General features: G+C 74.5%; 44 protein-coding genes and 1 pseudogene (2 of these 45 only partly in view). 15 read left to right on the top strand and 30 right to left on the bottom strand.

The genetic code is table 11. The annotated features are described in order from the left end of the window. From OG335_RS25470 to OG335_RS25450, 5 genes are all read right to left on the bottom strand, one after another. Window positions 1–818: the 5' portion of an RNA polymerase sigma factor gene (locus tag OG335_RS25470; protein WP_405015525.1), read on the bottom strand. 391 nt of this gene lie to the left of the window's left edge; 818 of the gene's 1209 nt are visible here — the first part of the coding sequence; the start codon lies at window positions 816–818; its stop codon lies beyond the left edge, outside the window. A gap of 68 nt (window positions 819–886) precedes the next feature. Continuing rightward, window positions 887–2797, bottom strand: coding sequence for a DNA primase (gene dnaG, locus OG335_RS25465; protein ID WP_405013431.1), 1911 nt, complete (start codon window positions 2795–2797; stop codon window positions 887–889). Window positions 2798–2833: 36 nt separating this feature from the next. Beyond that, on the bottom strand, window positions 2834–4114 hold the full coding sequence (locus OG335_RS25460; protein ID WP_405013430.1) for a deoxyguanosinetriphosphate triphosphohydrolase: 1281 nt from the start codon (window positions 4112–4114) through the stop codon (window positions 2834–2836). 48 nt (window positions 4115–4162) lie between these two features. Next, the gene (locus tag OG335_RS25455; protein WP_405013429.1) at window positions 4163–4618 is read right to left on the bottom strand and encodes a hypothetical protein; all 456 of its coding nucleotides are present in this window, start codon (window positions 4616–4618) and stop codon (window positions 4163–4165) included. 90 nt (window positions 4619–4708) lie between these two features. Further along, window positions 4709–5527 (bottom strand): sirohydrochlorin chelatase, encoded by an 819-nt coding sequence (locus tag OG335_RS25450; protein ID WP_405013428.1) that lies wholly within the window; start codon window positions 5525–5527, stop codon window positions 4709–4711. Window positions 5528–5741: 214 nt separating this feature from the next. Between OG335_RS25450 and OG335_RS25445 the strand changes: the two genes are divergently transcribed. The 5 genes from OG335_RS25445 (at window position 5742) to nirD (ending at window position 14092) form a co-directional block, all read left to right on the top strand. After that, window positions 5742–7832 (top strand): molybdopterin oxidoreductase family protein, encoded by a 2091-nt coding sequence (locus OG335_RS25445; protein WP_405013427.1) that lies wholly within the window; start codon window positions 5742–5744, stop codon window positions 7830–7832. Between the two features lie 136 nt (window positions 7833–7968). After that, the gene (locus OG335_RS25440; protein ID WP_405013426.1) at window positions 7969–9735 is read left to right on the top strand and encodes an ABC transporter ATP-binding protein; all 1767 of its coding nucleotides are present in this window, start codon (window positions 7969–7971) and stop codon (window positions 9733–9735) included. Window positions 9736–9837: 102 nt separating this feature from the next. After that, window positions 9838–11127: an NAD(P)/FAD-dependent oxidoreductase gene (locus OG335_RS25435; protein ID WP_405013425.1), complete on the top strand. Its 1290-nt coding sequence runs from the start codon at window positions 9838–9840 to the stop codon at window positions 11125–11127. Next, window positions 11124–13742 carry a nitrite reductase large subunit NirB gene (gene nirB / locus OG335_RS25430; RefSeq protein ID WP_405013424.1) on the top strand — a complete coding sequence of 873 codons (2619 nt, stop codon included), beginning with the start codon at window positions 11124–11126 and terminating at the stop codon, window positions 13740–13742. The genes OG335_RS25435 and nirB overlap by 4 nt, the downstream gene beginning before the upstream one ends. Beyond that, window positions 13739–14092, top strand: coding sequence for a nitrite reductase small subunit NirD (nirD, locus tag OG335_RS25425; RefSeq protein ID WP_405013423.1), 354 nt, complete (start codon window positions 13739–13741; stop codon window positions 14090–14092). The genes nirB and nirD overlap by 4 nt, the downstream gene beginning before the upstream one ends. 101 nt (window positions 14093–14193) lie before the next feature. On the opposite strand, the gene OG335_RS25420 is transcribed toward nirD, so the two are convergent. Further along, the gene (locus tag OG335_RS25420; RefSeq protein WP_405013422.1) at window positions 14194–15165 is read right to left on the bottom strand and encodes an SGNH/GDSL hydrolase family protein; all 972 of its coding nucleotides are present in this window, start codon (window positions 15163–15165) and stop codon (window positions 14194–14196) included. 78 nt (window positions 15166–15243) lie between these two features. Further along, window positions 15244–16188 carry a PAC2 family protein gene (locus tag OG335_RS25415; RefSeq protein ID WP_405013421.1) on the bottom strand — a complete coding sequence of 315 codons (945 nt, stop codon included), beginning with the start codon at window positions 16186–16188 and terminating at the stop codon, window positions 15244–15246. 688 nt (window positions 16189–16876) lie between these two features. Between OG335_RS25415 and OG335_RS25410 the strand changes: the two genes are divergently transcribed. Then, window positions 16877–17596, top strand: a complete 720-nt coding sequence (locus tag OG335_RS25410) for a GNAT family N-acetyltransferase (protein ID WP_405013420.1) — start codon at window positions 16877–16879, stop codon at window positions 17594–17596. 74 nt (window positions 17597–17670) lie between these two features. Here OG335_RS25410 and OG335_RS25405 read toward each other — a convergent pair whose 3' ends face one another. The 6 genes and pseudogenes from OG335_RS25405 to OG335_RS25380 form a co-directional block, all read right to left on the bottom strand. Then, the gene (locus OG335_RS25405) at window positions 17671–18366 is read right to left on the bottom strand and encodes an MOSC domain-containing protein (RefSeq protein WP_405013419.1); all 696 of its coding nucleotides are present in this window, start codon (window positions 18364–18366) and stop codon (window positions 17671–17673) included. A gap of 405 nt (window positions 18367–18771) precedes the next feature. Beyond that, window positions 18772–19686 (bottom strand): annotated as a pseudogene (locus OG335_RS25400) (ADP-ribosylglycohydrolase family protein); the annotation flags it as partial. 61 nt (window positions 19687–19747) lie between these two features. Next, a complete protein-coding gene (locus tag OG335_RS25395; protein ID WP_405013418.1) occupies window positions 19748–20230 on the bottom strand; it encodes a ribonuclease domain-containing protein in 483 nt (160 codons plus the stop codon). 279 nt (window positions 20231–20509) lie between these two features. After that, window positions 20510–23218 carry a pyruvate, phosphate dikinase gene (ppdK, locus tag OG335_RS25390; RefSeq protein WP_405013417.1) on the bottom strand — a complete coding sequence of 903 codons (2709 nt, stop codon included), beginning with the start codon at window positions 23216–23218 and terminating at the stop codon, window positions 20510–20512. Between the two features lie 563 nt (window positions 23219–23781). Then, on the bottom strand, window positions 23782–24855 hold the full coding sequence (gene dusB / locus OG335_RS25385; protein WP_405015524.1) for a tRNA dihydrouridine synthase DusB: 1074 nt from the start codon (window positions 24853–24855) through the stop codon (window positions 23782–23784). Window positions 24856–25113: 258 nt separating this feature from the next. Continuing rightward, a complete protein-coding gene (locus tag OG335_RS25380; protein ID WP_405013416.1) occupies window positions 25114–26031 on the bottom strand; it encodes a helix-turn-helix transcriptional regulator in 918 nt (305 codons plus the stop codon). A gap of 101 nt (window positions 26032–26132) precedes the next feature. Between OG335_RS25380 and OG335_RS25375 the strand changes: the two genes are divergently transcribed. The 3 genes from OG335_RS25375 to OG335_RS25365 all read left to right on the top strand — a co-directional run bounded on the left by OG335_RS25375 (window position 26133) and on the right by OG335_RS25365 (window position 29932). Beyond that, window positions 26133–27581 carry an MFS transporter gene (locus OG335_RS25375; RefSeq protein WP_405013415.1) on the top strand — a complete coding sequence of 483 codons (1449 nt, stop codon included), beginning with the start codon at window positions 26133–26135 and terminating at the stop codon, window positions 27579–27581. A gap of 195 nt (window positions 27582–27776) precedes the next feature. Further along, window positions 27777–28355, top strand: coding sequence for an NADAR family protein (locus tag OG335_RS25370; RefSeq protein WP_405013414.1), 579 nt, complete (start codon window positions 27777–27779; stop codon window positions 28353–28355). A 191-nt stretch (window positions 28356–28546) separates the two neighbouring features. Next, window positions 28547–29932 carry a hypothetical protein gene (locus tag OG335_RS25365; RefSeq protein ID WP_405013413.1) on the top strand — a complete coding sequence of 462 codons (1386 nt, stop codon included), beginning with the start codon at window positions 28547–28549 and terminating at the stop codon, window positions 29930–29932. Between the two features lie 129 nt (window positions 29933–30061). Here OG335_RS25365 and OG335_RS25360 read toward each other — a convergent pair whose 3' ends face one another. Next, window positions 30062–31444: a glycine--tRNA ligase gene (locus OG335_RS25360; RefSeq protein WP_405013412.1), complete on the bottom strand. Its 1383-nt coding sequence runs from the start codon at window positions 31442–31444 to the stop codon at window positions 30062–30064. 212 nt (window positions 31445–31656) lie between these two features. Here OG335_RS25360 and OG335_RS25355 point away from each other — a divergent pair, with 212 nt between their 5' ends. The 4 genes from OG335_RS25355 to OG335_RS25340 are packed head-to-tail and all read left to right on the top strand — an operon-like array spanning window position 31657 to window position 34830. Next, window positions 31657–32640 (top strand): metal ABC transporter substrate-binding protein, encoded by a 984-nt coding sequence (locus OG335_RS25355; RefSeq protein WP_405013411.1) that lies wholly within the window; start codon window positions 31657–31659, stop codon window positions 32638–32640. 11 nt (window positions 32641–32651) lie between these two features. After that, the gene (locus OG335_RS25350; RefSeq protein ID WP_405013410.1) at window positions 32652–33467 is read left to right on the top strand and encodes a metal ABC transporter ATP-binding protein; all 816 of its coding nucleotides are present in this window, start codon (window positions 32652–32654) and stop codon (window positions 33465–33467) included. Beyond that, a complete protein-coding gene (locus OG335_RS25345; RefSeq protein WP_405015523.1) occupies window positions 33467–34384 on the top strand; it encodes a metal ABC transporter permease in 918 nt (305 codons plus the stop codon). The genes OG335_RS25350 and OG335_RS25345 overlap by 1 nt, the downstream gene beginning before the upstream one ends. Window positions 34385–34419: 35 nt before the next feature. Then, window positions 34420–34830 carry a Fur family transcriptional regulator gene (locus OG335_RS25340; RefSeq protein ID WP_405013409.1) on the top strand — a complete coding sequence of 137 codons (411 nt, stop codon included), beginning with the start codon at window positions 34420–34422 and terminating at the stop codon, window positions 34828–34830. A 55-nt stretch (window positions 34831–34885) separates the two neighbouring features. Here the strand turns inward: OG335_RS25340 and OG335_RS25335 are convergent, their stop codons facing one another. The 4 genes from OG335_RS25335 to leuA all read right to left on the bottom strand — a co-directional run bounded on the left by OG335_RS25335 (window position 34886) and on the right by leuA (window position 39407). Further along, window positions 34886–35776 carry an isoprenyl transferase gene (locus OG335_RS25335; RefSeq protein ID WP_405013408.1) on the bottom strand — a complete coding sequence of 297 codons (891 nt, stop codon included), beginning with the start codon at window positions 35774–35776 and terminating at the stop codon, window positions 34886–34888. A gap of 2 nt (window positions 35777–35778) precedes the next feature. After that, the gene (gene recO / locus OG335_RS25330) at window positions 35779–36525 is read right to left on the bottom strand and encodes a DNA repair protein RecO (RefSeq protein ID WP_405013407.1); all 747 of its coding nucleotides are present in this window, start codon (window positions 36523–36525) and stop codon (window positions 35779–35781) included. A 182-nt stretch (window positions 36526–36707) separates the two neighbouring features. Then, complete coding sequence (locus OG335_RS25325; protein WP_405013406.1) at window positions 36708–37385, bottom strand: TerB family tellurite resistance protein; 678 nt, start codon at window positions 37383–37385, stop codon at window positions 36708–36710. Between the two features lie 240 nt (window positions 37386–37625). Beyond that, window positions 37626–39407, bottom strand: a complete 1782-nt coding sequence (gene leuA / locus OG335_RS25320; RefSeq protein ID WP_405013405.1) for a 2-isopropylmalate synthase — start codon at window positions 39405–39407, stop codon at window positions 37626–37628. Between the two features lie 308 nt (window positions 39408–39715). Here leuA and OG335_RS25315 point away from each other — a divergent pair, with 308 nt between their 5' ends. After that, window positions 39716–40774 (top strand): M4 family metallopeptidase, encoded by a 1059-nt coding sequence (locus OG335_RS25315; RefSeq protein WP_405013404.1) that lies wholly within the window; start codon window positions 39716–39718, stop codon window positions 40772–40774. 63 nt (window positions 40775–40837) lie between these two features. Beyond that, window positions 40838–41104, top strand: a complete 267-nt coding sequence (locus tag OG335_RS25310; protein ID WP_405013403.1) for a protealysin inhibitor emfourin — start codon at window positions 40838–40840, stop codon at window positions 41102–41104. 31 nt (window positions 41105–41135) lie between these two features. Here the strand turns inward: OG335_RS25310 and OG335_RS25305 are convergent, their stop codons facing one another. The 12 genes from OG335_RS25305 to era all read right to left on the bottom strand — a co-directional run. Continuing rightward, window positions 41136–41717 (bottom strand): hypothetical protein, encoded by a 582-nt coding sequence (locus tag OG335_RS25305; protein WP_405013402.1) that lies wholly within the window; start codon window positions 41715–41717, stop codon window positions 41136–41138. A 43-nt stretch (window positions 41718–41760) separates the two neighbouring features. Then, the gene (locus OG335_RS25300) at window positions 41761–43239 is read right to left on the bottom strand and encodes a M16 family metallopeptidase (protein WP_405013401.1); all 1479 of its coding nucleotides are present in this window, start codon (window positions 43237–43239) and stop codon (window positions 41761–41763) included. A 115-nt stretch (window positions 43240–43354) separates the two neighbouring features. Further along, window positions 43355–44182: a phosphate ABC transporter ATP-binding protein gene (locus OG335_RS25295; protein WP_405013400.1), complete on the bottom strand. Its 828-nt coding sequence runs from the start codon at window positions 44180–44182 to the stop codon at window positions 43355–43357. Window positions 44183–44211: 29 nt separating this feature from the next. Further along, on the bottom strand, window positions 44212–45153 hold the full coding sequence (locus OG335_RS25290; RefSeq protein WP_405013399.1) for a sortase: 942 nt from the start codon (window positions 45151–45153) through the stop codon (window positions 44212–44214). After that, entirely contained in the window at window positions 45150–46829 is a 1680-nt protein-coding gene (locus OG335_RS25285) for a hypothetical protein (RefSeq protein ID WP_405013398.1), read from the bottom strand. The genes OG335_RS25290 and OG335_RS25285 overlap by 4 nt, the downstream gene beginning before the upstream one ends. Window positions 46830–46915: 86 nt before the next feature. Then, complete coding sequence (locus OG335_RS25280) at window positions 46916–48517, bottom strand: Ig-like domain-containing protein (RefSeq protein ID WP_405013397.1); 1602 nt, start codon at window positions 48515–48517, stop codon at window positions 46916–46918. Window positions 48518–48556: 39 nt separating this feature from the next. Then, the gene (locus OG335_RS25275) at window positions 48557–49558 is read right to left on the bottom strand and encodes a hypothetical protein (RefSeq protein WP_405013396.1); all 1002 of its coding nucleotides are present in this window, start codon (window positions 49556–49558) and stop codon (window positions 48557–48559) included. A gap of 112 nt (window positions 49559–49670) precedes the next feature. Continuing rightward, window positions 49671–52313, bottom strand: a complete 2643-nt coding sequence (locus OG335_RS25270; RefSeq protein ID WP_405013395.1) for a hypothetical protein — start codon at window positions 52311–52313, stop codon at window positions 49671–49673. Beyond that, window positions 52310–55198, bottom strand: coding sequence for a phosphate ABC transporter permease PstA (gene pstA, locus OG335_RS25265; protein WP_405013394.1), 2889 nt, complete (start codon window positions 55196–55198; stop codon window positions 52310–52312). Before pstA ends, OG335_RS25270 begins: the two co-directional genes overlap by 4 nt. Continuing rightward, window positions 55195–56226 carry a phosphate ABC transporter permease subunit PstC gene (pstC, locus tag OG335_RS25260; RefSeq protein ID WP_405013393.1) on the bottom strand — a complete coding sequence of 344 codons (1032 nt, stop codon included), beginning with the start codon at window positions 56224–56226 and terminating at the stop codon, window positions 55195–55197. Before pstC ends, pstA begins: the two co-directional genes overlap by 4 nt. Then, window positions 56223–56618 (bottom strand): hypothetical protein, encoded by a 396-nt coding sequence (locus tag OG335_RS25255; protein WP_405013392.1) that lies wholly within the window; start codon window positions 56616–56618, stop codon window positions 56223–56225. The genes pstC and OG335_RS25255 overlap by 4 nt, the downstream gene beginning before the upstream one ends. A 305-nt stretch (window positions 56619–56923) precedes the next feature. Then, window positions 56924–57671, bottom strand: partial view of a GTPase Era gene (gene era / locus OG335_RS25250; RefSeq protein WP_405013391.1) — the 3' portion only. Its footprint extends 182 nt past the window's final position; 748 of the gene's 930 nt are visible here — the last part of the coding sequence; the start codon falls outside the window, past its right edge; its stop codon occupies window positions 56924–56926.

Genomic DNA, 57671 nt, shown 5'->3' with positions numbered 1-57671 from the left:
ACCTCGGCCGCGGTGGGCGCCTGCCCGTTCTGCTGCAGCATCGAGCGCTGCACCCGCAGCACCCGGTTGATCTGCTCGACGACGTGCACCGGCACGCGGATCGTGCGCGCCTGGTCGGCCAGGGCGCGGCTCATCGCCTGGCGGATCCACCAGGTCGCGTAGGTGGAGAACTTGTAGCCGCGGGCGTAGTCGAACTTCTCGACCGCGCGGATCAGGCCGAGATTGCCCTCCTGCACGAGGTCGAGCAGGGTCAGGCCGCGGCCGACGTACCGTTTGGCGACCGAGACCACCAGGCGCAGGTTGGCCTCGATGAGGCGGCGCTTGGCCATCCGGCCGACGACCACCAGGCGGTCGAGGTCGCGGACGAGACCGCCGTCGAGGGCGTCGCCGCCGGCGGCCGCCCGGCCCAGCGCCTCCTCGGCGAACAGGCCGGCCTCGATCCGGCGGGCCAGCTCGACCTCCTCCTCGGCGGTGAGCAGCCGCTCCCGGCCGATCTCGCGCAGGTACTGCCGCAGCAGGTCGGCGGACGGGCCGACGGCCTCGTCCAGGGCGGGCGGCGGCGCGGAGTCCGACGCCTCGCCGGGCACCCGCGAGGGCGCGGGCACGGGCCCGGGCCCGGCACCGGCGGCCTCCGCACCCGGCGGGCCGCCCTGCGCGGGCACCCGCGCCTCGTCCCCCGGCGGCGCCGCCGCACGGTCGTGCACGGTGCCGTCCACGCTCTCGACGGCCTGGGTCCGGCTCACTGCGGCAAGCTCCACGGGAATCCCTTCGGGCCGCGCGCGGCAGCTGGGGGAACACCGCGCCGTACCGACTGGGATACCCACCGGTGTGGGCTACGCCACACTCCCGGCCGAGAACCCTGCCGCCGGGGCCGCCGGGACGGCGCTCAGAGCGCCGCGGTGCCGCGGGAACGCAGCTGGTGGCCGTACTGCTGGAGGGCGTAGAGCTCGCTCTGCACGGCGTTCATCTCCTCCGCGGAGGCACGGCTGCCGAGGCGCTGGAGGTGGGCGCGGACCTCGGCCACCCGACGGTCGACCGCCTGGAGCCGCAGCTTCACGAGGAACTCGCCCGCGTAGAGGACGTCGGCCTTGCGCCGCGAACGGATCGGCTCGACCGTCAGCTCGGTGACCAGGCGGCGCACCTCGTCGTCCGGGCAGGCCTCGCGGACGGTGGCGGTGAAGTCCGGCAGCGCGGCACCGTACGCGGCACCGCCGGCCGCGCCGACCGCCTGGCGCACGGCGCGGTACGGCGGGGTGGGGAACTCCTCCTCCGCGTACTGGTCGAACGCGGGGCTCACGAGGTCCGGGTGCTGGAGGGCGAGCTTGAGCAGCTCGCGCTCGACGAACTGCGCCGGGTCACGCGGGTCGAGCCGGTACGCGGACACGGCGGGCCGGACGGGCTGCGGCGCGGGCTCGGCACGGCGGGCACCGGGCCGCTGCCGGCTGTTCTCCTGGTTCTCCCGCTGCCAGCGGGCGAGCTGGCCGATGCGGCGGACGACGAACTGCTCGTCGAGGATGCCGAGCATGCCCGCCAGCTGCACGGCGTACTCGTGCTGGATCGAGCGGTCCTTGATCCGGACGATGATCCCGGCCGCCTCCTCCAGGGCCGAGGCCCGGCCCTCCGCGGTGTCGACCCGGTGGCGGGCGACGGCGGAGCGCAGCGCGAACTCGAACAGCGGGGTGGGGTCGGCGATCAGCTCGCGGACGGCGTCGTCGCCCTTGGCCAGGCGGAGTTCGCACGGGTCCATGCCGTCGGGGGTGATGGCGATGGAGGTGCGGGCGGCGAACTTCTGGTCGTCCTCGAAGGCGCGCAGGGCGGCCTTCTGGCCGGCGGCGTCGCCGTCGAAGGTGAAGACGGTCTCGCCGCGGTACTGCGAGGTGTCCATCAGGAAGCGGCGGATGATCTTGATGTGGTCCTCGCCGAACGAGGTGCCGCAGGTCGCCACCGCCGTCTCCACGCCCGCGAGATGGCACGCCATCACGTCGGTGTACCCCTCGACCACCACCGCCCGGCCCGACTTGGCGATCTCCTTGCGGGCCAGGTCGATGCCGTACAGCACGTGCGACTTCTTGTAGAGCGGCGTCTCGGGGGTGTTGAGGTACTTGGGGCCCGTGTCGTCCTCGCGCAGGCGGCGCGCGCCGAAGCCGATCACCTCGCCCGAGGTGTCGCGGATCGGCCACACCAGCCGGCCCCGGAAGCGGTCGATCAGCCCGCCGCGCTGCCCCTTCGAGGCCAGGCCGCCGAGCAGGATCTCCTTGTCGGTGAAGCCCTTGCCGCGCAGGTAGCGCACCAGGTGCTCCCAGCCCACCGGGGCGTAGCCCACACCGAACCGCTTAGCCGCCACCTCGTCGAAGCCGCGCTCGGCGAGGAAACGGCGGCCGATCTCGGCCTCCGGCGAGGCGAGCTGCTCCTCGTACCAGGCCGCGGCCACCTTGTGCGCGTCGACCAGCCGGGTGCGCTCGCCCTGCTGGTGGCGGGGCGAGTAGCCGCCCTCCTCGTACCGCAGGGTGATGCCGGCCTGCGCGGCCATCCGCTCGACGGCCTCGGCGAACGAACAGTGCTCGATCTTCATCAGGAAGGAGATCGTGTCGCCGGACTCGCCGCAGCCGAAGCAGTTGAAGACGCCCTTGCCGGGATGTACGTAGAACGAGGCGGACTTCTCGTCGTGGAACGGGCAGACGCCCTTCAGCTGGGCGCCGCCGCCGTTGACGAGCTGCACGTAGTCGCCGACCACGGCGTCGATCGGCAGCGCGCTGCGCACCGCCTGCACGTCCTCGTCCCTGATCCGCCCGGCCACCCGTGCAGTGTAGGCGACCGGGCGGGACGGGCGGGGTCAGCGGTGCCCGACGACGCGGGCGTGCAGGGCGAGGGCCGAGGCGTCGGTGAGGGTGGCGATCTGGTCGACGACGGCACGCAGCGCGGCACCGTCGTCCTCGGCCTCCTCGTACAGCGCGGCGAACACCGGGTCGAGGCCGGCCGGGGCGCCGCGGGTGAGCGCGTCGGCGAGCTCGGCGATGACGATCCGCTGCCGCGAGCGGAGCTGCGCCTGCTCGTCGCGCTGCATGACGTAGCGGACGGCCACGGCCTTGAGCACCGCGCACTCCAGCCGGACCACGCGCGGCACGACCAGCTCGGCGGCGTACCGGGTGAGCCGGCCGGGGCCGTAGCGGGCCCGGGTGGCCTGCTCGGCGGCCAGGCAGAAACGGCCGATCAGCTGGCTGGTGAGGTCCTTGAGCCCGGCGCGGGCGCGGGCCGAGCCGTCGTAGGCGCGCGGCCACCAGTCCTCGGCCCGGAGGCGGTCGAGGGCCTCGGCGAGCTCCGCGGGGGCGGCGTCGGTGGCGTACCGCTCCGCGATCTTGAAGAGCTCGGCCCGCTCCTCGGCGGAGCGCAGCGCGGCCGGGTCGATGTGACCGGCCTGGAAGCCGTCCTCCACGTCGTGGGTGGAGTAGGCGACGTCGTCGGACCAGTCCATGACGGTGGCCTCGAAGCACTTGCGGTCCGCGGGGGCGCCGGCCCGCAGCCAGCGGAAGACCGGCAGGTCGTCGGTGTAGACGCCGTACTTGGTGGAGTCCGGGTCGGAGGGGTGGCCGCCGCGGGCCCACGGGTACTTCGTGGCGGCGTCGAGGGCCGCCCGGCTGAGGTTGAGGCCCACGCTGCGGCCGGGCCGGGCGGAGAGCCGCGCGGGCGCCTCCCCCGGCGGGGAGAAGCGCTTGGGTTCGAGCCGGGTCAGGATGCGCAGCGACTGGGCGTTGCCCTCGAAGCCGCCGCAGGCGCGGGCGGCCTGGTCGAGCGCCTCCTCGCCGGTGTGGCCGAACGGCGGGTGGCCGATGTCGTGCGCGAGGCAGCCGGTCTCGACGAGGTCGGGGTCGCAGCCGAGCGCGGCACCGAGCTCGCGGCCGACCTGGGCGCACTCCAGGGAGTGGGTGAGGCGGGTCCGCGGGAAGTCGCTCTGCAGCGGCGCCACGACCTGGGTGGTGCCGGCGAGCCGGCGCAGGGCGGCGGAGTGCAGGACGCGGGCGCGGTCGCGCTCGAAGGCGGTGCGGCCGGGCCGCTTGTCCGGCTCCGGCACCCAGCGGGCCTCGGCGGTCGGGTCGTACGGCGTGGTGTCGTCCATATGTCGGCCACGGTACGCCTGGTGACGGACATCCCGGGAGGCGCCGCGCTACGCCCGGGCCGCCGTCAGGCGGCGCCACCGGGGCTGCTCGGCGACCAGGCAGGCCGCGGCGAGCACGGTGGCGGGGACGGCCGCCCGGGCGGGCCAGGCGGCCCAGGCACCGGCGACCGCGGCGACCAGCTGCAGCAGGACCAGCCCGACCGTGGCCGCCCCGGGGACGGCGACGACGACCTGCGTCTTGTCGCCGGGGGTGGCGAAGACGGTCGGCAGCCCGATCAGCAGGACCAGCGCGGCGGCGGAGAGCCAGAGCGACACCCCGGCGAGCGCCCAGGGCACGGCGACCCAGGCGACCAGCTCGGTCAGGAAGCGCAGCGCGTCGGGGACGCGGACGGGGCGCGCGGGGTCGGCGGCCTGGTCGGCAACGGGACCGGAGGCGGCGGGGGCGGGGTCGGGATCTGAGGGTGCGGGACGCGCGGGGTCGGTGGCGGGGGCGGGGTCGGCCATGCGGCAACCCTGGCACAGGACGGCGGGTCGCCGTCGGCCTTTCGACCTCCGGGACGCCGGGTCCCAGGCCATGGGTCCCAGGCCGCGGGCTCAGGCCGCCGCGGGCAGCAGGGCCGGCACGCACGCCCGGTAGCGCTCCAGCACCAGGCGCACCATCGCGTCGTGCGCCCCGAGCGCGGCGGAGGCGAGGTCGCCGCCGGCCGCGGCGGCGAGGCGGGCGAAGTCGCCGGGCGCCGTGAAGTACCCGGCGACCGCGACCCGGCGGCCCTCGGCGTGGAACGCCGACACCGCCTCGGCGACGCTCGGGCCGCCCGCGGCGACGTACCCCGGCCGCACCGGCACCCCCAGGCGCAGGGCGAGCAGCCGGGCCTGCTCCTCGGTGTCGAGGGCGGCCTCGGCGTCCCGCGAACCGGACGCGGCGAGCACCACCGCGTCGCGGCCGTCGGCGCCGCGGCGCCAGCCGGCCTCGGCGAGGCGGGCGTGCAGGGCCTCGGCGAGCAGCGGGTGCGGGCCCAGCGGCGCGGCGATCGCACCGGTGACCTGCGGGGCGGCGGCGAGCGCTCCCGGGATGTCGACCTTGGCGTGGTAGCCGCGGCTCAGCAGCAGCGGCACCAGGACCGCCCGGCCGACGAGGCCGTCCAGCACGTCGGGCAGCAGAGGGGCGTTGAGCCCCAGGTGGGCGAGCCGGACGTCGAGCTCGGGCCGGGCGACGCGGAGCCGCTCCAGCAGCCGGGCGATCTCCGCCCCGGCGGACGGGTCCCGCGAGCCGTGCGCGACCAGCACCAGGGCCGGACGGCGGGACGCGTGCAGCACGCGCAGCGGGGCGGCCTGCGGCGGGGCGGCCCGGCCGGCGGCGGGCCGGGGGGCGGCCTGCGGCGGGGTAACGGCGAGGGTGGGGGTCGGCGTCATGCACTCCAGCGTCACCCACCGCTGTTTCCCCGCCGTTGCCCGATGGTCACGACTGGTTTCCCTGGCCTCACAGCCGCCGCGGGGCGCCGTGAGGGTTGCACCGCGGGTGGCCGGGCCTCCCTCACAGGGCGCGGACGCCGAGGTGAGGGCGGTGTGCGGGCGCCGTAACCTGCGGGCCGCCCCGGCGAAACAGCGTCGTAGCACAGTGGCCGGTATGAACGATGCCGCCACCGACACCCACTGCCCGTACTGCGCCCTGCAGTGCGGGATGGGGCTGCGCCGCACCGACGGGCCCGTGCCCGTCACCGTGGTGGAGCGGCCCTCGTTCCCGGTCAACCGGGGCGCGCTGTGCGGCAAGGGGTCCAACGCCGCCGCGGTGCTCGCCCCCGGCGCCCGGCTGACCACCCCGCTGGTGCGGGTGGACGGCGAGCTCCGGCCGGCCGGCTGGGACGAGGCGCTGGACCGCATCGCCGAGGCCCTCACGGCGACCGCCCGCACCCACGGACGGGACGCCGTCGGAGTGTTCGGCGGCGGCGGGCTGACCAACGAGAAGGCGTACCTGCTCGGCAAGTTCGCGCGGGTGGTGCTCGGCACCTCCGCCATCGACTACAACGGCCGCTTCTGCATGTCGTCGGCGGCGGCGGGCGGCATCCGGGCGTTCGGCCTGGACCGCGGCCTGCCCTTCCCCGTCGAGGACATCCCGAAGGCCGGCTGCGTGATCCTGGTCGGCGGCAACCCCGCCGAGACCATGCCGCCCTTCGTCCGCTACCTGCGGGAGCTGCAGGAGAACGGCGGCCGCCTGATCGTCGTCGACCCGCGCCGCACCCGCACCGCCGAACTCGCCGACCTCCACCTCGCGCCGCGGCCCGGCACCGACCTGGCGCTGGCCCTCGGCATGCTGCACCTGGTGGTCGCCGGCGGGCTCACCGACGAGGCGTTCATCGCCGACCGCACCACCGGCTGGGCCGAGACCCGGGCCGCGGCGATGGCACACTGGCCGGAGCACGTCGAGTCGGTCACCGGCGTGCCGCTGCCGCAGCTGCGGGAGGCCGTCCGGCTGTTCTGCGGGGCACCGACCGGCATGGTGCTGACCGCCCGCGGCCCGGAGCAGCAGGCGAAGGGCACCGACACGGTCAGCGCCTGGATCAACCTCTGCCTGGCCACCGGCAACGCCGGGCGGCCGAACGCCGGGTACGGCTGCCTCACCGGGCAGGGCAACGGCCAGGGCGGCCGCGAGCACGGCCAGAAGGCCGACCAGCTGCCCGGCTACCGCAAGCTGGACGACCCCGCGGCGCGCGCCCACGTCGCCGCGGTGTGGGGCGTCGCCCCGGAGAGCCTGCCCGGCCCGGGGCGCAGCGCGTACGAGCTGCTCGACTCGCTCGGCACGGACGTCAGGGCGCTGCTGCTGATGGGCTCCAACCCGGTCGTCTCCGCGCCGCACTCGCAGCACGTCACCGGGCGGATCCGCGCCCTGGACTTCCTCGCCGTCAGCGACGTCGTGCTCTCGGAGACGGCGGCGCTCGCGGACGTCGTGCTGCCGGTCACGCAGTGGGCGGAGGAGACCGGCACGATGACCAACCTCGAGGGACGCGTCATCCTGCGCCGCAAGGCCGTTGACGCGCCGGGGGGCGTGCGCAGCGACCTGGACGTCATGCACGCGCTCGCCGGGCGGCTCGGCCACGGGGAGGGTTTCCCGACCGAGCCGGAGAAGGTCTTCGACGAGCTGCGCCGGGCGTCCGCGGGCGGGCCGGCCGACTACGCGGGCATCAGCTACGAGCGGATCGCCGCAGAGGACGGGGTGTTCTGGCCGTGCCCGTCCGCCGGGCACCCGGGCACGCCGCGGCTGTTCCTCGACCGGTTCGCGACGCCGGACGGGCGGGCCCGCTTCACGGCCGTCCAGCACCGGCCGGCCGCCGAGGAGCCGGACGACGCCTTCCCCGTACGCCTGACGACGGGCCGGGTGCTGGCCCAGTACCAGTCCGGCGCCCAGACCCGCCGGGTGGCCGAGCTCAATGCCGCCGCCCCCGGTGCGTTCGTCGAACTGCACCCGAGACTCGCCGAGCGGCTCGGGATCCAGGACGGCGAGCAGGTGGCCGTGGTGAGCCGGCGCGGGCGGACCGTCACCCCCGCCCGGCTCACCACGGCGATCAGACCCGACACGGTGTTCATGCCGTTCCACTGGCCGGGCGCGGCCAACGCCAACGTGCACACCAACCCGGCGCTCGACCCGGTGTCGCGGATGCCGGAGTTCAAGGCGTGCGCGGTGCGACTGGAGCCCGCCGGGGACCCCGCGCCCGCAGGCTGAGTGCCGCGGGGGCGCCGGGCGGGTCCGGTGGCGGCCTGCGGGAGGGCGGCCGGTGTCCTGTTCCGGCCACCCTGCGGCCCGCACGGCCCTGGGAGGATGGCGGGATCCCCCGCACCGACCTTCCCGGGAACCGTTCATGGCGCTGCCTCAGGGCCCGCTCAGTCACCGCTACCGCGGCGAGCACCCCGTCCGTACCCTCCTCTACCTCTTCCGGCCCGACCGCGGGCGCGTCGCCCTGGCGGTCGCCGCGTTCCTCGCCAAGCACTCCCCGGTGTGGCTGCTGCCGCTGATCACCGCGAACATCGTCGACGTCGTCGTCCGGCACCGGCCGATATCGGTGCTGTGGTGGAACTCCGCCGTCCTGCTGGTGATCCTGCTGCTCAACCTGCCCCTGCACCTGCTGTACGTGCACTGGATGCACGGCTCGATCCGGCGGATGGGCACCCGGCTGCGCTCCGCGCTGTGCCACCGCATGCAGCAGCTGTCCATCGGCTACCACTCGCGGGTCAGCGCGGGCGTGCTGCAGGCCAAGGTGATCCGCGACGTCGAGGGCATCGAGACGGCCTCGCAGCAGACCGCCGACAACGGGCTCGCCGCGATCGCCACCCTCACCGGCGGCCTGGTCGTCATCGGCGTGCAGACCCCGGCCTTCCTGCCCGTCTTCCTGCTGATCGTGCCGGCCGCCGCCCTGCTCGTGGTGCGGCTGCGCGAGCGGCTCAGGAGCCAGAACGAGTCGTTCCGGCAGGAGATCGAGCAGTTGTCGTCCCGGGTGAGCGAGATGACGACGCTGATCCCGATCACCCGGGCGCACGGCCTGGAGCGCACCGCGCTGCGCCGCGTCGACCGCACCCTGGGCCGGGTGCTGGACGCCGGTCTGCGGCTCGACCTGCTCAACGGCCGTTTCGGCTCGCTCTCGTGGATCATGCTCAACGCGATCGGTGTCGGCTGCCTCGCGGGTTCCGCGGCGGTCGCCTACTACGGCTGGCTGGACGTCACCCCGGGCGCGGTCGTGATGCTGAGCGCGTACTTCTCCAGCCTGACCGGCTCGGTCACCACGCTGCTCACGCTCACCCCGCAGCTCGGCAAGGGGCTGGAGTCCGTCCGCTCGGTCGGCGAGGTGCTGCAGGCCCCCGACCTGGAGGAGAACTCCGGCAAGGCCGACGTGCAGCAGGTCACCGGCCGGATCGACTTCCAGGGGGTCGTGCACACCTACCCGGGCGGTGAGGAGCCCTCCGTCGCCGGCTTCGACCTGACCGTGCAGCCGGGCGAGACGATCGCCCTGGTCGGCGGGTCGGGCGCGGGCAAGTCGACGGTGCTGAACCTCGTCATCGGCTTCCTGCGGCCCACCGAGGGCCGGATCCTGCTGGACGGCACCGACATGGAGGAGCTCGACCTCCGCAGCTACCGGAAGTTCCTGTCGGTGGTGCCGCAGGAGTCGATCCTCTTCGAGGGCAGCATCCGCGAGAACGTCACCTACGGCATGAAGGACGTGCCCGAGGAGACCGTGCGCACCGCGCTGCGCGACGCCAACGCGCTGGAGTTCATCGACCGGCTGCCGCAGGGCCTGGGCACCGTGGTCGGCGAGCGCGGCGCCCGGCTCTCCGGCGGCCAGAAGCAGCGGCTGGCCATCGCCCGCGCCCTGATCCGCGACCCGCGGGTGCTGATCCTCGACGAGGCGACCTCCGCGCTCGACTCCCGCTCCGAGGCGCTGGTGCAGCAGGCGCTGGGCCGGCTCGTGCAGGGCCGTACGGTGTTCGTCGTCGCCCACCGGCTCTCGACGATCCGGGGTGCCGACCGCATCGTCGTGATGCACGAGGGCCGGATCGCCGAGATCGGCTCGCACGCCGAACTCCTGCGCAGTGGTGGGGCGTACGCGGGTCTCCAGGCGGCCCAGCTGGCCTGAGCAGGGGCTCACAACCGCCCGCGCGCGGCGCTGAGGTCGAAGTTCCGCTCGCGAAACAGAGCGGCCCCGACCGGGTAACTTCCGGCCCGCATGCTCAAGGGCATGACAGCAGCGGACAGTGCAGCGGAGCAGCGGATCGTGGTGGTCGGCGGCGGTATGGCCGGCCACCGGGTCGCCCAGCAGCTCGTGGCCCACGGCGCCCGCCGGGTGCTGCTGCTCGCCGAGGAGGAGTACGCCCCGTACAACCGGGTGCTGCTCGCCGAGGTGCTGGCCGGCCGCTACAGCCCGGACATCGCGGCCCTGACGGCGCTTCCCCCGCAGGTGGAGCGCCGTCAGGCCCGTGCCGTCCGGATCGACCGCGCCGAGTGCCGCGTGCTGTGCGACGACGGCGCGGTCGTCGACTACGACCGCCTCGTGCTCGCCACCGGGTCCAACCCGGTGCTGCCGCCGCTGCGCGGCCTGTTCGACGACGCCCTGACCGGCAGTGAACGGCACGAACTGCCGGCCGGCGTCTTCGCCTTCCGGACGATGGCCGACTGCGCCGACATCGACGGCTACCTGCCGGGTGTCCGGCAGGCCGTGGTCGTCGGCGGCGGTCTGCTCGGGGTGAGCGCGGCCCGCGCCCTGGCCGCCCGCGGCATCCAGGTGGTGCTGGCCCACCAGGGCGAGCACCTCATGGAGCGTCACCTCGACGAGGAGGCCGCGGAGATGCTGCGCGCCCACCTCGCCGAGCTGGGCGTCGAGGTGCACACCGAGTGCCGTGTCCGCTCGGTGCTGACCGAGGACCGCCGGGTGACCGGCGTGGAACTCGCCGACGGCTTCCGCCTCGACGCCGAACTGCTGATCACGGCCGCCGGGGTGCGGCCGCGCGCCGGACTCGCCCAGGCCGCCGGCCTGGACGTCCGTCGCGGCATCGTGGTCGACGACCACCTCCGGACCGGTGACCCGCGCATCCACGCGCTCGGCGACTGCGCCGAGCACCGCGGTGTGGTGTACGGCCTCGCCGGGCCGGCCCTGGCCCAGGCCGACCGGCTCGCCCGGATCCTGACCGGCCACGACACCCCCTACCAGGGCAGCCGCCTGCTGACCAGGCTGACGCTGACCGGCCCCGACTCCGCGCCGCTCGACCTCGCCGCGTTCGGCGAGACCGCGCCGGCCGGCCCCGGGGACCGGGTGGTCCGGCTGGCCGACGCCAGCCGCGGCACCTACCGCAAGGTCATCGTCCGCCGCGACGAGCAGGGCGGCGACCGACTCGTCGGCGGCGTGCTGCTCGGCGACCTCGACACCGTCGGCGACCTCGCCGGCACCTGGGAGGGCGACGAGGCCCTGTCAGCACACCCGCTGCACCTGCTCACCACCCAGAGCACGACCACCGGAGGGCCCTCCCGATGACCACCAGCCCGATGACCACCATGAAGCCGACCGTCGTCCTGGTCGGGTACGGCATGGTCGGCCACCGCTTCCTGGAAGCCCTGGCCGACACCGGAGCCGCCGACCGCTACCGCGTCGTCGTCCTCGCCGAGGAGCCCCGCCACGCGTACGACCGCGTCGCCCTGACCTCGTACTTCTCCGGCAAGAGCGCGGACGACCTGCTGCTCGCCGAGGCGGGCTTCACCGACACGCACGGCTTCGAGGTGCACCTGTCGTCCCCGGTCGCCTCGATCGACCGTGCCGGGAAGTCCGTCACCACCGCCGCCGGGCACACCGTGGCGTACGACACGCTGGTGCTGGCCACCGGCTCGTACCCGTTCGTGCCGCCGGTGGACGGCAAGGACGCCGAGGGCTGCTTCGTCTACCGCACCATCGAGGACCTGGAGGCCATCGAGGCCTACGCGGCGACGGCGAACGTCGGCGCGGTCGTCGGTGGCGGCCTGCTCGGCCTGGAGGCGGCCGGTGCGCTCAAGGGCCTCGGCCTGGAGACCCACGTCGTCGAGTTCGCGCCGCGGCTGATGCCGGTGCAGGTCGACCCGGCCGGTGGTGAGGCGCTGCGCCGCACCATCGAGGAGATGGGCGTCGTCGTCCACACCGGGGTCGGCACCAAGACCGTCGTCGTCACCGACGGCCGGGCCACCGGGATGACCTTCACCGACGGCTCCGAGCTGGAGACCGACCTGGTGATCTTCTCCGCCGGTGTCCGCCCCCGCGACCAGCTGGCCCGCGACTGCGGCCTGACGGTCGGCGAGCGCGGCGGCATCGCGATCGACGAGCTGTGCCGCACCTCCGACGAGCACGTCTTCGCCATCGGCGAGTGCGCGCTGGCCGTCGACGGCCGGGTGTACGGCCTGGTCGCCCCCGGCTACGAGATGGCGCAGAGCGTCGCCCAGCAGCTCGCCGACGGCACGGGCAAGGCCTTCACCGGCGCCGACCTGTCCACCAAGCTGAAGCTCCTCGGGGTGGACGTCGCCAGCTTCGGCGACGCGTTCGGCACCACCCCCGGTTCGCTGGACGTCGTCTACTCCGACTCCCGTTCCGGTGTCTACAAGAAGCTCGTCGTCACCCCCGAGGGCGCGCTGCTCGGCGGCATCCTGGTCGGCGACGCCGAGGCGTACTCCTCGCTGCGGCCGCTGGCCGGTACCGGCAACCCGCTGCCCGTGCCCGCCGAGTCGCTGGTGCTGCCGGCCGGTGTGGGCGCCCCGGTCTCGCTGGGCAGCTCCGCACTGCCGGACGACGCGGTCGTCTGCAACTGCCACAACGTCACCAAGGGCCAGGTCCGCGCCGCGGTCACCGAGCACAGCTGCGGCACGGTGCCCGAGGTCAAGAAGTGCACCAAGGCCGGCACCGGCTGCGGCTCCTGCATCAAGCTGCTCTCCACGATCGTCACCGACGAGCTGGAGGCCTCCGGCGTCGAGGTCGACCGGGGCCTGTGCCCCTGCTTCGGCCACACCCGCGCCGAGCTGTACGAGATCGTCCGGGTCAAGCGGATCGCGACGCACCGGCAGCTGCTCGCCGAGCACGGCCGCCTGCAGGGCGAGGGCTGCGAGGTCTGCAAGCCGACCGTCGGCTCGATCATCGCCTCGCTGGCCCCCGAGCTGGAGGCGTCCGGGCACATCCTGGACGGCGAGCAGGCGGCCCTGCAGGACACCAACGACCACTTCCTGGCGAACCTGCAGAAGAACGGCTCGTACTCGGTCGTCCCGCGCATCCCCGGCGGCGAGATCACCCCCGACAAGCTGATCGTGATCGGCGAGGTCGCCCGCGACTTCGGCCTCTACACCAAGATCACCGGCGGTCAGCGGATCGACCTCTTCGGTGCCCGCGTCGACCAGCTCCCGGCGATCTGGAACCGCCTGGTCGACGCCGGCTTCGAGTCCGGCCACGCCTACGGCAAGTCGCTGCGCACCGTGAAGTCCTGCGTCGGCTCGACCTGGTGCCGCTACGGCGTGCAGGACTCGGTCGCCATGGCGATCCAGCTGGAGCTCCGCTACCGCGGCCTGCGCAGCCCGCACAAGCTCAAGTCGGCCGTCTCCGGCTGCGCCCGCGAGTGCGCCGAGGCCCGCGGCAAGGACTTCGGCATCATCGCCACCTCCAACGGCTGGAACCTCTACGTCGGCGGCAACGGCGGCGCCACCCCGCGCCACGCGGACCTGCTCGCCCAGGACCTCGACGACGAGCAGCTGATCAGGCTGATCGACCGGTTCCTGATGTTCTACATCCGCACCGCCGACCGGCTGGAGCGCACCTCCACCTGGCTGGACCGGATCGAGGGCGGCCTCGACCACGTCCGCGACGTGGTGGTGAACGACTCGCTCGGCCTCGCCGCCGACCTGGAGGCGATGATGGACCACCACGTCGCCGACTACCAGGACGAGTGGGCCGCGACCCTCGCCGACCCGGAGCGCATGCGCCGGTTCGTCTCCTTCGTCAACGCCCCGGGCGTGCCCGACCCGAGCATCCAGTTCACCCCGGAGCGCGACCAGATCAAGCCCGATCTGGTGCTGCTCGCCACCGAGGAAGAGCTGCTCGCCGCCCTCGACCCCGACAACTCGCAGCTCCTGGAGACCCGATGACCACTGTCGCCACCACCACCCGCATCGAGTTGCTGGCCGGCAGCACCTGGACGGCCGTCTGCGACCTGGACCACCTGACCCCCGGCCGCGGCGTCGCCGTGCTGCTGCCGGACGGCACCCAGGCCGCGGTCTTCCGGGACCGCTCGGACACGCTGTACGCCGTCGCCAACCGCGACCCGTTCACCGGCGCGTACGTGCTCTCCCGCGGCCTGATCGGGTCGACCGGGGACGGCCGGGTGTACGTCGCCTCGCCGCTGCTCAAGCAGCGCTTCGACCTGGCGAACGGGCAGTGCCTGGACGACGAGTCGGTGCGCATCCCCGTCCACGCCGTCCGGCTCGCCGCCGCCTGAGGCCTCCACCGGCCGCACGCACGACCCGCCGCCCCTGACCGGTTCCGGCCGTCCGCAGTCCCTGCCCTGACCCGCGGACGGCCGGAGCCCCGTTCAGGGGCTCACGGCTGCCCGGCCCCGGCGGAACGGACCGCCGCCAGCACCGCCGCCGCCATTCCGCTCTCGCCGCGCGCGTTCGGGTGCAGCGCCGCCGCCCCCGCCGCGGGCCGGACGGGCTCGATCCACCGCACCGCGGCGCCCGCGCACATGTCGTGGCCGGCCGAGGCGGCGGCCGTGTCGACGAAGACCGCCCCGGCCGCGGCCGCGCGGTCCCGGAGCGTGGTGTTCAGCTGCTGCTGCTTCTCCCGCAGGAAGCGCAGGTCGCCCGTGGCCATCACGCCGCCGACGGCCTCCGCGCAGCCGTCCGGGTCGGCCGGCAGCAGCTCCGGGTAGCCCACCACGTACACCGCGGCCCGCGGCGCGCGGCGGCGGATCTCCGCGAGGGCCGCCGCCACCCCGTCCCCGGCGGTGCCGATCGCGCGCTGCACCCCGTCCGGGCCGGCGCCGCCGTCCGCGGCGTAGGCGGCCCGGCAGGGTGCGGCGGCGGTGTCCGCCGCGGGCCGGAGGTTCTCCCGCACGCAGCGGGCGACGACGTCCATGAAACCGGCGTCGTTGCCGCCGATCCCCAGGGTCACCAGCCGGGTGTCCGCGCCGAGCGCGTCCAGCTGCGGCGGGTTGGTGCCGTCGGCGGTCCGCTGGGCCGTCGCGAGGTCGGCCGTGCGGGCGTCGCTGCAACTGGCGTCGGTGAAGGCCCCCGGGGCGATCCCGAGGCCCCGCGCGACGAGCGCCGGGTAGTCCACCGCCGACCGGCCGCACCCGGCCGGGCCCCCGCCCCGCGGGGCCACCCCGAGGCCGGAGGTGTACGAGTCGCCGAGCGCGGCGTACGGGCCGGCGACGCGCGTCGGGGCGGCGGACGCCGTCGGCGTGCCGGACGGCGGCGCCGCGGACCGCGCTCCCCCGTCGGCGGCGCCGCAGCCCGCCGCGAGCAGCAGCGCGACCGCCGCGAGCCCGGCCACCGCGTACCTGTGTCCCACGTGTCCCCCCGGGTCCGGTCCTGACCGGCCCAACCTACGGGACGCGGACGGCCCGGCACGGCCGGGGCCCACCGGCGGCTACTCGGTGTCGCGCTCGTGCTCGGCGAGGAACTCCTCGAAGCGCCGGCCCAGCTCGTCGGCCGACGGCAGGTCGGTGGCCTGCGCGAGCAGGCTCTCCCGGTCCTCGGAGCCGGCGACGGCGTCGTACTGGCCCTCCATGCCGCGGATGGCGGAGGTGAGCTCGCCGTCGCCCTGGGCGAGCTGCTCCTCGATCTCGGCGTGCACCTCGTCGACGCGCAGCCGCAGCTCGGTGCCGGGCAGCACCAGCCCGGTCGCCGACTGCACCGCCTCCATGATCAGTACGGCGGCCGCCGGGTAGGCCGAGCGGGCGATGTAGTGCGGCACGTGCACGGCGAAGCCGAGCACGTCGTGCCCGGACTCGGCCAGCCGGAACTCCAGCAGCGCCTGGGCGCTGCCCGGCACCTGCGCCTGGTCGAACCACTTCGGGTAGCCGGGGGCCAGGTCGAGCCGGGTGCCGTGCGGGGTCAGGCCCACCGGACGGGTGTGCGGCACGCCCATCGGGATGCCGTGGAAGTCGACGGCCAGCCGGACCTCGAACTCCTCGATCAGGCCGCGCACCGCGGCGGCGAACAGCTCCCACTCGGTGTCCGGCTCGGGGCCCGACAGCACGAGGAACGGCGCGCCGACGACGTCGTGCACCAGCTGCAGCAGGATCTCCGGCGGGTCGTAGTCCGTCCAGCGCTCCTTGTCGAACACCATCGAGGGCCTGCGCGCCCGGTAGTCGACGAGGCGGTCGTGGTCGAACCGCGCCACGACCTGCGGCGCGCCGTGCTCCAGCAGGTGCGCGACGACCTGGGTGCCGGCCTCGCCCGCGTCCATGAAGCCCTCGAAGTGGTACAGGAGCACCAGCCCGCCGTCGGCCGCGGCTGCGGCCTCCTGCGCCGCGACGACCGCTTCCGCGCCCGCCGCATCCAGCTCGTACAGCTCCTTGGGATCACGCACGGTGCACCAAACCCCGTTCCCGTCTCGTCCGTCCTGGTGGGGCCGGCCCATGTCGGCGGTGCCCCGGGCGGGCGTCTCCCCGGACGCCTGCCCGATCACTGCAGCGTGCCGGGGGCCGCCGGCATTCCCGGCGCGGCCCCGAGGTCTCCACGCCCCTTGCAGAATATTCTCACCTGCCGCGAAACCGCTGGTCGGAGTCGTTACGCGGGTGTTGCGGAGCCCGCCGGACCACCCGTGCGGCGTGCCGCCGACACGCGCACGCCCCCGATCTCGCGCCGCGAAGTGACGCACCGCCTTCTTGCAGGTATCGTCCTCTCGCTGCCTCGCATCGTCGCGTCGTCGCCACGCCGTCCGTGACGGCGCGGGCCACGTCCCGGACGCCTGCGCGGCCAGCCCGCTGCGCACCTTGCCTTCACCTGGCCGCCTGTTTCCCTTCGCGCTCACGTCTCCCTCTCGGCCATCTCGCGGACGCACACTGTCCCCTCGCACACCCGCCGGACCGGGTCGTCGACCCGTGCCCGTTCCGGCACCGCGCTGCCCGCTTCCAGGGCCGTCGCCCCACCGCACCCGGCCTCCCCAGGCCTGCGCGGGAACGGGCGCCGGGCCCCCGAGCGGGGCGAAACACCCCGCCCTCGCCGCCGCACCCAAGGCCGGGGGTCCCTCCGATCGCCGAAGGACCGAAGGATCCGTGCCCGTACCCGTCACCCTCGTCGGCCGCACCGTGCGGCTGGAGCCCCTCGCCGAGCACCACGCGGAGGCACTGGCCGAGGCAGGTGCAGAGGACCGTTCGACCTACGCCTTCACCCCCGTGCCGCACGGGCTCGAAGCGGCCCGCGCGTACATCGCGAGGGCACTAGCCGACCAGGCCGCCGGCCGGTCCCTGCCGTTCGCGACCGTCGGCACCGCCGACGGCCGGGTGGTCGGTTCGACCCGCTTCCTCGAACTCGACTACTGGCAGGGCCCGCTCGTCTGGCCGCCGGTGCCCGGCGTGCCGTTCGGCGACCCCCGGGACGCCGTGCCGGACGCCGCCGAGATCGGCAACACCTGGCTCTCCCCCCGCGCGCAGGGCACCGGCATCAACACCGAGGCCAAGCTCCTGATGCTGCGCCACGCCTTCGAGGGCTGGGGGGTGCAGCGGATCTCGCTGCGCGCCGACGCCCGCAACCAGCGCTCCCGCGCGGCGATCGAACGGCTCGGCGCGACCTGCGAGGGCGTCCGGCGGGCCCACTCGCGCGGGCTGGACGGCGTCGTCCGGTCGACGGCCTTCTACTCGATCCTCGACGAGGAGTGGCCGGCCGTCCGCGACATCGTCGAGCTGCGGATCGCCGCCGCCACCTCGCCGAGCGCCCCCGACCCGGCCCGCACCCAGGAGTGCCTCAGACACGGCGGCCCGCTGATCCCCGCCTGAGCGCCGGGCCTCGGCGCCCCGGCGCCCCGGGCCCGTGCCGCACCGGCACGGGCCCGCACGTGGCACGGCCGCGGTCAGGCCTCGTCGTCCCCCGGGGCGTACGGGGCCGGGCCCGCGCCGGTGCGCCGCCGTGCCAGCTCCCGGACGTCCTCCGGCAGCTCGGCGACGTCGACGAGCCCGGGCAGCAGGCCCGCGTCGAGGGTGAGCGCCCGGAAGCAGCGCTCGACGGTCACGTCGTGCGCCGGCCGGTGCTCCACGGTGATCGGGTCGCCGCCGCGGATCTCGCCGGGCTCGATGATCCGCAGGTACGCGCCGGGCACGGCGGCCGCCGTGAACCTGTGCATCCAGCGGCGCTCGTCCAGCCAGGCGGCGAAGGTCGCGCACGGGATGCGCGGTACCGACACCTCCAGCAGCACCTCCTCGCCGATCCGCCAGCGCTCGCCGATCAGCGCACCGTCGACGTCGAGGCCGGAGGTGGTGAGGTTCTCGCCGAAGCTGCCGTTCGACAGGGTGCGGCCGAGTTCCCGCTCCCAGCGGTCGAGCACCTCCCGGCCGTACGCGTAGACCGCCTGGTCGTCGCCGCCGTGGTGGCGGGTGTCGAGCACGGCGTCGCCGACGAGGCCGCTGTGCAGGCCCGTGCCCTTGGGGCCGGGCGCGCGCAGCCGCACGGGATGGTCGACCGGACGCTTGTCGATCCCCGTGCCGGCCGTGTCCGGCTTGGCGGGGTTGGGGCGGGGGCGGCCGATGTTGACGGAGAGCAGCAGAGGCATGCGCGCAGCGTAGGCGCGGCGGGCCGCGCCGCCCAGTGGTTTTCCCGACAACCGTCCCCCGGTCGCCGCCACCCGGCGGGGGGCTCAGAGCCGGCGCAGTGCGGCCAGGAGATCCGCCGGGTCGGTGGTGCAGCGCGCCGGATGGGCCTCGGCCACCGCGGACACCGGGCGCCAGCCGGTGCGGGGCAGCGCGGCCACCTCGACGTCGAGCAGCCCGTACCCGGTGCGGCGGTCGGTCAGGTGGAGCACCCCCTCGGCGGTGTACGCGTGGTGGTCCGGGCCGGGGTCGCGGCCGGCCGTCCTGATGCGCTGCCAGTCCTCGTCCGTCCAGCGCAGGTCGGGCGGGTCGACCGGCCGGGGCAGCAGGATCGGCGTGCCCGGCGGGTGCCCCGGGCCGGTGACGCCGCCCGGTGCGGGAGCGGCCCAGCGGGGCAGCGGTTCGCGGGCGGCCAGCCAGGCGGCGGGGATGCCCGCGGTGCCGGTGTGCGCCGCGACGACGCCGCCGACGATGGCGGCCGTGGTGTCGACGTCGCCGCCCGCGGTGACGGTGTCCCAGATCGCGCGCCGGAAGTCGCCGAGGTGCCGGGCGGCGGCCCAGAGCGCGAAGGGCACGGTGTCGGCGGCGCTGACCCGGCTGCCGTTGCCGAGCACCGCGGCCACCGCGTGCGGGTCGTCGGTGCCGAGCAGGGCCAGGGCCTCGCCGAGGCCGCGGCGGACGGCGCCGTGCGGAGTGAGCCGGCGGACCTCGGCGAGGAGGTCCGCCGGGGCCGGCGCCGTGCCGCGGGTGGCGGCGGCGAGTGCCGCGGCCACCGCGACGGCGATGGCGCCGTCCACCGCCTGCGGGTGGGTGTGGGTGACGACCGCGGTGTCGGCGGCCGGACGGACGGCGCCCGCCGGGTCGGCGGCGTGGGCGGCACCGAGCGGGGCGACCCGCATGGCCGCGCCGTTGCCGTACGAGCCCTGGCCGTCGAAGAGTTCCGCGGCGAGCCTGCGGGCGTCGCCGCCCTCGCGGACCAGCCGGAGCATGCGGTTGGCGGCGGGCCCGTAGCCGCGGTCGAAGTCGTGGCGGCGGGCGAAGGCGTGGGTGAGGTCGAAGGTGTCGATGCGGCCGCGTTCGGTGCGGGCCGCGTACACGGAGCAGGCCATCTCGGTGTCGTCGGTCCAGGGCCAGGTGCCGGGCGGGTCCTGGCGGCGCCCGAGGTACGGGCGGTTGGCGGGGACGAAGAACTGGGCTCCGAGGGCGTCGCCGACGGACAGGCCCTGCAGGGAGTCGGAGGCGGGAGTGGTGGGGCCGGGACCGGTCGGGGTGGTGGGTGTCATCGCGGACCATCCTGGCAGCCGGGCCGGGGGCCGGGCCAGGAGGATTCCGGCCCCGGTCCGGTCAGCAGCGGGGGTCGATCTCGCGGAAGCTCGCGTAGTGGTCGGCCGTCCAGTACTGCTCCCCCGCGCCGCCGGTGACGATGCGCCGGGTGCCGCGGTCGCCGGAGCCCGGGGTGACGACGGTGTACTCGTGGTAGTAGCCGGAGCCGTGCCGCGGCAGCAGGCCCTCGCGGTTCTCGAAGACGATGCCGTCGGAGCGGTAGGGGTAGGGGCCGCCCCGGGTGATCAGGACGAGGGTGGTGTCGGCCTGGACGGGGAGGCGGGTGCGGCAGACGTCCGCGACGGCGGGGTCGTCCGGAATCCAGACGGCGGCGGGGCCGGCCGGGGAGCTGCGGGGCGAGCCGGCGGCGGCCGGGGTGGTCACGGGCGGCTGTGCGGTCGGGGCCGGTGCGGGGCTGCGGTCGTACAGGGCGTACGCGGCGGCGACGACGATCCCGCACACCAGCAGGACGGCGACGGCGATCGAACGGCTTCGGCTGCTCATGGCGCACAGCTTGCCCGGTCGGCGGAGCGCGCCGGGCCGCGCTGCGCCCTCTTCTCACCCGTTCGGACGCACCCGGAGCATCGGTGGGCGGTGCGGCGGGTCAGGCGGGTTCGGCGGGAGGGTCCGGGGGAAACACCGCCGGGGCGGGTACGGACGCCGTTGTCCGTACCCGCCCCGGCTGTCACGTCCGACGGCTCTCCTGCGCCGAGCTCCGTCGAACGCCCCTCCCCGATGGAGGGGTGCGGTCAGCGATGGGCCGCGCTGCGGGGTCTCCCCCGGTCAGCGCGCGTCGCTGCCCGCCGTCTCAAGGGCGGCGCGGCCTGCTTCCAGACGCGCCACCGGGATGCGGAAGGGAGAGCAGGATACGTAGTCCAGCCCCACCTCGTGGAAGAAGTGCACCGATTCGGGGTCTCCGCCGTGCTCGCCGCACACGCCGAGCTTCAGGTCGGGGCGGGTGGCCCGGCCCGCCTCGACGGCGTGCCGGACGAGCGCGCCGACACCGTCGCGGTCGATGGTCTCGAACGGGCTGACCCCGAAGATACCCTTCTCCAGGTACGCGGTGAAGAAGCTCGCCTCGACGTCGTCGCGGGAGAAGCCCCACACGGTCTGCGTCAGGTCGTTGGTGCCGAAGGAGAAGAACTCGGCGGCCTCGGCGATCTGACCGGCGGTCACGGCGGCGCGCGGCAGCTCGATCATGGTGCCGAGCTTGATGTCGAGCTGCACCCCGGTGGACCTCACGACCTCGGCGAGCACCCGCTCGCACTCGTCGCGCACCAGTTCCAGCTCCTGGACGGTGCCGACCAGCGGGATCATCACCTCGGGACGCGGGTCGGCGCCGGCCAGCCGGCGCTCGGCCGCGGCCTCCGCGATCGCCCGCACCTGCATGCCGAACAGGCCGGGGATGACGAGGCCGAGGCGTACGCCGCGCAGGCCGAGCATCGGGTTCTGCTCGTGCAGCCGGTGCACGGCCTGGAGCAGGCGCAGGTCGTTCTCGTTCGGGTCCTTGCGGGCCTCGGCGAGGGCGACGCGCACCGAGAGCTCGGTGATGTCGGGCAGGAACTCGTGCAGCGGCGGGTCGAGCAGCCGGACGGTGACCGGCAGTCCGTCCATCGCCTGGAAGAGCTCGACGAAGTCGCTCTTCTGCAGCGGGAGGAGGGTGGAGAGGGCGAGCTCCCGGTCCTTGTCGTTGTCGGCCAGGATGAGGTGCTCGACCTCCTTGCGGCGCTCCTCGCCGAGGAACATGTGCTCGGTGCGGCACAGGCCGATGCCCTGGGCGCCGTAGCGGCGGGCGCGCCCGCCGTCCTCGGCGTTGTCGGCGTTGGCGCGCACCGCGAGGCGGCGGCGGACGTCGGCGTGCGACATCAGCCGGTGCACCGCCTGGACGAGGCCGCCCTGGACGTCGGCGCCGGCGTGCAGGGTGCCCTCGAAGTACTCGACCACCGGGGACGGCAGCACCGGTACCTCGCCGAGGTAGACCTTGCCGGTCGCGCCGTCGATCGAGACGACGTCGCCCTCCTCCACGACCTGCCCGGCGGCGGTGGTGAAGCGGCGGCGCTTGGTGTCGACCTCCAGCTCCTCCGCGCCGCAGACGCAGGTCTTGCCCATGCCGCGGGCCACGACGGCCGCGTGCGAGGTCTTGCCGCCGCGCGAGGTGAGGATGCCCTCGGCGGCGATCATGCCGTCCAGGTCGTCGGGGTTGGTCTCGCGGCGGACGAGGATGACCTTCTCGCCGGAGCGCGACCACTTGACGGCCGTGTACGAGTCGAAGACGACCTTGCCGATGGCCGCGCCGGGCGAGGCTGCGAGGCCCCAGGCGACCTGCTTGGACGTGGCGTCGGGGGCGAACCGCGGGAACATCAGCTGGGCGAGCTGGCTGCCGTTGACGCGGTGGAGCGCCTCGTCCAGGTCGATCAGGCCCTGGTCGACGAGCTGCACGGCGATCCGGAAGGCGGCCGCGGCGGTGCGCTTGCCGATGCGGGTCTGCAGCATCCAGAGCTTGCCGCGCTCGATGGTGAACTCGATGTCGCAGAGGTCGCGGTAGTGCAGTTCGAGCTTCTGCATGATCGCCATCAGCTCGTCGTACGACTTCTTGTCGAGGTTCTCCAGCTCGGCCAGCTGCAGGGTGTTGCGGATGCCGGCGACGACGTCCTCGCCCTGCGCGTTGGAGAGGTAGTCGCCGTACACGCCGACGGCGCCGGTCGAGGGGTCGCGGGTGAAGGCGACGCCGGTGCCGGAGTCCTCGCCGAGGTTGCCGAAGACCATGCTGCAGACGTTGACCGCGGTGCCCAGGTCGTTGGGGATGCGCTCCTGACGGCGGTACAGGCGGGCGCGGTCGCCGTTCCACGAGTGGAAGACGGCGTGGATGGCGAGGTCCATCTGCTCGCGCGGGTCCTGCGGGAAGTCCCGGCCGGTCTCGCGGGCGACGATCGCCTTGAAGGTGCCGACCAGGGTGCGCAAGTCGTCGGCGGTCAGGTCGAGGTCGCTGGCGGTGCCCTTGGCGTGCTTGGCCTCGTCGAGGGCCTCCTCGAAGAGCTCGCCGTCGACGCCCAGCACGGTCTTGCCGAACATCTGGACCAGGCGGCGGTAGGAGTCCCACGCGAAGCGCTCGTTGCCGGACTGGGCGGCGAGGCCGGCCACCGAGGCGTCGGAGAGGCCGATGTTGAGCACGGTGTCCATCATGCCGGGCATGGAGAACTTGGCACCGGACCGGACGGACACCAGCAGCGGGTCGTCGGCCTGGCCGAGCTTCTTGCCCATCGCCGCTTCGAGGGCCGTCAGGTGGCTGCTGATCTCCTTGTGCAGCGAGGAGGGCTCGCTGCCCGTCTCCAGGAAGACCTTGCAGGCCTCCGTGGTGATGGTGAACCCCGGAGGGACGGGAAGGCCCAGGTTGGTCATCTCGGCGAGGTTGGCACCCTTCCCGCCCAGAAGATCCTTGAGGTCCTTGTTTCCTTCGGTGAAGGAGTAAACAAACTTCTGCTTCGCCGCCACGGGTCGTCTCCTCGCACACGGTTGCCCTGACGCCGGAGAACATACCCATTTCAAAGGCGCTTCCGTGCCGCCAATAGGCCGTACGAGCTCGATGAACCGTCAGGACCCGGCAGATCGAATGCCCGGAGTGACGTTCACCTCTGGTGCGGAAATCGTCCACATGACGCGAGCAAACGTTCAAGTAGTGAACGCACGGAAACCCCAGGATCACAGGAACCGGACACGGAGCAGCGGTCGATCGCCGCCCGCGTTTCCCCGGTTTGATTTCCTGCAGCCAGGTGTACCGATCCGGCGGACACCCCCTTCGGGAAGCGATTCACGCTCCGGGCGCCCCGCGGCCACCTGACCGGCCGTCAACACCCCACGCTATGTGGCAAGCGTCACGGCCGCATCTCAGGCTTCGAACGGCCGCTCCGCCGAAGATCGGCACTCTCCGCTGTTCATTCATCACCGGAGCGTCACCGGGATCTGCCGCAAAGGAGCCCTCTTGGCCAGATGGTCCAAGAGGGCTCCGCCGCACCGGCAGGGCGCCGGTCCGGCCGAACTTCGCCGGAATGGAGCGGTCATCCGCCGGATGTGTCCGATTCGGCGTCAACCGAGGGCCGGGCGCAGTCGTACGGATCGTCCAGCCAGCCCTCGGGCAGCACCACGCGGTTGTTGCCGCTGGTCCGGCCGCGCGGGCCGTCCGCCCCCGCCGGCCAGAGCTGCTCCTGGTCGACCTGGGCCAGCAGCTCCGCCAGCTCGGCCAGCGAGCCGGAGTTCGCCAGCCGCACCCGCAGCTCCGAGCCGACCGAGAAGCCCTTGGTGTACCAGGCCACGTGCTTGCGGAAGTCGATCACGCCGCGGGCCTCGTCCCCCAGCCACTCGCCGAGCAGTTGGGCGTGCCGCACCATCGCCCGCGCCACCTCGGCGAACGCCGGGCGGACCGGACCGGTGTCCCCCTCGAAGACGGCGACCAGGTCCCTGAACAGCCAGGGGCGGCCCAGGCAGCCACGGCCCACCACCACGCCGTCGCACCCGGTCTCGCGCATCATGCGGAGGGCGTCGCCCGCCGACCAGATGTCGCCGTTGCCCAGCACCGGGATCCCCGCCGGCACCGCCTCGCGCAGCCGGGCGATCGCCGACCAGTCCGCGGTGCCGCCGTAGTGCTGGGCGGCGGTACGGCCGTGCAGGGCGATCGCCGAGACCCCCTCCTCGGCGCCGATCCGGCCCGCGTCGAGGAAGGTCAGGTGGTCGTCGTCGATGCCCTTGCGCATCTTCATCGTCACCGGCAGGGCGCCCGCGTTGGCGACCGCCTCCCGCAGGATGTCCCGCAGCAGGTTCCGCTTGTAGGGGAGGGCCGAACCACCGCCCTTGCGGGTCACCTTCGGCACCGGGCAGCCGAAGTTCAGGTCGATGTGGTCCGCCAGGCCCTCGTCCGCGATCATCCGGGCCGCCCGGCCGACCGTCACCGGGTCGACGCCGTACAGCTGGATCGACCGGGGCTTCTCGCTCGGGTCGAACCTGATCAGCTGCATGGTCTTGGCGTTCCGCTCGACCAGCGCCCGGGTGGTGATCATCTCGGAGACGTACAGGCCCTTGCCGCCGCTCTGCTCGCGGCAGAGCGTACGGAACGGCGCGTTGGTGATCCCCGCCATCGGTGCCAGCACCACCGGTGGCCACACCTCCAGCGGGCCGATCGACAGCGGTGCGAACTCCGAGGGAGCGGCACCGGGCAGGTCGCCCGGCGCCGGGGGCGGTGCGGCGGACGGCACGGCGCCCGGTGCGGCGGCGGTGTCGGTGTCGGAGGTGCTGAGCGTGCTGGTCATGCGCGGCAGGTCCTCGGCAGAGGGGAATCGGGACTCCCCATTGTCCCCCACCCTCGCGGCAGGCCGGCCCGCCCGGCCCCGGGCCGGTCAGCCGCCGGCCGCCAGGCGGTCCAGCGCCTGCCGGGTCTCCGCGTCCTGCGGGGTGTAGGCGACCAGCCGCGGTCCGGGCCGCGGGCCCAGCCAGAGATTGGTGTACTCGAAGCGCAGCAGGCCCGCCTCCGGCAGCAGGAACCGCTTCAGCCCGTTGCCCAGACCCGCCACCTCGTGCCGCTCCCACGCCGCCTCGAACTCCGGCGACGCCCGGCGCAGCCGGGTCAGCAGCGACTTCCAGGCCGGCTCGGACCCGTGGTCGGCCATCGCCGCCCGGAACCGCGCGACCATGTCGGGGTGCGCCTCGTCGACGTCGACCAGCGTGCGGCGGAACACGGAGTCGGTGAACGCCAGCCACATGAGGTTGCGCTCCTCCGGCGGCAGGGCGTCGAGGTCGCCCGCGATCCAGGTGTAGGCGCGGTTGTGCGCGAGGACGTCGTACCGGCTGTTGAGCACGGCCGCGGGCAGCGGCTCCAACTGCGCCAGCAGCGCCCGCACGGCCGGGGTCACCGTGGCGCACTCGACGACCGGGGCCGGGTCGTCCGCGCCGGCCAGGACGAAGAGGTGGGCCCGCTCGGTCGGGTCGAGCCGCAGCGCACGGGCCACCGAGCCCAGCACCTGCGCCGACACCTGGATGTCCCGGCCCTGCTCCAGCCACGTGTACCAGGTGACCCCCACGGTGGCCAGCTGCGCCACCTCCTCGCGGCGCAGCCCCGGGGTGCGGCGGCGCCCGGTCTCGGGCAGGCCCACCTGCTCGGGCGAGATCCGCTCCCGGCGGCTCCGCAGGAAGGCGGCCAGCTCCCGGCGGCGGGCGGCCGCGGGCTGCCGGGCGGCCGGCGCCGCGAGAGCTGCGGGGGCGGGAGCGGCCGGGGCCGGGGCCGGGGCCGGCCGGGCGGACAGGGTGGTGGAAGCCATGGCACCAGCATGCCCCTCCGGTGATCCCGGTGCCAGGTGTTCGGTATACCTGGATAAACCCTGTCTGGTACCAGGGTGCGCAGGCGCGGATCGTAGGACCCGTGACTCAGCAACCGACGCTCTCGCGGACCCCTTCCTCCGCCGCCGCCCCCGGGACGGCCCCGGCCCCCGTCCCCCTGGGCACCGCCGGCCTCGTGACCGTCCTGCTCGGCGCCTTCCTCCCGATGCTCGACTTCTTCATCGTCAACGTCGCCCTGCCCACCGTCGACCACGACCTGGCGGCAGGCCCGGCCGTGCTGGAGCTCGTCGCCGCCGGGTACGGCATCGCCTTCGCCGTGCTCCTCGTGCTCGGCGGCAGGCTCGGCGACGCCCTGGGCCGGCGCCGGCTGCTCGTCGCGGGCGCCGTCGCGTTCGCCCTGACCTCGCTCGCCTGCGGCATCGCCCCCACCGCGTGGACCCTCGTCGCGGCCAGGGTCGCGCAGGGCGCCGCCGCGGCCCTGCTGCTGCCGCAGGTGCTCGCCACCATCACCGCGACAGGCACCGGTGCGCAGCGGGCCCGGGCCCTGAGCATCTACGGCGCCGTCGGCGGGATCTCCGTGGTGATCGGGCAGGTGCTGGGCGGCCTGCTCGTCGCCGCCGACCTGTTCGGCACGGGCTGGCGCGCGGTGTTCCTCGTCAACGTGCCGTTCGCGCTGCTGACCGCCGTGCTCGCCGTCCGGTACGTGCCCGAGACCCGGGCACCGCGGGCGGCCGGCGTCGACCTGCCGGGCACCGCGCTGCTCACGGCGGCCCTGCTGGCCCTGTTCGTCCCCCTCATGGAGGGCAGGGCGGTGGGGTGGCCGCTGTGGACGTGGCTGCTGCTCGGCTCCTTCCCGCTGCTCGCGGCCGCCTTCGCCGCCGTCGAGCGGCGGGCCGAACAGGTCGGCCGCACCCCGCTCGTACCGCTCTCGCTGCTGCGCGTCCCGGAGATGCGGCGCGGGCTGGGCATCGCCCTGCCGTACTTCACCGGGTTCGGCGGCTTCATGTTCGTCGTCGCGATCATGCTGCAGCAGGGCCTGCACCTGGGCCCGGTCGCGGCCGGCTGGGCGCTCGTGCCGATGGCCGTCGGCTACTTCGCCGCCTCGCTCTCCGGTCCCCGGCTGATCGGACGGTTCGGCAGCCGCGTCATCACGGCCGGCGGCGTCGTCCAGGGGCTGGGCCTCCTCACCCTGATCGCGACCGTCCTCGCCGACGGGGCGCACCTCTCGCCGCTGCGCATGCTGCCCGGGGTCGCCCTCGCGGGCATCGGCCAGGGACTGGTGGGCACGCCGCTCTTCCGGGTGGTCCTCTCCACCGTGCCGGCCGGGCGCGCCGGGGTGGGCAGCGGCGTGCTGGCGACGGCTCAGCAGTCGAGCCTGGCCCTGGGCGTGGCGACCCTCGGCACGCTGTTCCTCGCGCTGGCGCCGAGCCAGGGCCTCGACCGGGCGCTGGCCCTCGTGCTGGCCCTGCAACTCGTCGGCTCGGCCGCGATCGTGCTGCTGAGCGCCCGTCTGCCGCGCTCGGTCGGGTGAGTGCACCCGGGCCCGGCGGGCCCGTCACCCGGCCGGTCCCGTCCCGGCGGGGTGACGGGCCCGGCGCGGTGAGGGCACCGGCGGGGTGACGGGACGGGCGCGGCGACGGGACAGGCCAGGACGGGACGGCGCCGGACGGGACCGGCGGCCGAAAACCGGCGGCGGACGCCCGGCGGCGGATGGGACCATGGCGCCATGACGACCACCGGGCCCACCCTGCCGACCGACGCCCGCAGCCGTGAGCAGCTGGCCGCCCTGGTGGCGGCCGGGGCCCGGCCGCGCTACCTGCTCTTCTGGGGGCACCGGCCGGAGCGGGACGGCCGGATCGGCGCGGGGTCGCTCAGCCAGTGGTGGCCCGGCGACATCACCGTCGACGGCGAGACCTACCGCACCGCGGAGCACTGGATGATGGCGGGCAAGGCCCGGCTGTTCGGCGACGAGGGCGTCCGGGCGCAGGTGCTGGCCTCCCGCACGCCGGGCGAGGCGAAGAAGCTCGGCCGGCTCGTCCGCGGCTTCGACGAGAAGCGGTGGGCGGCCGAGCGGTTCGAGCTCGTGGTGCGCGGCAACGTCGAGAAGTTCGGGCAGGACGCCGCCCTGCGGTCCTACCTGCTGGGCACCGGCCACCGGGTGCTCGTGGAGGCGAGCCCGCTCGACCGGGTGTGGGGCATCGGCCTGGCGGCCGACAGCGACGACGCCACCCGCCCGCAGCACTGGCCGGGCCTCAACCTGCTGGGGTTCGCCCTGATGGAGGCCCGCGCCCGCCTCGCGGGCTGACCGGGGCCGGACCGGCGGGCGCGCGAACGTCCGCCACCCGCAAGGGTGTTCACGCCCGATATCTGATGCGGACGAAAACCGGACGTCTCCTGTCCGTAACACGGACGCCGTATCGCTTGGCAAGGATGGCCCGCAGTCAGTGCCGGGGGCCGGCCGAGAGGCCCCGGGGCGGAGAGGGCCGGTCGCGCGCGATGACGGTACAGGAGCTGGGGCCCACGGCAGGGGATGTCCGGCTGCTGCGGACGGAGCTGGACGAACTGCTCCGGGCGCGGCAGTACGCCGCACAGCGCGAACGCCGCCTCACCGAGGCGGTCGGCGCCGCCCGCGAGCCGGACCGCGCGCACGGCTACGCCCAGCCGCAGCGGTACCCCGACCCCGAGCTGCTGCGGCAGCTGGCGCAGGCCCGGACCCTCCGCGAGGGCCTGGGCGTGCGCTGCCTGGAACTGAGCGAGCGCCTGCTGGCGCTGGAGGACGGCCTGCGGCAGCGCGACGCCGCGTGGGCGGACGGGCGGCACGAGGCCGGGGTGCCGGAGGCGGTGCCCGAGCGACCGGCCGCCGACCGGCCCCCCGCCCAGCGCGCCGCGGCCGGCCCGCGGCGCAGGCGTCCGACCGGCGCCCGGTTCGGCGGAGTGTACGAGGACGAGGAGGCCCAGGAGGCCCCCGCAGCCATGGCGGTGCCGGTGGCCGCTCCGGTGGCACCGGCCCGCGGGGCCCGCTTCGGCGGGGTACGGCCCACCGCCGACCCCGCGCCGGAGCCGGCGCCGCAGAGTCCGCCGCCCGTGGAAGCCGCCGCTCCCGCGCCGCGCAGTGCCGAGGAGCTCGCGGGGCTCGCCCAGCGGATCGGCGAGCTGCACCGGCGGGGCTCGACGCACGAGTCGGCGGCGGTCGCGGCGCAGGCGGCGGTGACGCTGGCCCCGCAGGACGTGGCCCGGCTGGCGGCGGCCCTGCGCTCGCGCGGCCCGCACGGCTCGGCGGGCTACCTGGCCCGGGCGGCCGCGCACGGCCCGGCCCGGCAGGCCGCCGACACGCTCGCGGAGCTGCGGCGCACCGGGCTGACGGACGAGGCCGCGGAGCTGTTCCACGCCCTGTGGAGGCTGCCGGCGGCAGCGCTGCCGGAGCTGCTGGCCGCGTTGGAGGCGACCGGCCAGGCGGCCGACGGGCACACCCTGCTGTGGGAGTGGGCCTCCGCTCCCCCGGCCGAACTCGCCTCGCTGGCTGCCCGGTTGTCGGCCGCCGGGCGCACCGGCGACGTGTTCGGGCTGCTGCGCCAGACGGCCGGGCGGCCGGTCGCCGACGTGGTGGCCGCCGTCGGGGAGCTCGGCTCCGCGGCGGGCGGCCCGGAGGGGGCGCAGCTGGCGCTCGCGCTGGTCGGGGAGGTGACGGCACTGCGGTCGGCCGCGGACCTCGCGGAGCTGGGTGCGGCCCTCGTGCGGTGGCCGGTGCTGTACGGGGCGCTGCTGGCGGGGATCGCCGTGCTGGACGAGAGCCGGACGCGGTCGGCGCTGGCCGCGCTGCGCTCGGTCGGTCTGCCGACCGTGCCGACCGCTGCGGCGGGCCGTTCGCGCGGTCGCCGCTGAGCGGCGGGGTGAGCGGCAGGTCGGGCGGGAGGCCTGACGGCACGGCGGGCGGGTGCGGGGTGGCCGGGGAACGGCCGGGCCCCCTCGGCCGAGGACGGCGGAGGGGGCCCGGTCGGGGTCGGCGGGGTGTCAGCAGCCGATGAGGCGCGCGCCCAGGTACGCCTTGACCTGGTCCAGGGAGACGCGCTCCTGGGCCATGGTGTCGCGGTCGCGGACGGTCACCGCGTCGTCCTCGAGGGTGTCGAAGTCGACGGTGACGCAGAACGGCGTGCCGATCTCGTCCTGGCGGCGGTAGCGCTTGCCGATCGCGCCGGCGTCGTCGAACTCGACGTTCCACGCGGTGCGCAGGTCGGCGGCGAGGCCGCGGGCCTTGGGCGAGAGGTCGGCGTTGCGCGAGAGCGGCAGCACCGCGACCTTGACCGGGGCCAGGCGCGGGTCGAGCCGCATGCCGACGCGCTTCTCCATGACGCCCTTGGCGTTGGGCGCCTCGTCCTCGAAGTACGCGTCGAGCAGGAAGGCGAGCATGGCGCGGTTGAGGCCGGCCGCCGGCTCGATGACGTACGGGAAGTAGCGGTCGCCGGACTCCTGGTCGAAGTACTTGAGGTCCTGGCCGGAGTGCTCGCTGTGCACGGCGAGGTCGTAGTCCGTGCGGTTGGCGACGCCCTCCAGCTCGGAGTACTCGGTGCCGCCGAAGTTGAAGCGGTACTCGATGTCGACCGTGCGCTTGGCGTAGTGGGAGAGCTTCTCCTTCGGGTGCTCGAAGAAGCGCATGTTCTCCTCGCGCAGGCCGAGGTCGCGGTACCAGTTCCAGCGCTGCTCGAGCCAGTACTCGTGCCAGGTCTCGTCGTCGCCCGGCTTGACGAAGAACTCCATCTCCATCTGCTCGAACTCGCGGGTGCGGAAGATGAAGTTGCCGGGGGTGATCTCGTTGCGGAAGCTCTTGCCCACCTGGGCGATGCCGAACGGCGGCTTCTTGCGCGAGGTCGTCTGCACGGCCTTGAAGTTGGTGAAGATGCCCTGCGCGGTCTCGGGGCGCAGGTAGGCCAGGCCGGACGCGTCCTCGGTGACACCGAGGTGCGTCTTCAGCATGCCCGAGAACTCCTTGGGCTCCGTGAAGGCGCCCTTGTTGCCGCAGTTCGGGCAGTTGAGGTCGGCCAGGCCGTTCGCCGGCAGCCGGCCGTGCTTGGCCTCGTACGCCTCTTCGAGGTGGTCGGCGCGGAACCGCTTGTGACACGAGAGACACTCGGTGAGCGGGTCGTTGAAGGTGGCGACGTGGCCGGAGGCCTCCCACACCTCGCGCGCGAGGATCACCGACGAGTCGAGGCCGACGACGTCCTCCCGCGCGGTGACCATCGCACGCCACCACTGGCGCTTGATGTTCTCCTTGAGCTCGACGCCCAGTGGACCGTAGTCCCAGGCGGCGCGGGTACCGCCGTAGATCTCGCTGCAGGGGTAGACGAAGCCACGGCGCTTGCTCAGGCTGACGATCGTTTCGATCTTGTCGGCGGCCACAGTGCTCTCTTCATAACGACGGCACGGTCAGGGCACGGCTGGTTGCACGCACCCGAATACCTCAGGTTACCGGGCCCCCGGGTACGGGGTTCAAATCGATTGTGGCCGCGGGCCCCCCGTCCGGCGGGCGGCCGGGGGCCGGACGGCGGACGGCGTGGTCACCCGATCGGGTGAGTTGACAATCATTTCCACATAAGATGAGAATGGTTGTCATGAAGATCCGACGACGCCCCGGGAGCACCCGCCGGCCCACCACCCCGAGAGCCTTCGCCGCCACCGCCCTCACGCTCACCGCCCTCACGCTCACCGCCCTCACGCTCACCGCCTGCGGCGGGAGCGGCGGCGCCGAGGACTCCGGCGGCCGGCTGTCCGTGGTCGCGTCGTTCTATCCGATGCAGTACCTGGCCGCGCAGGTCGGCGGTGACCACGTGAAGGTCACCGGACTCACCGCCCCCGGCGTCGAACCGCACGACCTCGAACTGACCGCCAAGCAGGTCGGCTCCGTGCAGAGGGCCGGCGCCGTCGTGTACCTCAGGGGCCTGCAGCCCACCGTCGACAAGGCCGTCGGGCAGTCCCGCTCGAAGCACGTGGTCGACGCTGCCGCGGCCTCCCCCCTGGTCGACCACCACCTCGACGAGGACACCGGCGAGCACGACGGGCACGCGCCCGCCGAGGGCACCGGCGACCCGCACATATGGCTCGACCCGACCCGCTACGCGACGGTCGCCCAGGCCGTCGGCGCCGAGTTCGCGAAGGCCGACCCCGCCCACGCAGCCGACTACGAGAAGAACACCGCCGACCTCGTCGGCCGGCTCGCCGCGCTGGACGAGGAGTTCCGCACCGGCCTGCAGGGCACCAAGCAGAAGGTGTTCGTCACCAGCCACGCCGCCTTCGGCTACCTGGCCGACCACTACGGCCTCCAGCAGATCGCCATCAGCGGCGTCGACCCCGAGGCCGAGCCCACCCCGGCCCGGCTCGCCGCCATCCACCGGGCCGCCGACCGGCACGGCATCACCACGGTCTTCTTCGAGAGCCTGGTGAGCCCCGCCCTGGCGGACAGCGTCGCGAACGACCTCAAGCTGAAGACCGCCGTCCTCGACCCGATCGAGGGCATCAAGGGCGGCAAGGGCGACTACTTCTCGGTCATGCGGCAGAACCTCGCCCACCTGCGGACCGCGCTCGGCACCACCAGCTGACGGGACACCCCATGAGCTCAGTCATCCCCCGGCGACGCACCGCCGCGACCCCTGCCCCCGACGGCCCCGACCGGCCCGCCGCCGTCCTGCTGCGCGACGCGGTCGCCGCGGTCGGCGGCCGGCCGGTGCTGCGCGGCGTCGACCTCACCGTGCGCCCCGGCGAGGTCGTCGCGCTGCTCGGCGCCAACGGCTCCGGCAAGTCCACCACCGTCAAGGCCGTCATCGGCGGCGTCCGGCTCGACGGCGGCAGCCTGGAGCTGTTCGGCACGCCGTACGGGGCGTTCCGCGACTGGCGGCGCATCGGGTACGTGCCGCAGCGCACCACCGCCGCGGGCGGCGTGCCGGCGACCGTCCGCGAGATCGTCTCCACCGGACGGCTGCCGCAGCACCGGCTGCGGCCCTTCCGCCGCGGCGACCGCGAGGCCGTCGACCGGGCGCTGGCCGCCGTCGGCATGGCGGACCGCGCCGAGGACGGCGTGGCCGGCCTCTCCGGCGGCCAGCACCAGCGGGTGCTGATCGCCCGCGCCCTGGTCGGCGCGCCCGACCTGCTGATCATGGACGAGCCGATGGCCGGCGTCGACGTGGCCAGCCAGCAGGTGCTCGCCGACATCCTCCGCCGGGAGGCCGGACGCGGCTGCGCCGTCCTGCTCGTCCTGCACGAACTCGGGCCGCTGGAGCCGCTGATCGACCGGGCCGTGGTGCTGCGCGACGGCTGCGTCGCCCACGACGGCCCGCCGCCGCGCGGCGTCGGGCAGCACGCCCTGCCCGGCCACGACCACGTGCACCCGCACGCCGACGACCACCGCACCCAGGGACTCCTCGCATGATCGAGATGCTGCAGTACGACTTCATGCAGCGGGCGCTGATCGCCGCCGTGCTGGTCGGCATCACCGCTCCCGCGGTCGGCGTCTACCTCGTGCAGCGGCGCCAGGCCCTGATGGGCGACGGCATCGGCCACATCGCGCTCACCGGCGTCGGCCTGGGCTTCCTCTTCCAGACCAGCCCGGTCTGGATGGCCGTGCTGGTCTGCGTGGTCGGCGCGGTGCTGATGGAGCTCGTCCGCTCGCGCGGCAACCAGCGCGGCGACATCGCGCTCGCCATGCTCTTCTACGGCGGCATGGCCTGCGGCAAACTGCTGGTCAGCGTGAGCGCCGAGGCGGGCAGCGGCAGCCTGGAGAGCTACCTGTGGGGCTCCATCCTGACCGTCTCGCCGTCCGACCTCGCCACCATCGCCGTCCTCGCCGGCACCGTCGTGGCGGTCACCTTCGGACTCCGCCGCCAGCTCTTCGCGATCTGCCAGGACGAGGAGTTCGCCCGGGTCACCGGCATCCCCGTCCGGCTGCTCAACCTGCTGCTCGCGGTGATGGCCGCGGTCACCGTCACGGTCGCGATGCGGGTCGTGGGGCTGCTCCTGGTGAGCGCCCTGATGGTGGTGCCGGTCGCGGCGGCGCAGCAGCTGACCCGGTCGTTCCGGGCCACCCAGACCGCGGCGGTCGGGCTCGGCATCGGCGTCGCCGTGCTGGGCGTGGCCGGTTCGTACCAGGCCGACGTGCCGTCCGGGCCGGCGATCGTGCTGCTCGCGATCGCCGCGTTCGGGATCCTCGGCGCGGTCGCCGGGCCGCTGGCCGCGCGCCGGCACCGGATCGCCCCGGACACGGGTCCGGCGGTGTGCGACGTCGTGCTGCCCGCCCAGGCGCGGGACGGGGAGAGCGAGGTCCCCGCGGGTCAGGGGCTGGCACAATGAGGTGCGACACCACCCCATTCCCAGGAGGACCCACGGTGACGACCGCAGGCCCGACGCCGCGCGCCCGATCCACTCGGCAGCGAGCCGCCGTCTCGGCGGTCCTGGACGAGATCGAGGACTTCCGGAGCGCGCAGGAGCTGCACGACATGCTCAAGCACCGGGGCGACTCGGTCGGTCTGACGACCGTCTACCGGACGCTGCAGTCGCTCGCCGAGGCCGGCGAGGTCGACGTGCTGCGCACCGCCGACGGTGAGGCGGCCTACCGCCGGTGCAGCAGCGGGCACCACCACCACCTGGTGTGCCGGCACTGCGGTGCGACCGTCGAGGTCGAGGGCCCCGCGGTGGAGCGGTGGGCCAACGCCGTCGCCGCCGAGCACGGGTTCAGCGACATCGCGCACACGCTGGAGATCTTCGGCACCTGCGGGGCGTGCGCCGCGAAGGTGTGAGACGTGCGCGCGTGAGGCCCGGGTCGTCGACCCGGGCCTCACGCGCGCACGGGGGTCAGCGCTGCGCGGGCAGCTCGGCCGCGTCCTGGTCGGTGACCTCGTCGCCGTCCTGGTCGGTGACCTCGTCGCCGTCCTGGTCGGTGACCTCGTTGGGCTTGGCGCCGCCGAAGCGGCGGTCGCGCATCGCGAACTGCTCGCAGGCGCGCCACAGGTCGCGGCGGTCGAAGTCCGGCCACAGCACGTCCTGGAAGACCAGCTCGGCGTAGGCCGACTGCCAGGCCAGGAAGTTCGACGTGCGCTGCTCGCCGCTGGGGCGCAGGAAGAGGTCGACGTCCGGCATGTCCGGGTAGTACAGGTACTTGGCGAAGGTCTTCTCGTTGACCTTCTCCGGGTTGAGCCTGCCGGCGGCGACGTCGCGGGCGATGGCCAGGGCGGCGTCGGCGATCTCCGCGCGGCCGCCGTAGTTGACGCAGAAGTACAGCGTCATCGCGTCGTTGCCCTTGGTCTGCTCCTGGGCGACCTGCAGCTCCTGCACGACGCTCTTCCACATGCGCGGCATCCGGCCGGCCCAGCGGATGCGGATGCCCATGGCGTCCATCTCGTCGCGGCGGCGGCGGATGACGTCCCGGTTGAAGTTCATGAGGAACTTCACCTCGTCCGGGGAGCGCTTCCAGTTCTCGGTGGAGAAGGCGTAGAGCGAGAGGTTCTTGACGCCGACCTCCAGGCAGCCGCGCAGGACGTCGAGGACGACCGCCTCGCCGACCCGGTGGCCCTCGGTGCGCGGCAGGCCCCGCTCCTTCGCCCAGCGGCCGTTGCCGTCCATCACGCAGGCGACGTGGTTCGGCACCAGGTCGGCCGGGATCCTCGGCGGCCGGGCGCCGCTCGGGTGAGGGGCCGGGACCTGGTAGTCCCGCTGCTTGCTGCCGAAGAGCCGTCGCGCTGCCATGCTCATTTCTCCACGTATCTCATCGAGCGGATACCCCGCTCCAGGTGCCACTGCAGATAGGCGGCCACCAGCCCGCTGCCCTCGCGCCAGTACCGCGGCGCGCAGGCGTCCGCCGTCCGCCAGTCCCCGGAGAGCAGTGCGCCGAGCAGTACCAGTGTCTCAGGGGAGGGTACGGCACTTCCGGGCACCCGGCAGTCGTGGCAGAGCACGCCGCCCGCCTGCAGCGAGAAGAACCGGTTGGGTCCCGGCAGGCCGCACTTGGCGCAGTCGGTGAAGCTCGCGCCGTAGCCGTTGACGGCGAGCGAGCGCAGCAGGAAGGCGTCCAGCACGAGGTGGGCCTGGTGGGTGCCCTCGGCGAGCGTGCGCAGGCCGCCGACGAGCAGCAGGTACTGCTGCACGGCGGGCTCGCCCTCGTTCTCGGCGAAACGCTCGGCGGTCTCCAGCATCGCGGTGCCGGCGGTGTAGCGGCCGTAGTCGGTGACGATCCGACCGCCGTACGGGGCGATGGTCTCGACCTGCGTGCACAGCGGCAGGGTACGGCCGACGAGGTCGCTGCCGCGGCTGAAGAACTGCACGTCGACGTGGGAGAACGGCTCCAGCCGGGCCCCGAACTTCGACTTCGTGCGGCGCACGCCGCGGGCCACCGCGCGGACCCTGCCGTGCTGGCGGGTGAGCAGCGTGATGATGCGGTCGGCCTCGCCGAGCTTCTGGGTGCGCAGCACCACGCCGTCGTCGCGGTACAGGCTCATGCGGCGGCGCTCCGGGCGGACGTGATGGGCATCCCCCCATTGTCGCGTACGGCGGTGACAGGAACGCCGCGGGCGGGCGGGCAGCCGTGAACCCGCACCCGGGGCAGGGGGGATTGCCCGGTCGGTGCGGGTCACGGCGGGGCCCGGGAGGGGGGAGTCGGGCCCGGATCGGGGCGCCGCCGTCAGCGGGGCGCGCGGGTGGCGGCCTCCAGCAGGTCGTCGACCTGCGGGGCGCCGAGCCGCAGGCACCGCCCGACGGCGGCGAGCGCGGCCCGCTCCTGCGGCAGGTAGCGGCCGTCGGCGAGGGCGATCCAGGCGCCCTGCAGGAGGAGCCGCTCGCGGCCGCCCGGGGCGAGGTGCGGGGCGAGCGGTTCGAGGGCCGCGTGGAGCTCGATGGCGAGGCCGCCGGCACCGGCGGCGGTGCCGTCGTCGACGTCCTGCGGCGCGCCGCCGCTGCACCCGGTGAGGGCGGCGAGCGCGGCGAGCACCTGCGCCTCGCCGCAGTCGTCGAAGCCGGCCTCGCGGATCAGCCCGCAGGCGGCGTCCCGGCCGGCCCGGCTGCCGGCGCCGCCGGCGGCGAGCACGGCGAGCGCGATCGTGTACTGCGCGTCGCGGAGCATCGCGGCGAGGCGCACGCTGGTGAGCTGCTCCAGCGTCTCGACGCCGTACCGGCCGTGGCAGCTGGTGCACTGGACACTGCCGATGACCGGACCGAGCGGGAGCACCGGGGTGCCGAGCAGCCGCAGCCACCGTCGGCCGTGCTGCCGGCGGTAGTTGCGGTCGCCACCGCAGCCCGGGCAGAAGAAGTCACCGAGGACGTCAGTCCGCCAGCGAGGACGGACACCCCACAACCCTGTCACGGCGCCACTCCCCAGACATGGCAGGCGGCCTGCACATCTGCGGGCAGGTCACGCGACCGGACTCCGCGGGCGTCCCACCGACCCCGGTTCCGGTGCGTCGATGTTGCCACGGTTACGGGCACGTGTCAGCACCCCGAACGGGTGCCGCGAGGAAAAAATGTGGCGCAGGCCACACCGGGTGTCCGAACGGCGAGGAGCCGCCCTCCCGGGCGGCCCCTCGTGTGCGGACGGTACGGGGGGTCAGCCGCGCTGCGCCCGGTTGACGGCACTGACCAGAGCCTTCAGGGAGGCCAGCACGGTGTTGCCGTCGATGCCGACGCCCCACAGCACCTTGCCGTCGACGGCGCACTCGACGTACGCGGCGGCCTGGGCGTCGCCGCCCTCGCTCAGGGCGTGCTCGGCGTAGTCCAGCACGCGGACGTCCTGGCCGACGCCGGCCAGCGCGTCGACGAACGCGGAGACCGGGCCGTTGCCGGAGCCGGTCAGGGTGACCCGCTCGCCGTCGACGACGGCCTCGGCGGACAGCACGTCACGGCCGTCCTCGGTGGTCAGGCTGCGCGGGCCGTCCAGGGAGATCCGGCCCCACGGGTTGGCCGGGGTGGGCAGGTACTCGTCCTGGAAGACGGCCCAGATCTCGGCCGGGGTGACCTCGCCGCCCTCGGCGTCGGTCTTCGACTGGATGGTCCGCGAGAACTCGATCTGCATCCGGCGCGGCAGGTCCAGCTTGTGGTCGTTCTTCAGGACGTAGGCGATGCCGCCCTTGCCGGACTGGCTGTTGACCCGGATGACGGCCTCGTACGAGCGGCCGACGTCCTTCGGGTCGATCGGCAGGTACGGCACGCCCCAGGTGTGCTCGCCGACCGGCACCCCGGCGGCGGCGGCGTCGGCCTCCAGCGCGTCGAAGCCCTTCTTGATGGCGTCCTGGTGGGAGCCGGAGAACGACGTGTAGACCAGGTCGCCCGCGTACGGGTGGCGCTCGGCGACGCCCATCTGGTTGCAGTACTCGGCGGTGCGGCGGATCTCGTCGATGTCCGAGAAGTCGATCATCGGGTCGACGCCCTGCGAGAAGAGGTTCATGCCGACGTTGACCAGGTCCAGGTTGCCGGTGCGCTCGCCCTGGCCGAACAGACAGCCCTCGACGCGGTCGGCGCCGGCCATCACGGCCAGCTCGGCGGAGGCCACGCCGGTGCCGCGGTCGTTGTGCGGGTGGGTCGACAGGCAGACGAACTCGCGGCGGGACAGGTTCCGCGACATCCACTCGATCTTGTCGGCGTAGACGTTCGGGGTGGACCGCTCGACGGTGGTCGGCAGGTTCAGGATGATCTCGCGGCCCTCACCGGGCTGCCAGACGTCCATGACCGCCTCGCAGACCTCCAGGGCGAAGTCCAGCTCGGTGTCGATGAAGATCTCGGGCGAGTACTCGTAGCCCAGGACGGTCTCGTCGCCCAGGATCTTCTCCGCGTACTCCATCACCAGGCGGGTGCCGTCCACGGCGATCGCCTTGATGTCGTCCCTGCTGCCCTTGAAGACCACCCGGCGGAACAGCGGCGAGGTGGCGTTGTACAGGTGCACGGTGGCCCGCGGCGCGCCCTTCAGCGACTCCACGGTGCGCTCGATCAGGTCCTCGCGGGCCTGGGTCAGCACCGAGATGGTGACGTCCGCCGGGATCGCGCCCTCCTCGATCAGCGAGCGGACGAAGTTGAAGTCCGTGGCGCCGGAGGACGGGAAGCCGACCTCGATCTCCTTGTAGCCCATGCGCACCAGCAGGTCGAACATCTTGCGCTTGCGGGCCGGCGACATGGGGTCGATCAGGGCCTGGTTGCCGTCGCGCAGATCGGTGGAGAGCCAGCGCGGGGCCTGCGCGATGACCTTGGACGGCCAGGTGCGGTCCGGCAGGTCGACGGTGCCGAAGGGTACGTAGCGGTGGAACGGCATCCCGGAGGGCTGCTGCCGCACCGTGTGCGCCGTGATCGGGGTGGGGCGGTCGATGAACGCGCGGGCGACGGACGACTGCTCGGTCATGGGTGACTCTCGGCTTCCATGTCGATTGCGGGCTGATCGGGGGCTTGGACACCCGAACTCGGCCGACTGGTGTGCCGCATCCAGAAAGGGCGCAACACGGCTCCCCGCGGCAAGGGAGCCGGCCTCGATGGACTACAGGCCCTCGCCGCGGCAGCTAAGAAGAAGCAGCCCGTAACGCATGATGTGCACCAGCGTAACCCAGCCGCCGGAGCATACGAAGCGGGTCCGGCGGCGATTCCACCCACTGAGACGGACGGAACACCGCAGGGGTGGTGACAATTCGTCATGGATGCGTCACCCTGGGCGACATGGCAGCGACCTCCGCGCACCTCCAGACGCCCCCTCCGCCGCCCCCTCCCCCGCGCTGCGCCATCGTGCCGCCGCACATCCTGCGACGGCTCGCCGACCGGGGCCACGGCCCCGCACGGCGCTCCCTCGCCCTCGACACCGGCCTGCGCGAACAGCGCCTCACCGCGGCCCCGCCGGTCGCCGCGACGCAGCACCTCACCCGCACCGTCGCCGACGCCCGGCACACCGAGACGCTGCCCGGCCGCACCGTCCGCCGCGAGGGCGGCCCGGCCGGCGCGGACGCCTCCGTCGACCGCGCCTACGACGGGCTCGGCGCCACCTTCGCGCTGTTCCGCGAGGTCTACGGCCGCGCCTCGATCGACGACGCCTGGCTGCCGCTCGACGCCACCGTGCACTACGGCGAGCGCTACGACAACGCCTTCTGGAACGGCGAGCGCATGGTCTTCGGCGACGGCGACGGCGAGATCTTCACCGACTTCACCGGCTGCCTCGACGTCATAGGCCACGAACTCACCCACGGCATCACGCAGTTCACCGCCGAGCTGGAGTACCGCAACCAGTCGGGCGCCCTCAACGAATCGCTCTCCGACGTCTTCGGCTCCCTCGTCAAGCAGTACGCCCTCGGGCAGACCGCCGCCGAGGCCGACTGGCTCATAGGCGCCGGCCTGCTCGCCCCCGGCATCCACGGCACCGCCCTGCGCTCGATGAAGGCCCCCGGCACCGCCTACGACGACGAACGCCTCGGCACCGACCCGCAGCCCTCCCACATGGACGGCTTCGTGCACACCACCCGCGACGGCGGCGGCGTGCACATCAACTCCGGCATCCCCAACCACGCCTTCTACCTCGCGGCGCAGGCCCTCGGCGGCCACGCCTGGCAGGGCGCCGGCCGGATCTGGTACGACACCCTCACCGGCGGCCTGCTCTCCCCCTCCAGCGGCTTCGCCGCCTTCGCCCGCGCCACCGTGGCCACCGCGAGCTCGCACAACCCCGGCTACACCGGTGTCGCCGACGCCGTCGCCGACGCCTGGTCACAGGTCGGGGTCGACACCGACTGACGGACGGGTGGAGTCTGTGAAAGATCTCGGCAAAGCCCAGCCCTGCGTAGCACACTGACAACCATGCGTATCCAGGTCACCCGGACCGGCGGTTTCGCCGGCCTCGTCGCGCACGCCGAGCTGGACACCGCCGAACGCCCCGACGCGCCGCACGTGCACGCGCTGGCCCGCGAGGCGGTGGCCGGCGGACTCCGCGCCCCCTCGTACGGCGTGCCCGACGGCTTCCACTACGAGATCACCGTCGACGGCCGCACGGTCTACTGCGCCGACCCGAAGCTCAGCGACTCCCAGCGGGAGCTCGTCGGCCTGGTGCTCCGCGAAGGGGCGTGAGCACCGGGCCGCGACCCGGGCGGCGGCCGGGTCAGCGCCCCTTCGCCTCGAAGCGCACGAACTCCCGCCCGCCGGGCCCCGCCTGCGCCAGCAGCGACTGGCCGACCACTGCGTCCGGCGCACCCACCAGCGCGCACATCCGGCGCAGCACGTCCGTGCCGCTCGGCCGGGTGCCGTCCGGCGCCGGGTCGTTGCGCACCTCCGCCAGCGCGGCCGGATCGCGCAGCCCGGCCTTCCCGGCGATCTTCGCGCAGTACGCGTCCCAGTCGGCCCGGTGCGCGGCCAGCCCCGCCGGGTCGGCGGGCGGCGTCCAGTCGGCGGCCCAGCCCAGCTCGTGGCAGCCGCCCCCGGCGAAGCAGGCGGTGGCGAAGGCGCACCGGCCGTCGTCCTGCAACAGCCAGACGGCGGCCTTCAGCTCGAAGGCGAGGTCCCAGGCCGGGTTCAGCAGGCGCTGCTGGGAGATCCGGCCGAACCGCGCCCTGGGCGGGTCGAAGAGCAGGGACGTCCCACCGGCGGGCCCGCCGGAGTAGAGGTAGCCGCCCACCCTGGAGCGCCGGAGCGCGGTGAGGACGGGCTCGGCGGGGGCGGCGGTGACGGCGGCGTACGTGGGCACGGCGGTTCCAGTCGGTCGGGGCGTGCGGGGCGGAGCGGCGCGCTCAGTCGGCGGGGCGGAAGGCCGAGGCCGGGTAGCGCAGCGCGGCCGGCACGGCGGCGTCGATGGCGGCGACGGCCGGGCCGATCCCGGCGAAGAAGTCCGGCAGGACCGGCACCGAGCAGGTGCTGCGGCCGAACACGACCCGGCCCGGGCCGCGCATCTCCACGCCGACGACCTCGGCGAAGGGCACGCCGTGCACCTCACCGTCCGGGCCGCGCAGCCACACGCCGTGCGCGTCCACGCCGAGCCTGACCCGCCGGGCCGCGGAGGAGAGCAGGCGGTCCGTCAGCGAGGGGCGGAACACCTGCGCGCCAGCCGGGAGTTCGCGGCCCACGATGCAGGAGTGCTTCGGAAGCGGCCGGCCGTCCGGCAGCCGGACGTCCAGCTCGACGCCGCAGGGGACGACCACGAGGACCGTCTCCAGGGCGGCCGCGAAGGCCGCCCTGACCTCCTCGGGCGTGGTCTCCCCCAGGGCCGCGAGGCGGGGCTCCGCCTCCTGGAAGACGTCGTCGAACAGCAGCGCCCCGGCGGCCTCGCCGAGCCCGCCGAGCACGGCCCGCGGGTCCAGCAGGGCCTCCCGGAGGCCCTCCACCTCGTCGGCGAGCTCGGCGTCGGTGACGCCGTCCCGGGCGACCTTCAGCACCTCCTGCCAGAGGAGCTCGGCGACCCGCTGCTCCTGGCCGTCCCGGGCGTCCAGGCACACGGTGCGCTCGCCGGAGCCGGGCCCGGTGAAGACGTTGTCGCCGCCGACGTCGTAGGAGAGGCCGTGCTCGTGGCGGACGGTGCGGCGCAGGCGCTCGGAGAGCACGGTGAAGGCGAGCAGCAGGGCGGGGTCGTCGAGATCGCCGCGCAGCGTGAGGCCGAGGCCGGGGAGGTCCTCCTGCCACCAGGCGGGGCCGGGGAGCAGGACCTCGGGGGCGGCCGTGCGGTCGGGGCGCACACCGTCCGGCAGGGGCAGCCGCAGGCCGGCCGGTGGCGGCCCGGTGAGCAGCAGGACGGCGTTGCCGCGGTGGAAGTGCCGGGAGACGGTGTCGCGGACGGCCTCGACCGGGATGCGGTCCGCGCCGGGCCCGGTGTACGCGGCGAGGCCGGGCCCCTGCACACCGTAGCGGCCGGAGAGCAGTTCGGCCGTGACGGGGTCGGCGACGCGGCCCTCCTCGGCGGCGAGGACGCCTGCCTCGCGGTCGATGCGGTCCAGCGGCAGGTCGGCGAGCGCCTCGCAGACCGCGGCGAGGAAGGCGGTGACCTGCTCCGGGCGGCCGGAGCAGGTGAACTGCGTGGTCGCGAGGTCGACCGAGGCGTTGTGCTCGTGGTGCAGCCGGGGCAGCGTGCTCATCGCGAGGTGTTCGACGAGATGCGTCACGCCGGCGGTGCGCAGCGTCTCGTCCCGCACGCCGCACCCGACCATGAGGACGGCTTCCAGGGGGCCGGGCGCTTCCGCCCAGAGGACGGGCACACCGTCGATGACCTCGCGATTCATCGGGCGATCATACGATGGGATTCCTTGACCTCCGCATGACGATTCGATGACGGTCCGCCCACCCCGCCTGCCGCCCCGCCGACCTCCCCGCCGCCCCTCCGCCGACGCCGCCCGCTCAGCCGAAGCGGCCGTTGACGTAGTCCTCCGTCCGGGAGTCCGCCGGGGCACCGAACATCGCGTCCGTCGGCCCGTGCTCCACGATCGCCCCCGGGGTGCCCTGCTCCGCGAGGAAGAACGCGCACCGGTCGGAGACCCGCTGGGCCTGCTGCATGTTGTGGGTGACGATCACGATCGTCACCTCGTCGACCAGCTCCCGGATGGTCCGCTCGATCCGGCGGGTCGACGTCGGGTCGAGCGCCGAGCACGGCTCGTCCATCAGCAGCACCTTCGGCCGCACCGCCAGCGAACGGGCGATGCACAGGCGCTGCTGCTGGCCGCCGGAGAGCGCACCGCCCGGCTGCCGCAGCCGGTCCGCCACCTCCTTCCACAGGCCCGCCTTGGTCAGGCACTCCTCCACCAGGTGGTCCTTCTCCGACCGGGACGCCCGCAGGCCCGTCAGCCGGAGCCCGGCCACCACGTTGTCGTAGATCGACATGGCCGGGAACGGGTTCGGCTTCTGGAAGACCATGCCGATGTCGCGGCGGGCCGCCGTGAGCCGCTTGCCCGCCGCGTACACGTCCTCGCCGTCGAGCAGCACCTCGCCCGCCAGCGCGGCCCCGGGGATCAGCTCGTGCATCCGGTTGAGGATGCGCAGGAACGTCGACTTGCCGCAACCGGACGGGCCGATCAGCGCGGTGACCTGCCCGGCAGGCATGGTGAGGGACACCTGCTCCAGCACCCGGCGGTCGCCGAACCAGGCCGACACCGCACGCGCGTCCAGGGTGCCCGCCGCGCTCGGCAGGGCGGTGTCGGGCCGCAGGTCGGTCCGGTCGGTGACGGTCATGGTGCAGGTTCCTTCCGAGTGGCGGTACGTCAGATCAGGTTGGGCAGCAGCCGGGCGACCTCGTCGGCGACCGCCAGGGCCAGGGCGGAGAGCACCGGCACCCCGACGAGCCAGGCCTGGCGCCGCCCCCAGCCCGCCCACGCCGCGGCCAGGGCGACGGCGGCGAGCAGCAGCCCCTCGCCCCACAGCACCAGCGGCACCCACGCGCCGTCGTCCCGCCCCATCGCCTTCTCCCCCGCGGGCAGCGCGGCCGGGGTCAGCGGGCGGGCGTTCGCCGGTTTCACCGCGGTCATCTGGTCGGCGTCGACCAGCAGCGTGCCGGACGGGGCGTAGCGCGGGCCCGCCCCCGTCACCAGGACGATCCGCCCGGCACCGGCCTTCACCGCGGGCGGCATCGGATCACCGGCCCGCCGCACCGCCACCACCCGGAAGCGGTGCGTGCCCTGCCCGGTGGTGACGGTGAACGTCTCACCGGTGCGCAGCTGCGCCAGCGTGCCGAACGGGCCGCCGTAGCCGCTCTGTCGGCCGAGCAGCACGCTGGTGCCGGCCTGGCCGGGCATCGGGGTGTCCCGCCGGTGTCCGGGGCCGTACTCCAGCACGCCTCCGGCGGTGCCCTCCCGCACGACCTCGCGCAGGCCGAGCTGCGGGATCTCCAGCAGGGCGACCGGGGTGCCGGGCACGACGGGTGTGCCGTCGTGCCCGAGCTGTCCGATGGGGGCGGTGCCGAGCGCCAGGCTCTCGCGCAGCTGCGCGTAGCCGGTCTCCGCGTCGCGCAGGTGGCGCAGGCCGCCGAGCGGGCCGAGTTCGAGCAGCAGCCCGAGCAGCAGGGCGGCGGTGATGACGAGGGCGGCGCCGACCAGCTGCGGGCCGTCCGGGAGGGGCGGCCGCCGCTCCGGCCGTGCGGGCGGGACGGCGGGCGGGGTGGGGAGCGGGACGGCGGGCGGCACGGGAGGCGCCTCGGTGAGGGTCATGCGCGGGCCTCCGCGGCGCCGCCGCGGCGGGCGAGGCGGCGGCGCACCAGGCCGCCGCCGGCCGCGCCGAGCACCAGCACGCCGGCGCCGATCGCCCACGCGGCGGCCGACGGGCCGCCGCCCGGCTCGGCGGCCGCGGCGGCCTGCCCGGCCGGGACGGGCGGCTGCGCCGCCGGGTCGGCCGCGGCGGCGTGCACGAGGCCCTCCGGGGCGACGGTGGCCGCCTGCCACGTGGTCGGCGAGGAGAAGGTCAGCACCCCGGCGAAGTCGCGCAGCGCGGTGGGGTTGACCTTGTTCCGGCAGCTGGCGGTGACGGTGTACGCGCCGTGCAGCGGGGCGGCGCCGGCCCGGTTGGCGACCACCCGCAGGGTGTTGCCGAGCGGCACGACGTACCCGCCGTTGGCGGCCGGCCGGTAGACGGCGGCCGCGACGGTGCCGGTCAGCGCGGCGCCTTCGGCGGGGAAGCCGGCACCGGTGATCCGGACGGTCAGGTAGTCGGCGGCCGGGTTCGGGCAGAGCCCGGAGGTGACGACGTCGATGGCGTCGTCGTCGTGGCCGGTCGCGTAGTCGAACGCGAGGGTGCCGGTGCCGGCGGCCCGGGCGACCGGGGCGGCCGCGAACTGGCCCGCCAGCAGCAGGACGGCGAGCGCCACCGCACCGGCAACCACCGGCACGGCGGCGGCGGGCGCGGCGGGCCGCGCGGGCGGCGCGCCGCGGCGGCGCCACCACCGGCCGGCGATCAGCCCCGCGGGCAGCAGCACCGCGAGCAGCGCCCACGGCACGGACGCGAAGCGCTGCTTGCGGACGCTCCCGGCGAGGTCGGGGTCCTTGTCGCCGGGGACCGGCAGCGGGTCGACGGTGATGCCGGCGGTGCCCCACAGGGTCGGGTAGGCACCGGTGACCTCGACGCGGTGGGCGACCGCGTTGCCCGGCAGCAGCTCCGCCAGTGCGGCGGGCGCCGTACCGGTGGCGACCGTGCCGAACACGTTGGCGACCCGGACGGCCTGACGGCCCGCGAGCCGGACGTTGCCGGTGTTGCGGACGGTGTAGGTGACCGTGGTGCGGCCGGTGGCGAGCGGGTTGACGCTCGGGTGGTAGACGGAGTGCACGTCCTCGACGGTGAGTTCGGCCTTCAGGTCGCCCGCCACCCGCACGTGCACCCGGGCGCCGACCCGCTGGTCGACGGTGACGGTGTTGCCCTGGGCGTCCTTCGTCTCCTGCCGCAGCGCGGCGACGATCCCGGCCGCGTGGTCGCCGGGGGTCGCGGCGACGGGCACGGCGAGCGTGAACGGCACGATCTGCCGGCTGCGGGCGGGCAGCGTGAGCGAGGTGGCCGCGGTGCGCAGCCACGAGCCGGCCTGCGTGGACGGCCGGCCCTCGGGGAGGACGTCGTAGCCGCCGGTGTCGGTGTTGAAGGCGTCCGCGGGGTAGATCCGCACGGTGACGGGGCGGTCGCCGTAGTTCCACACCGCCACGTGGTCCTTGACGACGGCGCCGGGCGTGGCGCCGTACGAGAACGAGCCGCGGGTGTCGGGGGCGGTGGCGGAGGCCGGCTGGATGCCGAAGGTCTGCGCCTGTACGGGCTGCGGCGCGCCCCCGTCGGCGGCACGGGCGGTCGGGCCGAGCGGCAGCAGGGCCAGCAGGACGGGGGCCAGGAGCAGGAGCCAGCGGCGCATCGGCGGCATCATCCTCGGGTGCGGGGTTCGGATCGGGGGCCGGGCCGCCCGGTGGGGGCGGCCCGGCAGGACCGGCTGACCTGGGGTCAGATCGCGGTCAGGGTGAGCACGCCCTGGTAGGTGCCTGCCAGGGTCGAGGTCGGCGCGAGCAGGGTGAGGTCGGCGCCGAGCTTGGCGGTGCCGAGGCCGGTGGCGGTGGCCAGGGTCCGGGAGGACTTCAGGCCGAGCGCACCGGCGTCGTTCGCCTCGACCGCGTTGGCCGGGGCGACCTGCCCGCCGAGGGTGACCTTGAGGCCGTCGCCCTTGGAGACCAGGGCCGGTGCCCAGCCGAGGTTCTGCGCGTTGATGGCGTTGCCGCCGGAGGTGAACTGCGCGACCTGGCCGCTGACCGACCAGCCGGGGGCGCCGGCGCGGGTGTCGGTGACGGTGACGGCCTGGATCGGGCCGGCCGCCGAGTACAGCGTGCTGGTGGAGTTCAGCGCGAGCGGCGGCAGGGTGACGTTGCCGCCGGCCACGCTGATCACCAGGGCGCCCGGGGCGACGGTGGTGGTGATGGTCTCGGAGACCGGGGCGGGCGCGGTCGGGTCGCCGGGGTTCGGCGGGGTGACGACCGCGGTGACGGTGAACGGCACCGCGGCGGACGCCGAGGCGGCGAACTGCGCGGCGTCGGACGGGGTGAAGGCGGCGGTGACGGCGTGGTCCCCCTCGGCGAGGTCGCTCACGGTCGCCGAGGCGGTGCCGCCGGAGACGGCGACCGGGGAGCCGAGCGGGGTGCCGTGGTCGGCGAACTGCACGGTGCCCGGGGCGTTCGGCGAGACCGTGGCGGTGAGCTGCACGGGGCTGCCCTTGGCGGCCGAGCCGGACGGGCTGATCGCGAGCGCCGTGGTGGTGGCGGTCGCCCCCTGCGGGCTGACGGTGTAGGCGGTGGCCGCCGACGCCGAGCCGAGGTAGTGCGCGTCGGTGGAGGTGAAGACGGCCGACAGGCTGTGCGCGCCCTGGGCGAGGGTGGAGACGGTCAGCTCGGCCTGGCCGGAGGCCACCGCGACCGGGGAGCCGACCGGGGTGGTGCCGTCGAGGAACTGCACGGTGCCGGCGGCGGCCGGGGAGACCGCGGCGGTCAGCTTGACGTCCGAGCCGACGGTGGCCGAGGAGCCCGGGGTGACGGTGAGCGTGGTGGTGGTGGCGACGGCCGCCGGGGCGTTCGGGTCGGTCGAGGTGTAGGCGGTGGGGCTGGTGAACCGGACCGAGCCGACGAAGTCGCCGAAGTACGTCACGCCGATCTTGTTACGGCAGCGCAGGTGGAACTCGTACGTGCCGGTCAGCGTGGAGAAGCCGTTCTTCTGCGCGAAGCTGCGCATGGTGTCGTTCAGCGGCACGGTCATCCGGCCCTGCGCGTCGGGCGGGAAGACCGACTGGGCCTGGTTGAGGGAGGCGCCGTAGCCCTCGGCCGGGAAGCCCTGGCCGAGGACGAGCAGCTGCAGGTTGGTGCCGCCGGGGCAGCTGCCGGAGGAGACGACGCTCATGAGCTCGTCGTCCGCGCCGGTGGCGGGGTTGACGGTCAGGGTGCCGATGGTGGGGCTGGCGTCGTCGGCGTACGCGGTGGCGGCGCCGAGCACGGTGGCGGAGGCGGCGGCCAGCAGGGTGGCCGCGCCGAGCGCGACGGTGCGCTGGATACGGAGGGTCTTCACGGTGTCAACAGCCTTTGCTCGGAGGGTGGTGGGCGTGCGTCAGCCGGTGGTGCGGGACGTGTCGCCGCAGTTGGCGTTGGTGCCGAAGCCGTACTGCTTGATGAGGGCGGGCTGCTGGCAGATCGCCGAGCCGCCGCCGACGAAGACGTCGCTCCACGGGCTCGTCCCGACCTTGGACGTCGGGATCACGTTGTAGACGTCGCGGGTGGCCGCGGCGCCGGTGTTGAGCAGCACCGAGGGCACGCCGTTGATGTTGCCGAGCTGGGCGGTGCCGCGGAGGTCGGCGATGGTGCCGGAGCTCTGCGCGATGTACTGGGCGATGGAGAACGGCACCAGGGAGTTGGGGTCGAGGACGCGGCCGTCGTGCTCCTCGATCTTCTTGCCGCCCTTGGTGTCGGTGACGCACGGGTACTTGCCCGCCACGACGTCGGCCTCGGTGATGCCGACCGTCGACTCCCAGAAGCTGCGGGTGCCGGAGCCCGCCTGCGGCAGCATCGGGTGCACCAGGTAGGTCGGGCCGGTGCCGACGTAGCCGGGGTCGCAGCTGTAGATGGCGTGCAGGTCGGCGGTGGAGAGGTCGAGCGGCAGGGAACTGCCCGCGCTGACGGCGTAGGTGACACCGTCGACCGCGAACGGCACGTAGGTGAGACCGGGGGTGGCGGCCGCCAGGTTGAGGCTGGAGGAGCGGGAGAACTGCAGGCAGTTGTTGCCCTTGTTGAGCTCGTTGAGCAGGGTGGTGCGACCGGCGCCGGAGCCGTTCGGCCGGTTGAGGCCCTGGCAGGCCGCGGCGGCCTGGGGGCTGATGGTGGCCGAGCCGACCGCGTCGTACGAGCCGATGACCTTCTGGCCGTTGACGGTGACCACGTTCGACAGCGCGTTCATGACGCCCTGGGTGGTGTCCGAGCCGACGCCGGCGAGCGGGCGGTGGACCGGCGTGCCGGACGGGTCGGCGTGGGCGGTGCCGGTGCCGGCCACGAGCAGGCCGAGGCCGCTGAGGACGGTGACGCACTTGGCGAACGTGCGCTTGCTGGACGTGTGCACGGGTTCTCCCCTGGAAACGGCTGGAAACGGCGTTCTGGACACCCGGCCGGAGAGCCCCGGCCGGGTGGTGGCGCACCTGCGTCGGTGGAGCGGAGGGCAGGAGGTCTTCGGGTCAGGGCCGTCGGCGGCGCAGCAGCCGCGGGACGTACACGCCCGCGCCGACTGCGGCCAGACCGGCGACCAGGGCGGCGAGCACCACGTACCGCAGCGGGCCGACCTCCGTCCGCGCGGTGCGGGCGGCGGGGGCCGCGTCGGCGGCCGGGGCCAGCGTGACCGGGCTGTGCGCGGGCGCCGGGGCGGCCGGGCCGGCGCCGGAGGAGCCGGTGCCGGAGGAGCCGCCGGAGCCGCCGGAGCCGCCGCGGGCGCCGGCCGGGCCGGCGGTGCCGGGGGTGCCGGTGCCCGTGGGCGCGGGGGTCGCCGCACCCGCACCGGCCGCGATGCGGTCGGCGGCCGCGAGGGCCTGCCGGCGCAGGGCGTCGGGTAGCCGGGCGTAGCCGGCGGGGAGCCGGCCGGCCGCGACGCCCGGGGTCTGGCCGTCGCCGGCCGCGTAGCGCAGCAGCGAGGCGTACGCGGCGCCGCTCTCCCGGTCGAGGGCGGCGGGCACGGTCGCCGCGTACGTGACGGAGGTCAGCGGGTAGGCGCCGGCGGTCCTGGCCGCCGGGTCGACGACCGGCACCCCGGCCACCTCGCCGGGGGTGGCGGCCGCGGCCGCGGCGAGCAGGGAGTCGCTGGTCGGTGCGACGAACCCACCGGCGGCGTTGCGGAGTTTCGCGGTGTCGAGGCCGTACCGGTCGGCGAGCGCCGTGGTGGTCAGGACGAGTACGCCGCGCAGGCCCTGGGCCTGCGGGGGCGCCTTCCTGAGCGAGCCGGGGGTGGTGGTGGCGTCCCACACGGACTTCGCGAGGGTGTCGCCGCGGGCGGCGGCGCGGGCGCCCTCGCTCATGCTGTTGGCGAAGGGGTGGGAGTCGAAGTTGCACCAGGGGGGCCGGCCGGTCCCGTCGTCCTCGAAGGGCAGGCAGTAGTCGTCGACCTTGGAGTAGTTCGACTTCGGCGCGGTGACGGGCGTGGCCAGGTACCGCTTGTTGACGGAGTCGTGCCAGGTGGGGCTCGGCCGTCCGGCGAGGAAGTCCCGCGCGTCGGGGTCGGCGAACAGCCACCGCCAGACCAGCAGGGGGCCGTCGCCCTCGCCGGAGGGCAGCAGCAGGTCGGGGATCCGGGACGGGAAGTAGAGGTCCTTGAACTGTGGGTTGATCGCCAGGAACTCCGGGTCCGAGGTGAGGTCGGCGGGGTTGTCCGCGGGGATGTCCGGGTCGCCCGGGTTGGCGGCGAACCGGTAGCTCTGGGTGAGGAGTTTGGCCACCAGGCGCGGGGTGAGGCTGAGGTCGGTGAGGCGTTCGCCGTCCCGCTGCCGGACCTCGGGCGGGGTGCGGGAGTACGACTGGCTCTCGATGTCGAAGGCGATGGTGAGCCCCGAGACGGCGATCGGCGCGTAGACGGGGTCGCGGCCCGGGGTCTGCTCGGTCGGTGCGAGCGGGGCGCCGACGTAGACGAGGCCGGGGTCGCCGTCCTGGAGCCTGGCACGGGCCCGGTCGTCGGTGAGCCGGGTGAAGCTGAAGATGCCGCCGGCCTGCCGGCAGAGCACGGGCTGCCAGCGGGCGATCATCTCCTCGGCGAGTTCGGTGCCGAGGGTGGGCCGCTCGGGGCTGCCGATCGGACAGGAGATGCCGACCGGTTCGAAGTGCAGCGGCACGACGAGGCGCTGCCGCCAGTTGGTGGCGGACAGCGGGGACGACTGCAGCTGCCCGGACTGCCCGCTGGGGGCCTGCCCGTCGACCTCCTTGTCGCCGCGCGGCACGATCACCAGCCAGCAGCGGCGGCCCTCGGTGAACGGCCCGGCCTGGCCCTCGGGCGTCTGCCCGCAGCCGAGGCCCGGGGCCTGGGAGCCGGTCTGCACCTCGAAGTAGACCTGGCCGGTGCCGTCGGCGCGGGTCGGCGCGAAGGGCACCTCGTTGGTCGACTGGATGTCGAAGTACTGGCTGCTGCCGCCGGTCTCGGCCGGGTCGCCGGTGGCGGGCCGGAACGGCACGTACGCGTTCTCGTTCTCCTTCGCGGGCCGCACGGTCTCGGCCGGGTCGGTGAGCGTGCGGCCGTAGTTGAGCTGGCGGCTGGGTACGAAGGCGCCGCCGCGGCTGTCGCCCCTGGTCGCGCCGTACTGGCACTGGGAGCGGTCGGGGCCGGTGTCCTCGTCACCCCAGCACTGCATGATCTCCAGGTAGTTGCGGGCGAAGACCATGGGGCTGGGCTCGGTCGGGCGGCCGCCCGACCAGGTGACGGCGACCACCTGGTTGACGAGGTGGCCGGTCTGGCCGACCGTCACCGTCAGCCCGGCGAAGTCACCGCTGCCGGTGACCGTCACGGGGTCGGCGGCGGTGGCGGCCCCGGTGGCGGCGGGCGCGAACCGGGCGGCGCCGGGCGCCCGGCCGAGGTCGCGGCCGGTCTGCGTGCCCGCCGGGGCGGGGGTGGCGGCCGGGCCAGCCGCCGGGGCCGTGGCGGGGCCGTCGATCGGCACCGGGGCGCCGGTGACCGGGTCGACCGGGATCTGCGGGGAGGCCGTCCCGGCCGCCGCGGCGGGGACGGGGGCCGGCCCGGTGCCGGTGGAGAGCGAGGCCCCGGCGGCGGTGCCGAGCAGCAGGGCGAGGACGGCGCCGGTGCGCAGCGCCCGCCGGGCGCCGGTGCGGAGGGTGCGGGCGCTCATCGCCGGGCCTCCCGTCGGGCGGCGCGGCCGGCGACCAGCGGCGGCAGCACGATGACGGCGCCGAGCAGCACGCCGGCGATCAGCATGAGGGCGTGCCGCAGGCCGGTGCCGGAGCCGGCGGCGATGGCGACGGAGTCGCCGGTGAGCTGCTGGCCGGTGCCGCCGGTGGCGGCGGCGCCGCCGTCCACGGCGGGGTCCGCCCCGGGGGTGCCGGTGCCGTCCGCCGCGCCGCTCGTCCCGCCGCTGCCGCCGCTGCCGCCCGTGCCTCCGGTGGTTCCCGCGGCTCCGGCCGTTCCGCCCGTGGTGCCGCCGGAGGCGCCGCCCGTGCCCCCGGTGCCGGTCGGGGTGGTCTGGCGGGCGCCGCCGGTGCCGGCGGCGCACTGGGTGGCCGAGCCCTTCCTGTCGCAGTCCTGCGGCGGGGCGGCGCTGTCGGCGTACGGGTTGCGGCCGCCGGAGCCGAAGGTCGGGTTTGCGCACTTCCCGGCGTCGAAGGCCCGCCGTTCGCTGCCGGGCACCTTCGCGAGCTGTTCGAAGGCGGACTGCACGAGGTTCGCGGTGAGCGGGGAGTAGCCGAGTCCGTCGGCCTGTTTCTGGCCCTCGCAGAGGAAGTAGTAGCCGAAGGCGGCGAGGGTGCGGCCCTTCTCCGCGCTGAACGTCCCGGCCGCGCTGGTGTGGACGACCATGTAGCTGTAGCTGGAGAGCGGATACGCGCTGCGGTCCGGGCTGTCGTAGACCTCGTCGAGCTGCTGGGTGAGGTCGGCCGGGTTGATCCTCGCCCGTTTGAGGGCCACCGAGACGTTCCTGCCGTTGGGCTCGGTGTAGTAGCCGGCGCTGTTGAGCATCTTGACGACCGGGAAGTGGCTGTTGAGCGCGTACGAGTACTCGACGTAGGTGATGGCGCCGACGTTGGCCTCGTTGGCGACGGCGTTGGCGACGGCCACGGAGGTGCCGAGCGCCTGCCAGGTGGAGCCGCTCCTCAACGGGTAGAACGAGGTCATGCCGCAGGGGGCGCGACGCGAGGTGGACCGGCAGTAGTCGTCCCAGACGCCCTGCTGGCGCTTGCTCATCCAGGTGGTGAGCTGCGCGGTGGTGCCGGAGCCGTCGGAGCGGACGATCGGCCGCACCGCGACGTCCGGCATCTTGAGGCCCGGGTTCTCGGCCTGGACGGCGGGGTCGTTCCAGCGGACGATCTTCCCGGTGAAGATCTTCGCGACGGTGTCCCCGGAGAGCCGCAGGTTGGTGACCCGGTTGCCGCCGATCTTCAGGTTGTACATGAACGAGGTGCCGCCGGCCACGATCGGCAGGTAGGCGAACGGCACCGGCGGCGGCGCGTCGACCTGCCCGCCGTCGGTGAGGCCGTACGGGATCTCGGAGACCGCGAAGTCCGCGGCGCCGTTCTTGAACTGGTTGCGGCCGTAGCTGGAGCCCTGGCCGTCGAAGTCGATGGTCATGCCGTACTGCTTGACGTTGCTGATCCAGGAGTCGACCGCGTTCTGGCTCCAGGTCGACCCGGCACCGCCGATCCGGCGGTAGTCCTCCGCGGCGGCCCGGGGCGCTCCGGTGAGCAGCGAGGTGCCGCACAGGGCGAGCGCGGTGAGCAGGGTGAGGGTGCGGGCGAGGGCTCGGCGGTGCACGGGGGCCTTTCGGGGTTCTGTGGGATGCGGCGCGGAGGTCCGCCGCATCCGGGCCGCGTCCGCGGCGGACCGCCGCGTCCGGGCGGCGGACCGGCGCCTCGACAGCTCGCCGGGTCCGCGTCCGCCGACCGCGCGGGCCAGCAGGAACAGCAGCAGCACCAGGGCCAGCAGCACCGCCGCGGCGCCGAAGGCCCGCGCCACCTGCAGCTCGCTGGGGAACTTGACCAGGGTGAAGGCCATGAGCGGCAGGGAGGCCTGGCGGCCGTCGATCGGGCTGAGGTTGAGGTTCTTGGTGTAGCCGGAGCAGAGCAGCACCGGGGAGGTCTCGCCGATGCCGCGGGCCGCGCCGAGGATGACGGCGGTGGCGAGCCCGGAGCGGGCGCTCGGCAGGGTGACCGTCCACACGGTGCGCCAGCGGCTCGCGCCGAGCGCGTACGACGCCTCCTTGAGGGAGGCGGGCACGAGCCGGAGCACCACGTCGGCGGCGCGGACGAGGATCGGCAGCATCATCACCGACAGGGCGATGCTCGCGGCCAGGCCCGAGCGCGGCCAGTCGAGGGTGACCACCCACACCGCGTAGACGAACAGGCCCGCGAGGATGGAGGGCAGCGCGGTCATCGCCTCGACGAGGGTGCGCACCAGCCGCGCGAAGCGGCCCGGCACCTCGCCGAGGAACACGGCGCAGCTGATGCCGAGCGGGATGGTGACCGCCAGCGAGATGGTGATCTGGGTGAGGGTGCCGACGACGGCGTGCAGGGCGCCGCCGCCGGTGAGCGGGTCGGCGGGGCCGGCCGCGGAGAGGTCCTGGGTGTAGAAGTTGGTGTGCCGGAGCGCGTCGAAGCCGTTCCAGAAGACGTAGCCGACGGTCCACACGAGGACCGCCAGGACGAGCGCGGCGAGGGAGTGCACGACGGCGGCGGCGAGCCGGTCGCGGACGACGAGGCCGTTCTCGTCGCGGGAGACCACGAGCGCGTACAGCCCGAGGAACGCGAGCCAGGTGCACACGGCGAAGCCGACGGCGCCGCTGAACGGTGCGAACCGCTGGAAGACCAGCGCGCCGAGCGCGAGTGCGCCGGCCAGGCTGCCCCCGAGTGCCCAGCGGTCGCCGGGCCTGCCCCCGCCGGTGCGGCGGCGTACCGGCGGGGGGCCGCCCGCGGGCCCGGCGGGCGGCACGACGGTGGTGCGCGGGGCCCGGGGCAGGGTGACGGCGGTGGCGGTGGCGGTGGTGGTGGCGGCGGTGCGGTCGGTCACGAGCCGGCCCCCGATCGGCTGCGGGCGACCACGGCGGCCGCGGCGAAGTTCACCACGAGGGTGAGCAGGAAGAGGGCGAGGCCGGCGGCCATCAGTGCGGAGACCGAGAACGGGCTGGAGTCGCCGTAGCGCAGGGCGATCAGCGGGGCGACCGCGCTGCCGCCGGTCTGCAGGACGTGCGGCTGGATCTCGAAGTGCATGGAGAGGATCAGGTAGACGGTGATCGTCTCGCCGAGGGCGCGGCCCAGGCCGAGCATGGTGCCGCCGATGATGCCGCCGCGGCCGAACGGCAGCACGACCGTGCGGATCATCCCCCAGCGGGTGGAGCCGAGCGCGTAGGCGCCCTCGCGCTCCGCCGCCGGGGCCTGGTCGAAGACCTCCCGCATGATCGAGCACATGATCGGCGTGATCATGAAGGCCACGACGGTGCCGGCCATCAGGCTGGACGCCGTGTAGACCAGCGGCGGGGTGAGCGGGTCGTCCGGGTCGACGCCGTCGACGTGCAGCAGCGGGATCCAGCCGAGGTACGTGGAGAGCCAGCGGGCCGTGCCCGCGAGCTCGTACTGCAGCAGCACGAAGCCCCAGACGCCGTACACGACGCTGGGCACCGCCGCCATCAGGTCGACCAGGCCGACCAGGGTGCGGCGCAGGCCGCGCGGCGCGTACTCGCTGATGTACAGCGCGCAGCCGAGGGCGAGCGGCACGGCCAGGCAGACCGCGATGCCGCCGATCAGGACGGTGCCGGTGATCACCGCGGCGATGCCGAACTGGCCGTGCCCGCCGTCGGGGTTCCAGTCCTGCACGGTGAGGAAGGACAGGCCGGCGGTGCGCAGGGCGGTGCTCGCCCGCACGGCGAGGTAGCCGCCGACGGAGAGCATGACGACCAGCACGAGGGCGCCGCTGCCGCGGGCCCAGGCGAGGAAGATCCGGTCGGCGAGGCCGGCGTCGGTGCGCAGCACCCGGGGGGTGTCGGAGGTCCCGGTCCCGGTCGCGGGGACGGGGACGGGGACGGGGGCGGGGGCGGTCATGCGCCGCCGCCGCGGAGCCGCACCACGGGGGCCGGACGGCCGAGCGGGCCGTCGTCGACGCAGCGGGCCCCGGCCAGGAAGCGGGCCAGGTTGTACTGGCACTCGCGCTGGCGGCGGTAGGCGCGGGTGGAGCAGGCGACGGTGCGGCCGTCGACTTCCAGCCGCCAGCGCCACTGCTGTCCGTGCTGGACGGAGCCGATGGAGGGCCGGCCGCGGTCCAGACCGCGGCGGAGCTGTTCGATGGCGTGCAGGCAGGCGGGGACGGACGTGAAGTCCTCGCCGCTCTGCCCGAGGTGACGGTTGTTCGCCCCGAGCAGCCGCCAGACGGTGGTGTCCCGCTGGGGGTCCGCCGTCGCGGGTCTGCTGACGATCAGGAACCGCGGCTGTCCCATGCCGGTATTCGCCTTCCGGAGCGCACTGTGGCCGGAAGAGACCGTCTCGGGTGCCGGAGGATGACCGGATGCCGCGGCATGAACGCCGGACACGGCGGATGTGAACGGGTGGTGCGCGAGTTCTCCACGACTCACTCACCGTCCGTACACACTCTACGGGCGTCACGTCGCACGCCCCTGCGGCGACCCCGGCAGGCACTGCGCCTCGCGGGCGCCCTGGAGCACGCCTCCGAGCACCCGATCGCCGCCGCCGGGCACGCGAAGGGCCCGCCGGGCGGGTGCCGGCGGGCCCTGGCGGTGCGGGCTCAGAAACCGAGCTTGCGCAGCTGCTTGGGGTCGCGCTGCCAGTCCTTGGCGACCTTGACGTGCAGGTCGAGGTAGACCGGCGTGCCGAGCAGCGCCTCGATGTGCTTGCGGGCGGTGGTGCCGACGTGCTTGAGCCGGGAGCCCTTGGCGCCGATGACGATCGCCTTCTGGCTCTGCCGCTCGATGTAGACGTTGGCGTGGATGTCGAGCAGCGGGCGGTCCGCCGGCCGGCCCTCGCGGGGCAGCATCTCCTCGACGACCACGGCCAGCGAGTGCGGCAGCTCGTCGCGGACGCCCTCCAGGGCGGCCTCGCGGATGAGCTCCGCGACCATGATCTGCTCGGGCTCGTCGGTGAGGTCGCCGTCCGGGTAGAGCGGCTGGCCCTCGGGGAGGAGCTTGCTGATGAGGTCGGCGGCCAGGCCGACCTGCTGGTCGCCGACGGCGGAGACCGGGATGATCTCGGCCCATTCGAAGCCGAGCTCCAGCCCGAGCTGGTGCACCGCGATGAGTTGTTCGGCGAGCCGCTTGGAGTCGACGAGGTCGGTCTTGGTGACGATCGCGACCTTCGGGGTCTTCTTGATCCCGGCGAGCTCCTTGGCGATGAACTTGTCACCGGGGCCGAGCTTCTGGTCGGCGGGCAGGCAGAAGCCGATCACGTCGACCTCCGCCCAGGTGGAGCGGACGAGGTCGTTGAGCCGCTCGCCGAGCAGGGTCCGCGGCTTGTGCAGGCCTGGCGTGTCGACCAGG

The organism is Kitasatospora sp. NBC_01539, from assembly GCF_045040525.1.
In the GTDB taxonomy this organism is placed as follows: Bacteria; Actinomycetota; Actinomycetes; order Streptomycetales; family Streptomycetaceae; genus Kitasatospora.
The sequence above is the reverse complement of the archived record's forward strand: the minus strand, read 5'-3'. Positions and strand labels throughout refer to the sequence as shown.

Excerpts from the sequence above, each read along its gene's own strand:
- OG335_RS25355 (WP_405013411.1), top strand. The coding sequence starts at position 31,657 with ATGAAGATCCGACGACGCCCCGGGAGCACCCGCCGGCCCACCACCCCG.
- OG335_RS25255 (WP_405013392.1), bottom strand. The coding sequence starts at position 56,618 with ATGGGACAGCCGCGGTTCCTGATCGTCAGCAGACCCGCGACGGCGGAC.
- OG335_RS25440 (WP_405013426.1), top strand. The coding sequence starts at position 7,969 with ATGGCGCTGCCTCAGGGCCCGCTCAGTCACCGCTACCGCGGCGAGCAC.
- OG335_RS25370 (WP_405013414.1), top strand. The coding sequence starts at position 27,777 with ATGACGACCACCGGGCCCACCCTGCCGACCGACGCCCGCAGCCGTGAG.
- leuA (WP_405013405.1), bottom strand. The coding sequence starts at position 39,407 with ATGACCGAGCAGTCGTCCGTCGCCCGCGCGTTCATCGACCGCCCCACC.
- OG335_RS25310 (WP_405013403.1), top strand. The coding sequence starts at position 40,838 with ATGCGTATCCAGGTCACCCGGACCGGCGGTTTCGCCGGCCTCGTCGCG.
- OG335_RS25270 (WP_405013395.1), bottom strand. The coding sequence starts at position 52,313 with ATGAGCGCCCGCACCCTCCGCACCGGCGCCCGGCGGGCGCTGCGCACC.
- OG335_RS25460 (WP_405013430.1), bottom strand. The coding sequence starts at position 4,114 with ATGGACGACACCACGCCGTACGACCCGACCGCCGAGGCCCGCTGGGTG.
- OG335_RS25285 (WP_405013398.1), bottom strand. The coding sequence starts at position 46,829 with ATGCGCCGCTGGCTCCTGCTCCTGGCCCCCGTCCTGCTGGCCCTGCTG.
- dusB (WP_405015524.1), bottom strand. The coding sequence starts at position 24,855 with ATGGCGGGGATCACCAACGCGCCGTTCCGTACGCTCTGCCGCGAGCAG.
- OG335_RS25450 (WP_405013428.1), bottom strand. The coding sequence starts at position 5,527 with ATGACGCCGACCCCCACCCTCGCCGTTACCCCGCCGCAGGCCGCCCCC.
- OG335_RS25445 (WP_405013427.1), top strand. The coding sequence starts at position 5,742 with ATGAACGATGCCGCCACCGACACCCACTGCCCGTACTGCGCCCTGCAG.
- pstC (WP_405013393.1), bottom strand. The coding sequence starts at position 56,226 with ATGACCGCCCCCGCCCCCGTCCCCGTCCCCGTCCCCGCGACCGGGACC.
- OG335_RS25455 (WP_405013429.1), bottom strand. The coding sequence starts at position 4,618 with ATGGCCGACCCCGCCCCCGCCACCGACCCCGCGCGTCCCGCACCCTCA.
- OG335_RS25335 (WP_405013408.1), bottom strand. The coding sequence starts at position 35,776 with ATGGCAGCGCGACGGCTCTTCGGCAGCAAGCAGCGGGACTACCAGGTC.
- OG335_RS25395 (WP_405013418.1), bottom strand. The coding sequence starts at position 20,230 with ATGAGCAGCCGAAGCCGTTCGATCGCCGTCGCCGTCCTGCTGGTGTGC.
- OG335_RS25435 (WP_405013425.1), top strand. The coding sequence starts at position 9,838 with ATGACAGCAGCGGACAGTGCAGCGGAGCAGCGGATCGTGGTGGTCGGC.
- OG335_RS25290 (WP_405013399.1), bottom strand. The coding sequence starts at position 45,153 with ATGACCCTCACCGAGGCGCCTCCCGTGCCGCCCGCCGTCCCGCTCCCC.
- OG335_RS25295 (WP_405013400.1), bottom strand. The coding sequence starts at position 44,182 with ATGACCGTCACCGACCGGACCGACCTGCGGCCCGACACCGCCCTGCCG.
- OG335_RS25315 (WP_405013404.1), top strand. The coding sequence starts at position 39,716 with ATGGCAGCGACCTCCGCGCACCTCCAGACGCCCCCTCCGCCGCCCCCT.
- OG335_RS25405 (WP_405013419.1), bottom strand. The coding sequence starts at position 18,366 with ATGCCTCTGCTGCTCTCCGTCAACATCGGCCGCCCCCGCCCCAACCCC.
- recO (WP_405013407.1), bottom strand. The coding sequence starts at position 36,525 with ATGAGCCTGTACCGCGACGACGGCGTGGTGCTGCGCACCCAGAAGCTC.
- nirB (WP_405013424.1), top strand. The coding sequence starts at position 11,124 with ATGACCACCAGCCCGATGACCACCATGAAGCCGACCGTCGTCCTGGTC.
- OG335_RS25300 (WP_405013401.1), bottom strand. The coding sequence starts at position 43,239 with ATGAATCGCGAGGTCATCGACGGTGTGCCCGTCCTCTGGGCGGAAGCG.
- OG335_RS25365 (WP_405013413.1), top strand. The coding sequence starts at position 28,547 with ATGACGGTACAGGAGCTGGGGCCCACGGCAGGGGATGTCCGGCTGCTG.
- nirD (WP_405013423.1), top strand. The coding sequence starts at position 13,739 with ATGACCACTGTCGCCACCACCACCCGCATCGAGTTGCTGGCCGGCAGC.
- OG335_RS25380 (WP_405013416.1), bottom strand. The coding sequence starts at position 26,031 with ATGGCTTCCACCACCCTGTCCGCCCGGCCGGCCCCGGCCCCGGCCCCG.
- OG335_RS25350 (WP_405013410.1), top strand. The coding sequence starts at position 32,652 with ATGAGCTCAGTCATCCCCCGGCGACGCACCGCCGCGACCCCTGCCCCC.